This is a genomic window from Streptomyces sp. NPDC056222, assembly GCF_042264065.1.
Lineage (GTDB): Bacteria > Actinomycetota > Actinomycetes > Streptomycetales > Streptomycetaceae > Streptomyces.
Genome location: NZ_JBHJTL010000006.1, coordinates 55,583 through 112,147, shown reverse-complemented (window position 1 = coordinate 112,147; position 56,565 = coordinate 55,583). Strand labels below are relative to the sequence as shown.

47 protein-coding genes and 1 pseudogene are annotated in these 56,565 nt (G+C 72.1%); 35 read left to right on the top strand and 13 right to left on the bottom strand.

Annotated elements, in window-relative coordinates:
* Positions 1–263 precede the first annotated feature (263 nt).
* Positions 264–1,691 carry a hypothetical protein gene (locus ACFC0D_RS05265; protein ID WP_376431203.1) on the top strand — a complete coding sequence of 476 codons (1,428 nt, stop codon included), beginning with the start codon at positions 264–266 and terminating at the stop codon, positions 1,689–1,691.
* 103 nt (positions 1,692–1,794) lie between these two features.
* Here ACFC0D_RS05265 and ACFC0D_RS05260 read toward each other — a convergent pair whose 3' ends face one another.
* A complete protein-coding gene (locus ACFC0D_RS05260; RefSeq protein ID WP_376431201.1) occupies positions 1,795–2,829 on the bottom strand; it encodes a LuxR C-terminal-related transcriptional regulator in 1,035 nt (344 codons plus the stop codon).
* A 276-nt stretch (positions 2,830–3,105) separates the two neighbouring features.
* Between ACFC0D_RS05260 and ACFC0D_RS05255 the strand changes: the two genes are divergently transcribed.
* The 27 genes from ACFC0D_RS05255 to ACFC0D_RS05125 all read left to right on the top strand — a co-directional run bounded on the left by ACFC0D_RS05255 (position 3,106) and on the right by ACFC0D_RS05125 (position 38,211).
* Entirely contained in the window at positions 3,106–3,315 is a 210-nt protein-coding gene (locus ACFC0D_RS05255; RefSeq protein WP_376431199.1) for a hypothetical protein, read from the top strand.
* 4 nt (positions 3,316–3,319) lie between these two features.
* Positions 3,320–4,210, top strand: coding sequence for a hypothetical protein (locus tag ACFC0D_RS05250; protein ID WP_376431197.1), 891 nt, complete (start codon positions 3,320–3,322; stop codon positions 4,208–4,210).
* A 135-nt stretch (positions 4,211–4,345) separates the two neighbouring features.
* Complete coding sequence (locus tag ACFC0D_RS05245; protein WP_376431195.1) at positions 4,346–4,849, top strand: cupin domain-containing protein; 504 nt, start codon at positions 4,346–4,348, stop codon at positions 4,847–4,849.
* On the top strand, positions 4,846–6,438 hold the full coding sequence (locus ACFC0D_RS05240; RefSeq protein WP_376431193.1) for a class I tRNA ligase family protein: 1,593 nt from the start codon (positions 4,846–4,848) through the stop codon (positions 6,436–6,438). Before ACFC0D_RS05245 ends, ACFC0D_RS05240 begins: the two co-directional genes overlap by 4 nt.
* The gene (locus tag ACFC0D_RS05235; protein WP_376431191.1) at positions 6,431–8,680 is read left to right on the top strand and encodes an FAD-dependent oxidoreductase; all 2,250 of its coding nucleotides are present in this window, start codon (positions 6,431–6,433) and stop codon (positions 8,678–8,680) included. The genes ACFC0D_RS05240 and ACFC0D_RS05235 overlap by 8 nt, the downstream gene beginning before the upstream one ends.
* Before the next feature lie 73 nt (positions 8,681–8,753).
* The gene (locus ACFC0D_RS05230; RefSeq protein ID WP_376431189.1) at positions 8,754–10,004 is read left to right on the top strand and encodes an APC family permease; all 1,251 of its coding nucleotides are present in this window, start codon (positions 8,754–8,756) and stop codon (positions 10,002–10,004) included.
* A gap of 17 nt (positions 10,005–10,021) precedes the next feature.
* Complete coding sequence (locus tag ACFC0D_RS05225) at positions 10,022–11,338, top strand: lysine N(6)-hydroxylase/L-ornithine N(5)-oxygenase family protein (protein ID WP_376431187.1); 1,317 nt, start codon at positions 10,022–10,024, stop codon at positions 11,336–11,338.
* Positions 11,339–11,438: 100 nt separating this feature from the next.
* Positions 11,439–12,146 carry a pyridoxamine 5'-phosphate oxidase family protein gene (locus tag ACFC0D_RS05220; RefSeq protein WP_376431185.1) on the top strand — a complete coding sequence of 236 codons (708 nt, stop codon included), beginning with the start codon at positions 11,439–11,441 and terminating at the stop codon, positions 12,144–12,146.
* Complete coding sequence (locus ACFC0D_RS05215) at positions 12,143–13,543, top strand: aspartate aminotransferase family protein (protein WP_376431183.1); 1,401 nt, start codon at positions 12,143–12,145, stop codon at positions 13,541–13,543. The genes ACFC0D_RS05220 and ACFC0D_RS05215 overlap by 4 nt, the downstream gene beginning before the upstream one ends.
* Before the next feature lie 292 nt (positions 13,544–13,835).
* Complete coding sequence (locus tag ACFC0D_RS05210) at positions 13,836–14,816, top strand: helix-turn-helix transcriptional regulator (RefSeq protein ID WP_376431181.1); 981 nt, start codon at positions 13,836–13,838, stop codon at positions 14,814–14,816.
* 108 nt (positions 14,817–14,924) lie between these two features.
* Positions 14,925–15,245 (top strand): hypothetical protein, encoded by a 321-nt coding sequence (locus ACFC0D_RS05205; protein ID WP_376431179.1) that lies wholly within the window; start codon positions 14,925–14,927, stop codon positions 15,243–15,245.
* Between the two features lie 193 nt (positions 15,246–15,438).
* Positions 15,439–17,283, top strand: a complete 1,845-nt coding sequence (locus tag ACFC0D_RS05200) for an amino acid adenylation domain-containing protein (protein WP_376431177.1) — start codon at positions 15,439–15,441, stop codon at positions 17,281–17,283.
* Between the two features lie 11 nt (positions 17,284–17,294).
* A complete protein-coding gene (locus ACFC0D_RS05195) occupies positions 17,295–18,236 on the top strand; it encodes a chlorinating enzyme (RefSeq protein WP_376431175.1) in 942 nt (313 codons plus the stop codon).
* Between the two features lies 1 nt (position 18,237).
* The gene (locus ACFC0D_RS05190) at positions 18,238–19,407 is read left to right on the top strand and encodes an alpha/beta fold hydrolase (protein ID WP_376431173.1); all 1,170 of its coding nucleotides are present in this window, start codon (positions 18,238–18,240) and stop codon (positions 19,405–19,407) included.
* Positions 19,404–20,150 carry an SDR family oxidoreductase gene (locus ACFC0D_RS05185; RefSeq protein ID WP_376431171.1) on the top strand — a complete coding sequence of 249 codons (747 nt, stop codon included), beginning with the start codon at positions 19,404–19,406 and terminating at the stop codon, positions 20,148–20,150. The genes ACFC0D_RS05190 and ACFC0D_RS05185 overlap by 4 nt, the downstream gene beginning before the upstream one ends.
* 268 nt (positions 20,151–20,418) lie before the next feature.
* Positions 20,419–21,495 (top strand): alpha/beta fold hydrolase, encoded by a 1,077-nt coding sequence (locus ACFC0D_RS05180; RefSeq protein WP_376431169.1) that lies wholly within the window; start codon positions 20,419–20,421, stop codon positions 21,493–21,495.
* Positions 21,496–21,497: 2 nt separating this feature from the next.
* Positions 21,498–21,722 carry an MbtH family protein gene (locus ACFC0D_RS05175; protein ID WP_376431167.1) on the top strand — a complete coding sequence of 75 codons (225 nt, stop codon included), beginning with the start codon at positions 21,498–21,500 and terminating at the stop codon, positions 21,720–21,722.
* On the top strand, positions 21,719–29,977 hold the full coding sequence (locus tag ACFC0D_RS05170) for an amino acid adenylation domain-containing protein (RefSeq protein WP_376431165.1): 8,259 nt from the start codon (positions 21,719–21,721) through the stop codon (positions 29,975–29,977). The genes ACFC0D_RS05175 and ACFC0D_RS05170 overlap by 4 nt, the downstream gene beginning before the upstream one ends.
* Entirely contained in the window at positions 29,974–31,254 is a 1,281-nt protein-coding gene (locus ACFC0D_RS05165) for an MFS transporter (RefSeq protein ID WP_376431163.1), read from the top strand. The genes ACFC0D_RS05170 and ACFC0D_RS05165 overlap by 4 nt, the downstream gene beginning before the upstream one ends.
* A gap of 8 nt (positions 31,255–31,262) precedes the next feature.
* The gene (locus tag ACFC0D_RS05160; RefSeq protein ID WP_376431161.1) at positions 31,263–31,928 is read left to right on the top strand and encodes a YqcI/YcgG family protein; all 666 of its coding nucleotides are present in this window, start codon (positions 31,263–31,265) and stop codon (positions 31,926–31,928) included.
* A complete protein-coding gene (locus ACFC0D_RS05155) occupies positions 31,929–32,654 on the top strand; it encodes a 4'-phosphopantetheinyl transferase (RefSeq protein ID WP_376431159.1) in 726 nt (241 codons plus the stop codon).
* Positions 32,651–33,775 (top strand): ribosome small subunit-dependent GTPase A, encoded by a 1,125-nt coding sequence (gene rsgA / locus ACFC0D_RS05150; protein ID WP_376431157.1) that lies wholly within the window; start codon positions 32,651–32,653, stop codon positions 33,773–33,775. The genes ACFC0D_RS05155 and rsgA overlap by 4 nt, the downstream gene beginning before the upstream one ends.
* A gap of 210 nt (positions 33,776–33,985) precedes the next feature.
* Positions 33,986–34,168: a hypothetical protein gene (locus ACFC0D_RS05145; RefSeq protein ID WP_376431155.1), complete on the top strand. Its 183-nt coding sequence runs from the start codon at positions 33,986–33,988 to the stop codon at positions 34,166–34,168.
* Between the two features lie 50 nt (positions 34,169–34,218).
* Positions 34,219–35,241, top strand: coding sequence for a guanitoxin biosynthesis L-enduracididine beta-hydroxylase GntD (gene gntD / locus ACFC0D_RS05140; protein WP_376431153.1), 1,023 nt, complete (start codon positions 34,219–34,221; stop codon positions 35,239–35,241).
* A 31-nt stretch (positions 35,242–35,272) separates the two neighbouring features.
* The gene (locus ACFC0D_RS05135; protein ID WP_376431151.1) at positions 35,273–36,604 is read left to right on the top strand and encodes a cation:proton antiporter; all 1,332 of its coding nucleotides are present in this window, start codon (positions 35,273–35,275) and stop codon (positions 36,602–36,604) included.
* Positions 36,601–36,801, top strand: a complete 201-nt coding sequence (locus ACFC0D_RS05130) for a hypothetical protein (RefSeq protein WP_376431149.1) — start codon at positions 36,601–36,603, stop codon at positions 36,799–36,801. Before ACFC0D_RS05135 ends, ACFC0D_RS05130 begins: the two co-directional genes overlap by 4 nt.
* A gap of 69 nt (positions 36,802–36,870) precedes the next feature.
* The gene (locus ACFC0D_RS05125) at positions 36,871–38,211 is read left to right on the top strand and encodes an MFS transporter (protein ID WP_376431147.1); all 1,341 of its coding nucleotides are present in this window, start codon (positions 36,871–36,873) and stop codon (positions 38,209–38,211) included.
* An 18-nt stretch (positions 38,212–38,229) separates the two neighbouring features.
* Here the strand turns inward: ACFC0D_RS05125 and ACFC0D_RS05120 are convergent, their stop codons facing one another.
* Both ACFC0D_RS05120 and ACFC0D_RS05115 read right to left on the bottom strand, forming a co-directional pair.
* Positions 38,230–39,099 (bottom strand): sigma factor-like helix-turn-helix DNA-binding protein, encoded by an 870-nt coding sequence (locus ACFC0D_RS05120; protein WP_376431145.1) that lies wholly within the window; start codon positions 39,097–39,099, stop codon positions 38,230–38,232.
* 56 nt (positions 39,100–39,155) lie between these two features.
* The gene (locus ACFC0D_RS05115) at positions 39,156–39,542 is read right to left on the bottom strand and encodes a DUF6479 family protein (RefSeq protein ID WP_376431143.1); all 387 of its coding nucleotides are present in this window, start codon (positions 39,540–39,542) and stop codon (positions 39,156–39,158) included.
* A gap of 121 nt (positions 39,543–39,663) precedes the next feature.
* On the opposite strand from ACFC0D_RS05115, the gene ACFC0D_RS05110 reads away from it, so the two are divergent.
* Positions 39,664–40,173 carry a SigE family RNA polymerase sigma factor gene (locus ACFC0D_RS05110; protein ID WP_376431141.1) on the top strand — a complete coding sequence of 170 codons (510 nt, stop codon included), beginning with the start codon at positions 39,664–39,666 and terminating at the stop codon, positions 40,171–40,173.
* 60 nt (positions 40,174–40,233) lie between these two features.
* Positions 40,234–41,541, top strand: a complete 1,308-nt coding sequence (locus ACFC0D_RS05105; RefSeq protein WP_376431138.1) for a hypothetical protein — start codon at positions 40,234–40,236, stop codon at positions 41,539–41,541.
* Between the two features lie 113 nt (positions 41,542–41,654).
* Here ACFC0D_RS05105 and ACFC0D_RS05100 read toward each other — a convergent pair whose 3' ends face one another.
* Both ACFC0D_RS05100 and ACFC0D_RS05095 read right to left on the bottom strand, forming a co-directional pair.
* Positions 41,655–43,349: a bifunctional 3'-5' exonuclease/DNA polymerase gene (locus tag ACFC0D_RS05100; RefSeq protein ID WP_376431136.1), complete on the bottom strand. Its 1,695-nt coding sequence runs from the start codon at positions 43,347–43,349 to the stop codon at positions 41,655–41,657.
* 67 nt (positions 43,350–43,416) lie between these two features.
* Positions 43,417–44,661, bottom strand: coding sequence for a LuxR C-terminal-related transcriptional regulator (locus ACFC0D_RS05095; RefSeq protein ID WP_376431134.1), 1,245 nt, complete (start codon positions 44,659–44,661; stop codon positions 43,417–43,419).
* 149 nt (positions 44,662–44,810) lie between these two features.
* On the opposite strand from ACFC0D_RS05095, the gene ACFC0D_RS05090 reads away from it, so the two are divergent.
* Positions 44,811–45,728, top strand: a complete 918-nt coding sequence (locus ACFC0D_RS05090; protein ID WP_376431132.1) for an NADP-dependent oxidoreductase — start codon at positions 44,811–44,813, stop codon at positions 45,726–45,728.
* Between the two features lie 4 nt (positions 45,729–45,732).
* Here the strand turns inward: ACFC0D_RS05090 and ACFC0D_RS05085 are convergent, their stop codons facing one another.
* The 5 genes and pseudogenes from ACFC0D_RS05085 to ACFC0D_RS05065 all read right to left on the bottom strand — a co-directional run bounded on the left by ACFC0D_RS05085 (position 45,733) and on the right by ACFC0D_RS05065 (position 49,672).
* Complete coding sequence (locus ACFC0D_RS05085; protein WP_376431130.1) at positions 45,733–46,836, bottom strand: phosphatidylserine/phosphatidylglycerophosphate/cardiolipin synthase family protein; 1,104 nt, start codon at positions 46,834–46,836, stop codon at positions 45,733–45,735.
* 309 nt (positions 46,837–47,145) lie between these two features.
* Positions 47,146–47,247, bottom strand: a pseudogene (locus ACFC0D_RS05080) (Uma2 family endonuclease); the annotation flags it as partial.
* An 8-nt stretch (positions 47,248–47,255) separates the two neighbouring features.
* Positions 47,256–47,945, bottom strand: a complete 690-nt coding sequence (locus ACFC0D_RS05075) for a hypothetical protein (RefSeq protein ID WP_376431128.1) — start codon at positions 47,943–47,945, stop codon at positions 47,256–47,258.
* Positions 47,946–48,101: 156 nt separating this feature from the next.
* Positions 48,102–48,926, bottom strand: a complete 825-nt coding sequence (locus tag ACFC0D_RS05070) for a helix-turn-helix domain-containing protein (protein WP_376431126.1) — start codon at positions 48,924–48,926, stop codon at positions 48,102–48,104.
* A 329-nt stretch (positions 48,927–49,255) separates the two neighbouring features.
* A complete protein-coding gene (locus tag ACFC0D_RS05065; RefSeq protein ID WP_376431124.1) occupies positions 49,256–49,672 on the bottom strand; it encodes an ATP-binding protein in 417 nt (138 codons plus the stop codon).
* A 153-nt stretch (positions 49,673–49,825) separates the two neighbouring features.
* Here ACFC0D_RS05065 and ACFC0D_RS05060 point away from each other — a divergent pair, with 153 nt between their 5' ends.
* Positions 49,826–50,686, top strand: coding sequence for a helix-turn-helix transcriptional regulator (locus tag ACFC0D_RS05060; protein ID WP_376431122.1), 861 nt, complete (start codon positions 49,826–49,828; stop codon positions 50,684–50,686).
* Complete coding sequence (locus ACFC0D_RS05055) at positions 50,683–50,874, top strand: DUF397 domain-containing protein (RefSeq protein ID WP_376431120.1); 192 nt, start codon at positions 50,683–50,685, stop codon at positions 50,872–50,874. The genes ACFC0D_RS05060 and ACFC0D_RS05055 overlap by 4 nt, the downstream gene beginning before the upstream one ends.
* A 62-nt stretch (positions 50,875–50,936) precedes the next feature.
* On the opposite strand, the gene ACFC0D_RS05050 is transcribed toward ACFC0D_RS05055, so the two are convergent.
* The 3 genes from ACFC0D_RS05050 to ACFC0D_RS05040 form a co-directional block, all read right to left on the bottom strand.
* Positions 50,937–53,024, bottom strand: a complete 2,088-nt coding sequence (locus tag ACFC0D_RS05050; RefSeq protein WP_376431118.1) for an FtsX-like permease family protein — start codon at positions 53,022–53,024, stop codon at positions 50,937–50,939.
* A complete protein-coding gene (locus ACFC0D_RS05045) occupies positions 53,018–53,803 on the bottom strand; it encodes an ABC transporter ATP-binding protein (RefSeq protein WP_376431116.1) in 786 nt (261 codons plus the stop codon). Before ACFC0D_RS05045 ends, ACFC0D_RS05050 begins: the two co-directional genes overlap by 7 nt.
* Before the next feature lie 189 nt (positions 53,804–53,992).
* Positions 53,993–54,805 (bottom strand): NAD(P)H-binding protein, encoded by an 813-nt coding sequence (locus tag ACFC0D_RS05040; RefSeq protein ID WP_376431282.1) that lies wholly within the window; start codon positions 54,803–54,805, stop codon positions 53,993–53,995.
* Between the two features lie 78 nt (positions 54,806–54,883).
* Between ACFC0D_RS05040 and ACFC0D_RS05035 the strand changes: the two genes are divergently transcribed.
* Entirely contained in the window at positions 54,884–55,273 is a 390-nt protein-coding gene (locus ACFC0D_RS05035) for a winged helix-turn-helix transcriptional regulator (protein ID WP_376431114.1), read from the top strand.
* A complete protein-coding gene (locus ACFC0D_RS05030; RefSeq protein ID WP_376431112.1) occupies positions 55,252–56,397 on the top strand; it encodes a DUF2786 domain-containing protein in 1,146 nt (381 codons plus the stop codon). The genes ACFC0D_RS05035 and ACFC0D_RS05030 overlap by 22 nt, the downstream gene beginning before the upstream one ends.
* Positions 56,398–56,565 lie beyond the last annotated feature (168 nt).

Here is a 56,565-nt window from a genome sequence, read left to right as displayed (position 1 = left end):
TACCTCCCCGTGGGGGGGGCCCCCCCCCCCCGGCGGCCCCCCCCGGGGGGTGTGTCCCCCCGTCTGTCCCCTGCGCGGCCCGGGCGGTTAAACCGGGGGGGCCCGACGGCGTGTGTGGGGCGGACCCGTCACGAAAGCCCAGGTCAACCGTCTTCACAGGGTCATCACTCGCAGGGTTGTCGAACTCGCCTACACTCCCGCAGGCCATGTGCATGGCAATGACACGGGAGGAACGCGTGAAGAGGAGTTTCAGGACGAGGGCGGTGTTGTCCATCATGGCGACCCTCGCCGCGTCGCTGCTGACGGCAGCACCCGCGCAGGCCGTCGACGATCCCGGTCTCGCGCTGGGCAACTTCGAGCTCCGCCCGATCGGCAACAAGGCCGAACTGCAGGGCCGGGTCGACAAGCTGAACGCCGACCTGCCCAACATAGGCGTGAACTCGATATTGAAGGCGGACGCCCGTCAGGGCACGTGGAGTTCGGGCGTCTGCAACGCGGCGGCCGTCGAGTCCGGCACGAAGCCGGAGAACTTCACCCGGAGCTTCTGCTTCGACGACGCCGACAACGGCAACGCGAACTCCGAGTGGTGGCCGCAGGGCGTGACCACCGTCGCCGACGCCGACGAGGACCAGACCTGGGGCGACCCCGAAGCCGGGTGGAATCCCGCGGACCACAAGCCGATGATGGTCACCTGGTACAACAAGGACGACTGGAACGGCGACAAGAAGCCCGACGACGCTGACGCCGACGGACTGAACACCGAACGCAAGGGCGTTCGTGTCTCCTTCATCGATTCCAGCACCGGGAAGTACGCCCACGTCCTGCTGGTGTACCCGTTCATCAACTCCTCGGGCAACGCCAGCTACATGAGTGTGCGCACCTCGCAGCACTACTCGTCGAGCCAGTACAACTACGGCTCGCTGCACGCCGGTGGCATCGTCTGGTACGGCTACTACCTGTACGTGGCCGACACCAACCGCGGATTCCGCGTCTTCGACCTGCGCAACATCATCGACCTCGGGGCACTGCCCGCGGAGAAGTGGGGCACGTCCAAGACCGCCATCGGCAGGCAGGACGGCGTCTACCACGCCCACGGCTACCGCTACATCCTTCCGCAGAGCGACGGGTGGACCAACACCGCCTGCGACACGGTCGAGCCGCCGCCGGGCACTCCCTGCGACATGCAGGACAACGACAAGACGTGCCAGGCCAACGACGTCACACCGAAGACCAGCTTCGCCGGCCTGGACCGCAGCTCCAGCGTCCGCCACATCACCACCGGCGAATGGTGCGAGAAGGCACAGGTCACGGACGCGTACACGACCGGCAGGGTCATCCGTCGGCCGATGAACGCCAGCGGGGGAACGCCGAAACTGGACGCCAACGGCTATTGGGCGGCCGACGAGGCCTACCGCATTCCCTACAACACGTCGTACACCGACAACGGCGGGATCCAGGGCGCCGCGGTCATCAACGGCACGTACTACCTCAGCCAGAGCCGAGGAATGTCGAACGGCCGGTTGATCGTCGCCAGGCCCGACACCGGCACCGGACGACTCGTCGAGACGTCCCCCCGCCGGCTGTCCGCGATCGGGGTCGAGGACCTCTCCGTCTGGCCCGGTTCGCCGAACCAGCTCTGGACGGTCACCGAACACCCGGGCAAGCGCATGCTGTTCAGCGTCACCCCATGACCGTGTGACCTGATATGCGGCGCCCGGGACGGCTTCGGCCGGCTCGGGCGCCGCTTCGTTTTCCTGTTCCGTCGGATGAACTGCCCGACGGCGCCGTACGCCGTCAGCCCGTCGGCTGCTCGCGTTCCTGCTGGGCCAGCAGGTAGCCCGCCTGGAAGCGGCTCTCGGCGCCCAGGGCCGCCATCACGTCGGCGACGTGGCGGCGGCAGCTGCGGACCGAGAGGCCCAGGCGGCGGGCGATCGCGGCGTCGGTCAGGCCCTCCGTGAGGAGGCGGACGATCGTCTGCTTGAGCTCGTCGGAGATGTCCATGATCGTCTGGCGGTCCCATTCGGTCTCGAACGGGAGCGCCTCCAGCCAGAGGCGTTCGTACGCGCCGACCATGAACGAGACCACGTGGGGTTCACGGATCAGGACCGCCGCGTTCGGGTCGTCCGGGACCGGGATGACCGCCGTCGCGCGGTCGAAGACCAGCATCCGCATGAACTCGTCGTCCAGGGTCCGCACCTGGGCGCCCAGCTTGCCGACCCGTTCGACATAGGCGCAGGTGCCCGCGGAGAAGCGGGCGGTGTGCTGGTAGAGGATGCGCATCCGGACGCCGCGGCGCAGCAGCTCCTCGTCCCGGGCGACCGCCTCTTCCAGGACCTCGGCGCGCCTGCCACCGCCCGGCTGCGCCGTCATGACCTCGCTCTCGCAGGTGCGGCCCAGTTCGGTGATCGCCTCCCGGACCGCCCGGAGATCGGTGAGGACCTCCACGTACTCCGCCCGCCGGAGGTGCGTCATCTGGGACAGATGCGTCTCGTAGAGCGGCATGAACGCCATCAACTGCTCGCGTGTGCGCTCCATGTGCAGGCGTCTGGCCCGCATCTCGCGCTCCAGCGGGCCCAGGGTGCGCTGGACCGCCTCGTCCGGTGGCACCGGCAGGACCCCGCGCTCCGGGGTGCGGCGCAGTAGGCCCATGTCGAGCAGGGCCGACACCGCCGACTCCACGCGTGCGAGCGGGAGTTCCAGCTCCTCGGCCAGGTCCGCCGGTCGCGCGGGGAGGTCCGGATCGCGTCCGAGGATCGTCGTGTAGACCCGCGCCGGCGGATCGTCCGGAGCCAAGCCGTCCGGTAGAGCCTCCCCCGGAGGCGCGCCCATGAGTCCGACCGCGAAGCCACCGCCAGGGCCGCTCGTGAGGCCCTCGGGCCTCTCGCTTCTGTCTGGTATCGCCACCTTTACCCCCGCTTGTGACAGCGTCCTGTTGCTGCCATGCAGCCTAATGAGCCATGCGGTCCGCCCGATAGTCATGCAATCCCGGATACGTTCATCTCACCGCCCACAAGGTCAAAGCTCACAGAGCTCGTGAAGCACGCGAGCCATGCAAATCCCTTGCAAACACTCGGACTCAGTCATCGCGGAAGAGAGAGCAGACGAATGAAGCGGCGGATCCGCAACACCGTGTACGCCACCCTGATCACCGCCCTCGCGGGCCTGGCCACCGTCACCGGCACGCAGCTCGCCGCCGGCAGTGGAGCCGGTACCGAGGACACGGGCTGGGGCGCGGCGGTCGTCAGCGGCACCTACGACACCGGCTGGGGCGCTCCGGTCCCCGGCCCGGGAACGAACGACACCGGCTGGGGATGACCGCATGACGCTGCTCGACTGCACCCTGCGTACCAGCGGGCAGCTCACCGGCGGCGCGCCGTCACCGCAGCTGGTCGCCGACTATCTCGCGGTCTGCGGGCGGCTCGGCATCGACGTGATCGAGCTGGGGTACGTGCGCGATCCCGCCGACCGGACGGCCGGCGCCCCACTGCCCGAGGTCCTCACGGCCACCCGCGCCGAGCGGTACGGGCCGCGGTTCGCGGTCCTGCTCGACGCCGCCGACCTGCCGGCAGGGGACGGCCCCGCCGCGGCGGCGGCCGACAGGATCGCCGACCGGATCGCCGCCGTCCCCCTCCCTGTCGGCCTGGTGCGCGTCGCCGTCCGCTACGACGAGGTGGCGCGTGCCGCCGCCCCGCTGGGACGGCTGCGCGACGCCGGGTTCGGCGTCTGTCTGCTCCTCACCGACATCGACCTCGCCTCCTATCCCGAACTCGACCGCTGTCTCATCGAGACGGCGGCGCTCGGACCGCTCGACGCCGTCTTCCTCGTCGACTCGCTCGGCTCGCTCCGCCCGGAGCGCGTCATCGAACTCGTCCAGTCCACCCGCGCCGCCGTGGTCGCCCCGGTCGGCATCCACGCCCACGACAACCAGGGATTCGCCCTCCACAACACCGTGGTGGCCCGCAGCGCCGGCGCCACCTGGCAGGACGCGGCCGTGCACGGGATCGGCCCCGGAGCGGGCATCACCCGCACCGAACAACTCCTCGCCCTGCTCGGCACCACGCCGGGCGATCTCGGTCCGCTCCTCGAACTGATCGCCATCCACTTCGCCCCGCTCAAGCGACGGTACGGCTGGGGCGCCGGCCCCCGTCAGGTCATGGCCGGCCTCGCCCGGATCCCGGTGACGGCGGTGCGGGGGTTGGACGAGGGCTGAGGGCTGCCCTGCCCCGCCCCCGCGTCGGAGAGATACCCGCCCCGCGCCGGAGAGAGACCCGCCCCGCGTCGGAGAGACGCCCTCCCGCCCGCGTTGCCGTCGCCCGTCACCTGCCGCACGCCTCAGGAGACCCGTATGCCCTTCACCGCACCCATCCTGCCCCCGGGGGAGCCGGCCGTCGCCGTCACCCCGTACGGCAGCGCCGACACCACCCCGCCCGCCCGGCGGGCAGACCGCACAGGAGAGGCCATGGCCGACCGTAGTCCGAACCGCTTCCGAATCGACCGGAGTTCCGCCGAGGAGGAGTTCGGCCTCGCCTGCCAACGGCTGATTCCGTGGCCCGGCGGGGACAAGGAGCCGCCGGTCGGCGCCATGGCCTGCTTCCTGCGGCCCGGTGGCGACTCCGACCCCGACTGCCACAACCAGGACGAGGTCATGATCATCCTCTCCGGCGCCGGCAGCGTCACCCTCGACGGCGTGCTCGAACCGCCGTTCCGTGCGGGCGACATCGTCGTCCTGCCCCGCAATCAGGAGCACGTCGTCCACAACACCGGCGACGAGGAGCTGAGCTGGGTCTCCCTCTACTGGCCGCTGCGCGAGCCCGCCGTCCGTACCGAGAACGAGGAGGTCGCGGCGTGAGCGCGACGCACTGGATCACCGCCACCCCGCCCACGCCCAACGGCGACCTGCACATCGGTCACCTCGCCGGCCCGTACCTCGCCGGTGACGTGCTGCGCCGCTATCTGGTGGCCGAGGGGGCCGGGACCGTCCGGTACACCACCGGCCTCGATGACCACCAGAGCTACGTTCCCGTCCGCGGCCTCAACGACGGCGGGCGCAAGGGCGAGGAGGTCGCCGACGGGTACGGCGCGTCCATCGAGTCCGTCTGGCGGCAGGCCGGCGCCGACTTCGACGCGATCGTCCGCCCGCGCCGTGATGTCGAGTACCAGTCGGTGGTGCAGGAGTTCTTCCAGCGGCTGTACGACGCCGGGCACATCGTCGCCCGTACGCGGCCGTTGCCGTACTGCACCGGCTGCGAGCGCTGGCTGTACGAGGCGCACCTCAAGGGCGGCTGCCCGCACTGCGGCTCCGGTTCGAACGGCAACGCCTGCGAGCCGTGCGGTCGCCCCAACGACTGCGCGGACCTGATCGAGCCGGTCTGCACCGGCTGCGGCGACACCCCCGAACTCCGCGACTGCGAACGGCTCTACTTCCCCCTCGCCCCCTTCGAGGAGCAGCTCACCACCTTCTGGGCCGAGGTCGACATGCCGCCGCACCTGCGGTCGCTGTGCGAGTGGATGCGGGCCGAGGGGCTGCCGGAGATCGCCGTCAGCCACCCCTCCGACTGGGGTGTGCCGGTACCGGTCGCGGGCTTCACCGAGCAGCGGATCTACGTGTGGTTCGAGATGGCCCCCGGCTATCTGCTGGAGTGGACCGGCGCCGGGGAGACAGGGCCCGCGCCCGCGCCGGTGCAGTTCTTCGGCTTCGACAACGGCTACTTCCACGCGCTGCTGTTCCCGGCGGCGTTCCGTGCGTACGACGCGGAGATCGCACTCCCGAAGGCGTTCGTGGTCAACGAGTTCTACCGGCTCGAGGGGCTGAAGTTCTCCACGAGCCGACGGCACGCCATCTGGGCGCACGAGGAGCTGGCCCGTACGAGCGCGGACGTGCTGCGCTACCACGTGCTGTCGGACCGGCCCAACGGACGGCAGACCAGCTTCAGCTCGGCCGCGCTCGAGATCAGCCGGTCGCGGCTGGCGGACCGTTGGGACGGCTGGCTGGGCCGACTCTTCGCCGCCGTCGCCGAGGACGGAGGCGTGGTCCCGGCCGAGACGCCGCGGGGTGCTGCCTGGGAGCGGCTGCGCGGGCGACTGACGGAGACCGTCGGACAGCTGCGGGAGGCGTACGGGGTCGAGGGGTACGACGCCCGGCGGGCGGTCGCGCTGCTCGACGAAGTCGTCGCCCTGGCCGAGGACTTCGGATACGTGAACGGCTTCGAGGCGGAGCGGCCGGACGGCGCCTCGGCGTACCGCGCCGCGCTGGCCGCGCAGCTGACCGCGGCCGCCGCGCTGTCGGCGTGGGCCGCGCCCGCGCTGCCGTACGGATCTGCGCGGCTGTCGGAGCTCCTCGGCCTGCCGGCGGTACGCCCCGTGGACGCGGTGGCCCTGACGCCACTGGTCCCGGGCGCGCCGCTGGCGGCCTGGCCGGGGACGGTCTTCGGTGGCTGAGGTCGTCGGGGATGTCGGTGCGGGGTCCCCGGGCTTCCGTGCCCGGCCCGCCTCCGCCGCCCGCGCCGAGCCCGCCGGTGCCGCATCCGTGCTGCCCCGCGGCGCCGTCGTCGGGCCCTTCTCGGGGCCCCGGGCCGCATGGGGTGAGCATCTGGAGCGGGCCGCCGCCCTGTACGGGGACGTCACCTGGGAGCTGTACGACGACCGGGGGGAGGCGGAGACGGCCCGGCAGATCGCCGAGGCCGTGGTCGCCGAAGGCCGGCACACGCTCGTGATCGGCCACTTCAACAGCGCCGGCGCCCGGGCCGCGCTCCCCGTCTACCGGTCCGGCGGCCTGCCCGTCCTGCTGCCGCTGGCCACGACGCCGGACCTGCTCGCCGACTGCGGGGGCACGGTTCTGCGCTGGTGCCCGGACGACCGCGCCCAGGCGGCGGATCTGCTCGCCGCCGTCGGCGCGGCCGGCCACACCCGGATCGCCGTCACGCACGACGGGACGGCGTACGGGGAGGGCCTGGCGCGCCTGGTACGGGACGCGTGGCACGCGGGCGACCCCGCCCGCCCCGGTCCGGCCGCCGGACTTCCGGCCGGGCCCGTCGTCTCGGACGGCAGCGGTCCGGCGACCGGTGCGCCGCCGGGCGTCGGCCCGTTGGCGACCGGCCTCCGCACGGCTGCGGGAGCGCCGGGCATCGTCTCCGCCCCCGGGGCCGACGCGGCCGCGCTCACCGCGCTCGTCGTGTGCGGGACCCACGGCGGGGCCGCGCGGGTCGGCCGGGAGTGGCGGGAGGCGGGGTTCGACGGGGAGCTGTACTTCACCGACGACTGCGCGGTCGACGAGTTCTCCGAACTCCTCGGCGACGCGAACCGGGGCGCGCGCGTGGCCCGGATGCGCGGAGGGCCGGAAGCCCACGTCATGGCCGCCTTCGCAGCGGCGACCGAGGCCCTCACCGAGAACCCGGAGCGCACCGGGCGGACTCTGCTCGCCGCCGTACGGACCCATGCCGACCGGGCGTTCACCGCGCTCGGGGAGCCCGTGGCGGGGAGCGTGGGCTGGGACTTCGTACCCGTACCCGTACCCGTACCCGCTCCCGCTCCCGCTCCTTCGCGTACGTCGACGTCCTCGGGCGGCGGCGGTGGTCACCGGGGCCGGGCCTACGACGTGATCGTCGTCGGCGCCGGAGTCGTCGGGGCCGCGACCGCAGCCGTGCTCGCCCGGCAGGGCGCGCGGGTGGCGCTCGTCGCGCCGATGGACGGGCGCCGTGACCACGCCACCGCCTGGTCCGGTGGGCTCGTGCGGGCCTTCGAGGCCGACCCGTATCTGCGGGGGCTCGCCCTCCGCAGCCACCAGCTGGCCTGGGGGCCCGCGGCCCTGGTCCCGGGACCGTACGGCTTCGTGCCGACCGGTTCGCTGGTGCTGTGCGGCGACGCCGACCTGGACCAGGCGGAGAAGGGCGTCGCCGAGCTCAACGGCGCCGGGGTGCCGGCGGAGCTGCTGGAGCCCGGAGTGATCGGGGAACGGTTCCCGGGGCTGTCGGTGGACGGGGTCAGCGCTGCGGTGTGGGAACCGGAGGGCGGTTACGCCGATCCGCCGCGCACCGCGCGTGTGTACCGGGACCGGGCGCTGGCCCACGGAGCCCGGCTGCTGCCCGCCCGCGTGCGGGAACTGGTCGCGCCGCCCGGTGCCGACCGGGTCCGCGTCCTGCTGGAACCGGGCGGGCCCGTCGAGGCCCTGGCCGTGGTCCTGGCGGCCGGCAGCGGCACCGGGTCGATCGCCGGTCACCGGCTGAGCGGCTCGGACGCGGGGCGCACCAAGAGCATTCGGTACGGCTTCTTCCACCACCCGGACACGGCCGGACTGCCGACCGTCGTCGACATGGTGACCGGCGTCTGGGGCCGGCCCCAGGTCTCCGGGGAGGCGGCGGGCGGGTACATGGCGGGGCGACCCGTCGACGAGTGGGACGTACCCGCGGGCGGGGAGGACACGCTCACCGACGAGCACGTGGCGTACATCCGCCAAGGCGCGGCCGCGCGCTGGCCCTGGCTCGCGGACCCGGCGACCCGCTTCCTCGGCGGCCGGCAGGGCGTCGACCTGTACACCCCGCACTCCCTGCCCCATCTCGGCCGGGAACGGCCCGACAGCCGCATCGTGCTGGCCACCGGCTGGTCCGGCGCCGGCTTCAAGACGGCCCCGGCAGCAGCCGAACTCGCGGCTGCGGAAGCCCTGGACGTCCTGTCGAGCATCTGACGCCCCCCCGACAGGCCCGGCGGTCCGACGCCGGGCCCGTCCCAACCCCCCACCCCCACCGGAGGTGACACCCATGACGGATCTCATGTCCCGCCCCTCGCCCCCCGGCAGGGAAGCGTCCTCGAAGAAGCTCGGCGTACGGGCCCTCGTCGTCTTCTACGTCAGCAGCCTCGTCGGGACCGGCATTCTGCTCGTGCCCGGGCTGACCGAGCGGCAGGCCGGACCCGCCTCCGTGTTGGCTTGGCTCGCGCTTGCCGTCTGTTCCTATCCGTTCGCCCGCTTCTTCGCCGAGATGTCCGCCTGGCGGCCCGACGCCGCCGGGCTCGCCGCGATGGTGACCGCCGGGCTCGGGCGGCGGCCGGGGCGGGCCGCCGCGCTGCTGCTCGTCGCGACGTACGTCATCGGCAACCCGGTCATGGGCATCGTCTCCGCCCGCTGTCTGCTCGGGCTGCTCGGGCAGCCCGACGGGCCGGTGTACCCGATCGCCATGGGCTTCATGGCCCTGTCCGCCGCGTTCACCCTCCTCGGGCTCACCGCCGGCGCGCGCGTCCAGGCAGCCTCGCTCGTCGTGCTGCTGCTCGGGCTCGGCGGGGCCGTGGCGGTCGCCGCACCGCGGTTCGACGCGGGGGAGTACACGCCGTTCCTGACGAACGGCTGGGACGGCGTCGGCATCGCCGTCGTCACCGCGTTCTTCTCCTTCCTCGGCTGGGAGAACGTCTCCACCCTCGCCGAACAGGTCGACGATCCCGCCCGCAGCTACCGCCGCGCCATCCGCTGGGCCGTGCCCGTCGTCGGGCTGCTCTACGCCGCCGTCACCGCCGCCTACCTGGCCGTCCCCGGCGACGAACCCGTCGTCATCACCGCCCTGTTGGGCGCCTCCCTCGGCGAGGCGGGCGCCGTCGTCGGCGATCTGCTCGCCCTCGGCCTCGCGGTCGTCGCCACCAACGCCTGGGTCCTCGGCGCCACCCGTGTCGTCCGGGCGGCCGCCCGCGACCGCATCCTGCCGCGCGCCCTGGCCGACCGGCCCGTGCCGGCCACCGTCGCCCTGACCCTCGCCTACACGGCCGTCCTCGGCGCCCTGACCGTCACCGACACCGGCGAGGAGCTCGTCCTCATCGTCACCAGCAGCGCCTTCCTGCTGCTGTACGTCGCGGCGGCGGCCGCCGCCCTCCGGGCCCGCGGCACCGGACGCGCCCTGCGCACCACCGCCGTCGTGACCCTGGTCATCGCCGCCGTCTTCCTCTCCTTCGCCGGTACGGGTCTCCTGCTGGCGCTGCTCCTCGCCGCCGGCTGCGCCGCCCTCACCGCCCGCACGACCTCCTGAAACCGAAAGGCACCACCATGAACGAGACCACTCCCGTCTACGACGTCGTCGGTGTCGGCTTCGGCCCCGCCAACCTCGCCCTGGCCATCGCCATCGAGGAGCACAACGAGCGGGCCGCGCCCGACGAGAAGCTCACCGCCGTCTTCCTGGAGAAGCAGCCTGCCTTCGGATGGCACCGCGGCATGCTGATCCCGGACGCCACCATGCAGGTCTCGTTCCTGAAGGACCTGGCCACGATGCGCAACCCGACGAGCCGCTTCGGCTTCGTGCCCTACCTCCACGACCGGGGCCGACTGGTCGACTTCATCAACCACAAGGTGCTGTTCCCCACCCGCGAGGAGTTCCACGACTATCTCCAGTGGGCCGCCAACGGCGTGGACCACATGGTCCGTTACGGACTCGAGGTCACCGGCATCCGCGCCGCCGCCCAGGCCGGACCGGTCGTCGAGGTCGACGTCGCCGCGCGCGGGGAGGCCGAGGCGGTCACGTACCGGGCCCGCAACCTGGTCCTCGGCACCGGCCTCGTGCCCCGTCTGCCCGAGGGCGTCGACTCCTCCGAACGCCTCTGGCACAGCGGCGAGTTCCTGCACCGGCTCGCCGCGCTGCCCACCGAGAACCCGCGTCGTTTCGTGGTCGCCGGCGCCGGACAGAGCGCCGCCGAGATCGCCGACCACCTCCACCGTACGTACGAGAACGCCGAGGTCGTCGCCGTCCACACGCGGTACGGCTACAGCCCCGCCGACGACAGCCCGTACGCGAACCGCATCTTCGACCCGCAGGCCGTCGACCTCTACCACGGCGCCGACCCGGACGTCCGGCGCAAGCTGATGGCCTACCACCGCAACACCAACTACGGCGTCGTGGACATGGACCTCATCGAGGAGCTCTACCGCCGCTCCTACCAGGAGAAGGTCCGCGGCGAGCGGCGTCTGCGCATCATGGGCGCCTCGCAGCTGACATCGGTCGAGGCCGACGCCGACGAGGTCCGGGTCCGGGTGCGCAATCTCGCGACCGGTGAGACCGAGGCGCTCACCGCCGACGCCGTCGTCTACGCCACCGGCTACACCGAGCCCGACCCGGCCCGCCTCCTCGGCGAACTGAACGCGGCCTGCGAGCGCGACGAGGACGGCCGGCTGCTCGTGCACCGCGACTACCGCGTGCGGACGGGACCGGAGCTGGAGGCGGGCGTCTATCTGATGGGCGGCACCGAGCACAGCCACGGCATCACGGCCAACCTCCTGTCGATGGCCGCCGTGCGGGCGGGCGAGATCTGCGACTCCCTCGCGACCGGCCGCCGTTCCGACAGGCGAGAGCCGGTGGCGGCCCGCGGCTGAAGCCCGTACAACCCGTAGAAGCCGGGGTGGTGCCCACACGCGCGCCCCGCGCCCAGGACCCCATCGCCGTCAGCCACGACGGCCGTACGAAGAGGACACCATGAGCACCGCCGAGCAGGTACCCGCGCCGGACAAACTGGCCGCCACCGAGCGGACCCGGCTGCGCCGGATGCGCCACAAGGGCAGTCACCGGCGCGCCGATCTGGAGGCGGTGCTCGCCGCCGGCTTCCTCTGCCACCTCGGCGTCACCGTCGACGGGACCACGATGGTCGTGCCCACGGCGTACGGCACCGACGGCGACCGGCTCTATCTGCACGGCTCGGTCGCCAGCCGCAGCCTGGTCCAGGCGCCCGACGCGACCGTCTGCGTCACCGTGACGCACGTCGACGGCCTGGTACTCGCCCGCTCCGTCTTCGAACACGGCGTCAACTACCGCTGCGCGATGATCTACGGCGTCCCGCGGCTCGTCACCGACCCGGAGGAGAAGCTGCGGGGGCTACGCGCGCTCACGGAGCAGTGCGCGCCGGGGCAGTGGGAGTACGCCCGGCAGCCCAGCCGGAAGGAGCTCGCGGCGACCGCGCTGGTGGCGCTCGACCTCGTCGAGGCCTCGGTGAAGATCGCCACCGGGCCGCCGGACGACGGGGAGAGCGAGGACGCCGCACTGGGGCTGTGGGCCGGGGTGCTGCCGGTCGTCACCACGTTCGGGGAGCCCGTCGCCGATCCCGTCCTGCCGGCCGACATCGACCTGCCCGCGCACATCGCGGACCGCGCGGGCCGCGTCCTGACCGGCGAGGCGGTGCAGGCATGACGCGCACGAACGCCGACGCGCGAGGCTCCGACCCCGCCGCGCAGGCCGCCGACCGTGCTCTCCGCACCAACGCCGACGCGCGCGCCGCCGACCGCGCCCATGTCTTCCACTCCTGGTCCGCGCAGGCGCAGACCGAGCCCATGCCGGTGGCCGGAGCCTCCGGCGCGTACTTCTGGGACCACGAGGGCAACCGCTACCTAGACTTCTCCTCCCAGCTCGTCTACACCAACATCGGCCACCAGCACCCCCGGGTCGTCGCCGCGATCCAGGAGCAGGCGGGCCGGCTGTGCACCGTCGCCCCGAGCTTCGCCGTCGACATCCGCTCCGAAGCGGCCCGGCTGATCGCCGAGCACACCCCCGGCGACCTCGACAGGATCTTCTTCACCACGGGAGGCGCGGAGGCGGTCGAGCACGCGGTACGGATGGCCCGGCTGCACACCGGCCGGCACAAGGTCCTGTCCGCGTACCGCTCGTACCACGGCGCCACCTCCACCGCGATCCATCTGACCGGTGACCCGCGCCGCTGGCCCTCGGACACCGGCGCCGCCGGGGTCGTCCACTTCTGGGGTCCGTACGCCTACCGGTCGTCCTTCCACGCCACGGACGAGCGGCAGGAGTGCGAGCGGGCCCTGCGCCACCTGGAGGAGACGATCGTCGGCGAAGGGCCCGGCACGATCGCGGCGGTCCTTCTCGAATCGGTGGTCGGTACGGCCGGGGTGCTCGTGCCGCCGGACGGCTACCTCGCCGGAGTGCGCGCGCTGTGCGACCGGTACGGCATCGTGTTCGTCCTGGACGAGGTGATGGCCGGCTTCGGGCGCACGGGCCGCTGGTTCGCGGCCGACCACTGGGACGTGGTCCCGGATCTGCTCACCTTCGCCAAGGGCGTCAACTCCGGTTACGTACCGCTGGGCGGGGTCGCCGTGGGCGAGAAGATCGCCGCGACCTTCGCCGACCGGCCGTACCCCGGCGGTCTGACCTACTCCGGGCATCCGCTGGCCTGTGCGGCGGCGGTGGCGACCATCGAGACCATGCGCGCCGAGCGCGTCGTCGAGCACGCGGCCGATCTCGGCGCGCGGATCCTCGGCCCGGGATTGCGTGAACTCGCCAATCGCCACCCCAGTATCGGTGAAGTTCGCGGCCTCGGCGCCTTCTGGGCGCTGGAGTTGGTCGCCGACCGTGCCACGCGCGAACCACTCGTCCCCTACGCGGCCACCGGCGAGGCGGCCGCGCCGATGGGCCGGGTCGCCGCGGCCTGCAAGGCGCGCGGGCTGTGGCCCTTCATCCACATGAACCGCATCCATGTCGCCCCGCCCTGCAACTTGACGGACTCCGAGGCGAAGGAGGGACTCGCGATTCTCGACGAGGCGCTGGACGTCGCCGACGCGGAGGTGCGGTGATCAGGGCGGGGGCTGGTCAGATTTGTTCGGCCTTCATCTGTTGCCCGTGTTTCCCAGAAATCGGCGTCTGAAACCCTCAATTGATCCGGTGCCCATTCCCGCTGCCGTCCTGTACCGTCACAGACTCATAAGGGTGCCCTGATCTCCGTACCGGAATCGACCGTCCGGCGCCGAATGATTCGGGGCGATTAAAGGATTCGATCGTGAATCGACCCGTTGAGTGAGGAGGGGGACAGTGGGGGGCTTCGCCGACCCGTGCCGTGGGACGCGACCGGGCACGGACTTCTCGTCGTTGGCAGCGCTGATAGGGCAGGACGAGACCTGCGTCGACGTCTACCGCCTGGTGATCAGCGAGCCGCGCTGGGGGCTCACGGAGATCGCCGGGGAGCTGCATGTCGAAGAAGCCGCGGTCCGGGGGTGTCTGGACAAGCTCGCGGAGCTCTCGATGCTCTATCCCACCAAGGACGCCACGGATGTCGCCCCCATAAGTCCCGAAGTCGGTCTCGCCGCCCACATTCACCGCCGGGAGACCGAAATCCACTCCCAGCAGCTGGAGTTGGCGGCGATGCGGGCGGCGACCGCCGAACTGACCGCGATCTACGCCTCGCAGCGGGGCCGGCACAACAACGTCGGTCTGGAGCAGCTCGAAGGCGTCAACGAGGTACGGGCCCGGCTTTCGGAACTCGCCCGGCACGCGACCACCGAGATCCTCGCCTTCATGCCGGGCGGCGCGCAGAGCCCCGAGGCGCTGGAGGCCAGCCGGCCGCTCGACGAGCAGACGCTGGCCGCCGGGGTGAGGCTGCGGACGATCTACCTGGACAGCGTGCGCAACGACCGGGCGACCACCGAGTACGCCCGGTGGCTCGCCGAACTCGGCGGAGAGATCCGCACGATGCCGTCGCTGCCGCTGCGGATGTTGATCGCAGACCGGTCGGTGGCGCTGCTGCCGGTGAGCCCCGAGGACACCCGGGCGGGCGCGGTCATCCTGCGCGCGCCGGGGGTGGTGACCGCGCTGCTCGCGCTCTTCGAGATGGTCTGGGAGCGGGCCACACCGCTGCACGGCCGCTCGCGGCCGTCCGCCGACGCGCCCTCGGAGCAGGAGATCGAGCTGCTCAGGCTGTTGCAGAGGGGGCACACGGACGAGGTGGCGGCCCGCAAGCTCGGCCTCTCCCTGCGGACGACCCGCCGGATGATGTCCGGTATCTCGCACCGTCTCGGCGCCCGCAGCCGCTTCGAAACAGGGGTCCTCGCGGAACGCGCCGGCTGGCTCTGAGCGCGCGGCCCGGTCGGCCGAGGGCCCGGTGGGCCCTTTGGTGCCATGGCAGGAAGATGCCCGGATCTTATCGACGTGCGGTGCGAAGCGGCTGGGATTCTCTCTGCCATGTACGCCATCCATCTCGAGGTCCCGCGGCTAGATCCCGGTGAGCTGGCCAGAGCGGTGTCCCGGTTCTCCAGCTGTCAGGTGGAGCACGTCTATCTGCCCAGACTGCCGGAGCCGCAGCAGCGCTCCGTCGTGTTCGTCTCCGCCGACTCCGCGCCCGAGGCCGGCACGGGCGTCCTCGCCGCCGTGCGGTTCCTGCTGCGGACCCCGGTCGGCCGGGTGCGGGTCGAGCTGAGAGTGCCCCGCGCGGGCCGGGACCTCGGGCTCTGCCACGGAGTCGTATCCGTCGTCCCCGCCCTCGACGACCACCGCCGCCGCTGACGCTGGCCACTTGCAGCCACTGCACCTTGGTGCCACGGGATTCCCTTGAAGGGCCCGGCCGTCGGCTGACACATTCATCTGGGCGAGGGCGGCCGGAATAGCCGCCGAAAAGCCGGGCGCGCCGATACGTCGAGAATTCCGAAATCTCCGCTCCATGACTGGGAAAGGCTCCACGTCTATGAATCCTGGTGCGATGTCCAGCGAATCGCTCGACGATTCGCTCACCCTGCACGAGAACTTCGAGCGGGTCGCCGCGCGCTTCCCGGAGTCGGTGGCGGTCACCGACGTCAGGTCGCGGCTGACGTACCGTGAACTCGACGCGCGTGCCGGGCGGTTGGCCCAGCTCCTGCGCGCGGCCGGCGTCGGGCGGGACCAGCGCGTCGGACTCTGCCTGGAGCGCGGTACGGATCTCGTCGTCGGCCTCCTCGGCATCCTCAAGGCGGGCGCCGGCTACGTCCCGATCGACCCGGCCTACCCCGCCGAGCGCCGCGACTTCGTCCTCGACAGCTGCGACGCGCCTGTCGTCGTGGCGAGCACGGTCACCGCCGCGCTGGTCGGCGGCCGTACGGCCGTCCTCGTGGACGCGCTGCCCGAGAGCGCCGGCGAGACCCCCGCCGGGCACGAGGGCGCGGACGCGTCCAGCCTGGCGTACACGATCTTCACCTCCGGATCCTCGGGCGAGCCCAAGGGCGTCCTGGTCGAACACCGCAACGCGGTCCGGCTCTTCACCTCCACCGCGCCGGTCTTCGGTTTCGACGAGACCGACGTCTGGTCGAACTTCCACTCCGCGGCCTTCGACTTCTCCGTCTGGGAGATCTGGGGCGCCCTGCTCCACGGCGGCCGCCTGGTCGTCGTCGACAACGAGACGGCCCGCGACCCGCAGGCCCTCCACGCCCTGCTGCGCCGCGAGCGCGTGACGGTCCTCAACCAGACGCCGTCCGCCTTCCGCAACCTCATGAACGTCATGGCCGCCGACACCGAGCCCGGCTCGCTCAGCCTGCGGTACGTCGTCTTCGGCGGCGAGAAGCTGGACTACCGCGCCCTCACGCCGTGGACCGACCGGCACGGTCTGGACGCGCCGGTGCTCGTCAACATGTACGGCATCACCGAGACCACCGTGCACGTCACCTGGAAGCGGATCTCGGCCGCCGACCTCACCGCCGACCCGGCCGCCGAGGGCCTCAGTCCGATCGGCGAGGCCATCCCCGACCTGCGGATCGACATCCGTGACGAGGACGGCACCTCCCTCCCGGTCGGCACGGAGGGCGTCATCCACGTCGCCGGCGCCGGTGTCGCCCGCGGCTATCTGAACCACCCCCAGCTGACCGCGGAGCGCTTCTCCGAGCGCACCGAGGCCGACGGCACGACCGTGCGCTGGTACGACTCCGGCGACCGCGGTGTGCAGACCGCCCCCGGGGAGTTCGCCTACGCCGGCCGCGCCGACCGTCAGCTGAAGATCCGCGGCTACCGGATCGAGCCCGGCGAGATCGAGACCGTGGTGAAGAAGCACCCGGCCGTCCGGGACGCCGTGGTCCTCGCCGCCGACTTCGGCTCCGGAGAGCCGCGGCTGGTCGCCTTCCCGGTGACGGCCGCCGCACCGGAGCAGCTGATCGCGGAGCTCAAGGAGGCCGTCGCGACCGCGCTGCCCTCCTACATGGCCCCCTCGGCCTATCTGCCCCTCGACGAGCTCCCGGTCACCGTGAACGGCAAGCTCGACGAGAGCGTGCTGCGCAAGCGCCTGGAGCTGAAGCTAGCCGAGGCCGCGAAGGGCTCCGCCGGCGACGACCTCTCCGCGGAGGGCGCCTCCGTCGAGGAGATCCTGCGCGGGATCTGGGCCGAGGTCCTCGGCACCGACGAGATCGGCGACACCGACGAATTCTTCGACCTCGGCGGAACGTCCTTCTCGCTGATTCACATGCTGAGCGTCGTCAACGACCGCTTCTCGCTCTCCCTGAACGTCGGCACGCTCGCCGAAGGCGCGAACATCGGCGCACTCGCCGCGGCCGTCAAGAACCAGCTCGCCCTCATCTCCCAGTAGGAGCGCCGGACATGACCACGGACACCCCGAAGGCACAGCAGTCGTTCGCTCTTTCCGACGAAGAGATAAAGCAGTTCCACCAGCAGGGATTCATCGGTCCCTTCACGGCCTACCAGCCCGACGAGATGCGCGACATCTGGCGCAGGACCCGGCTGCAGATGCTGGACCGCAGCCACGCCGTGTACCCGGACGACGAGCTCTCCGGCGCCACCAACATCTCCAACTACGACCGCCACCTCGACAACGACTTCCTCGCCGCCCACGTCGGAAAGCGCGAGATCGTCGACCGGGTCGCCTCCATCCTCGGCCCGGACGTCATCTGCTGGCGTACGGAGTTCTTCCCCAAGCACCCCGGCGACGAGGGGACCGACTGGCACCAGGCCGACACCTTCGCCAACGCCTCCGGCACCCCGCAGATCCTGTGGCCGGACAACGCCGAGTTCGGCGGCACCATCACCGTCTGGTCCGCCTTCACCGAGGCGACGGTGGAGAACGGCTGCCTGCAGTTCATCCCCGGCACGCACCAGCAGATGAACTACGACGAGACCAAGAGGATGCACTACGACCCGAACTCGATCAACGGGGTCGACAAGGACGGCGTGCGCCGCGGTTTCTTCGGCTACGACTACCGCGAGCTGCAGGTCGACCCCGACTGGAAGCCGGACGAGGACAAGGCCGTCTCGCAGATCATGGAGCCGGGCCAGTTCATCATCTTCTGGTCGACACTGATGCACGCCTCGCACCCGCACGAGGGCCTGACCAACGACATGCGGATGGGCTTCGCCACCCGTTACGTCCCCTCCTCGGTCTCCGTCTACCCGGGCAGCGACCACATCGAGGAGTACGGCGGCCGCATCAGCCTGGAGCGCTACGGCTCCGTCCTGGTCAGCGGCGAGAACAGGAACCCCGGCAACCGCATGGTCACGGAGACCACCCGGGGGAAGAAGTTCTGAGATGACCACGAAAACCCTGAGCGTGGTCGAGGTGCTGGAACTCTGCCAGCCACTGCTCGGCGCGGCCGCGGAGACCCTGCGGGTCTTTCCGGCCGGCGAGCGGGCCGCCGAGAAGTACGGGCCGAAGGCCGTCGCACGGTGCAACGAGGTCCTCACCGCCCTCGGCTCCGCGTACGGCCTGACGGTCCCCCGGTTCGTCTCGCCGGCCCCGGAGCAGCCGTCCAGCCTGGAGGTCGCACTCAGCACCTACTGCGATCTGGAGCTGGGGAGTTGGCGGCCGGTGGCCGAGAGCTCGGGGGAGTGGGACATTCCGGCGGACGGCCTGGCGGGGCTCGCGGCCCTGCCCGGCCGGCGCCGGATCGAGGCCGAGGGCGTGCCCGCCTTCGACTCCTTCGCGGCGGGGCCGGCCGGGGACGAGGCGATCGTCCTCGTCCTGCCCTCCGGGGTGCCGGCCACGCTGTTCCGGCCCTGGCTGGAGGAGCTGTCCACGGACCGGCTCGTCGTCACCTACGAGAACCCGTACCTCTTCGGACAGTGGCGGACCCTGGACACCCCGGAAGCGGACTTCGCCGAGGAGACCGCGCTCGTCGGCGCCCTGCTCACGGAGTACGGACTGCGGCGGGCGCATCTCGTCGGGATCTGCGGAGGAGCGCCGGTCGCCCTCGACGCGGCCGCCGCGTTCGGCGACCGGGTGGAGACGCTGACGGTGCTCCACCCCGATCTGAACTTCGGGGCGGGGGTCACGCGCACTCCGTTCCAGAAGCAGTTCCAGAGCGTGCTCGCCGGGGCGGCCTCCGGCCCGCGACGGGCCCGCGAGACGCTGAACCTGTTCCTCGACCCGAACATGCTCTTCGGGGTGCCGCCGCGCCTGGCCCCGTACGTCCTCTACCCGTACGGCGATGTGGAGCTGTTCCACCGGTACGCCAAGCAGAACCACGCGCTCATGGCGTACGACGCGAACGACGCCGCCCGCCGGGTCGGACAGCGGGTGCTGATCGCCACCAGCCGCACGGACCGGATGACCCACCCCGAGACGGCGCACCACTTCGGTGAGCTCGTGGCCGGCGAGGCCACGGTCGTGGAGCGCGATTCCGGGAACCACCACGACATCCTGATCCCGGACGCGGAGGTCTACACGATGCTCCGGGAGTTCATCGGCGGTGGGGCGTGAGCACGCCCACGCCGTCGGCGGAGCGCGTCGCGGTGGTCACCCACGCGACGCGCTACGCGGGCCCCGGCTCCGTGGAGGGGCTGCGCAAGGCCGGCTACACCGTCCTCTGCCACGACGAGGACTTCCTCGACGAGGCCACGCGGACCGCCTTCGAGGAGGGGCGCGACGGGGCGGTGGCCTGCGACGCGAAGACCCCGACCGGGGCGGTCGGGCAGGCCGTCAGGCGATACGGCCGGGTCGACCTCGTCGTCAGCAACGACGTCTACCCGGCCCGGTATCTGCCGGTGGACCAGGCCGACCCGGCGGAGCTGCGGCGGGCCGCCGAGGCACTGCTCGTCACCCCTGCGGCAGTGATCGCGAAGGCCGCCGCCCCGATGAAGCGCCGGGGGAGCGGGCACATCGTGCTGATGACCTCCGCCGCGCCGCTGCGGCCGGAGACCGGCTTCTCCGTGTACAGCTCGCTGCGCGCCGGAGCCTCCGCCTACGCCCGGGCGGCGGCACGTGAACTCGCCCCGCACGGCGTCACCGTGCACGCGATCGCCCCCAACTTCCTGGAGAGCGAGACCTATTACCCCGAGGAGCTGTGGGGGACGGACGAGGGCAGGGAGAAGCTCCGCGGTCTGCTCCCGGCCGGGCGGCTCGGCACGGCGCAGGAGATCGGCGACCTGGTGGTCTTCCTCGGCAGCGGCTCGGCCGACTTCCTCACCGGCGACGTCATCCACTTCACGGGCGGCTGGGCCTAGGGGGTGTCCTGTCGATCAGACCGGGCTCGCGGCGTCTGGCACCGCGCCTCGCCGCGTTGTCGTCGGTCGGCATGGTCCCCCGTAGCCCTTCGGGCACGGGAGGTGCCCCCACCGCCATGCCTTCCTCCTCCGCCTTGCGATGCGTCCCCTCGGCCCCAAGGGGCCTGGGGAGACCCCATGCACCAGACGCCGCTCCCTGATCCGGCCTGATCGACAAGTCACCCCCTAGCCCGGCCGCCCGCTGAGCGACCAGAAAGAGAGTTCCGCTGTGAGTACTCGGCCGACAGCGCCCGAGGAGTGCGAGGTCACACCCGGGCACAGCCTGGTGGAACAGACCCTCGTCGAGATCTGGAAGACGACGCTCGACCGGCCGTCCGTCGGCCTCGACGACGACTTCTTCGCCACCGGGGGCGACTCCCTCCTGGCCCTGGTGACCATCGAGCAGATCAACCAGCGGCTGGGCTGGGCGCTCAACATGGGCGACCTGCTGCGCCACCGTACGATCGGCGCGCTGAGCACGCACAAGGCGCCGGCGAAGGCCGCGAACACCGAGCGGGCCGTCATCCGGATGAGCAACCAGGGCTCACGGACCCCACTGCTCTTCATCCACCCCGGCCTCGGTCTCGTCGACGGATACGCCCGTCTCGTACGGCTCCTCGGCACCGACCGGGGGTGCTACGGACTCCAGTCCCCGCACATCAGCGCGATGGACGTGCCGGACGACATGAGGGAGCTCGCCGCGCTCTACGCGGACCTGATCGAGGACGAGTTCGGCGAGGACGAGTTCCATCTCGTCGGAGCCTGCGCGGGCGGGGTGATCGGCTACGAGATCGCCCGCATCGCCGAGGAGCGCGGGCTCGGGCTGCGGAAGCTGGTGATCGTCGACGGCTATCTCGACGGCTCGGCGCCCGAGGTGGACGAGGCGCAGCGGCTGGTCGACTACCGCGACGACGTGCTGCGGATCGTCGCCCCGCACGCCGCGTACCCGCCGCTCGATCCGGCCGACGCCACTCCCGAGGGCGTCTACCGCGAGATCGCCGCCGCGCTGTTCGGTGCCGGCTGGGAGGCCCACGGAGACGGCGGGACCCAGTTCGCCGAGCGGCTGCACAAGGCGTTCCGCACCACGGCGCGGGCCCTGGAGACCTATCGGCCCGAGCCCTTCGACATCGACGCGCTCATGCTCCTCGCGAAGGACAACGAGACCTTCCCGGACTGGCGCGAGGCGATCACCGGGGAGCTGACGGCCGAGGTCATGGACTCCGAGGAACACGGCCTGCGGCTCTGTGTGACCGACGCGGCGCACATCGCCGCGCGCATCGACGACTTCGTGGGCGAGGGACAGTGACGATGGACCAGTCAGGCACCAACCCCTTCGAGAACGAGGCGGGCGTGTACCGCGTCCTGACCAACGCGGCGGGCGAGCACTCGCTCTGGCCGGACTTCGTCGCCGTCCCCGACGGCTGGGACACCGCCTTCGGCCCGGACGCCCGGGCCGCCTGCCTCGGCTACGTCGAGGAGCACTGGACCGCCCTCGCCCCCGCCGGATCCCAGGAACGGAACCCGCGCTCATGACCGCGCAGGTGGAGAACGCGGCGGACACCGGTGCCTGGACCCCGGGGCTCGTCGCGCGGTTCGAGGAGCAGGCCGGCCGGGCGCCCGGAGCCGTCGCCGTGCGATGGGGCGCCACCTCGCTCTCGTACGCGGAGCTGAACGCACGGGCCAACCGGATCGCGCATCGGCTGATCGCACGCGGGATCGGCCCCGAGGACACCGTGGCCGTCGCCCTGCCGTCCTCGCCCGAGCTGGTGGCGGCCCTGCTCGGCACGCTCAAGGCCGGCGCGATGTACCTGCCGCTCGACCCGGGCTATCCGGCCGAGCGCCTCGCCTACATGACGGCCGACGCCCGTCCGCGCGCGCTGATCACCAGCCCCGAGGTCGCGGCCGGGCTCGGACCGCTGGAGGCGGCGGCCACCCTGTACGTGGGCGAGGAGGGCACCGAGCCCGCCACGAACCCCTCCGGCCGCTCCGCCGGGCCGGGCACGGCCGCGTACACGATCTACACCTCCGGCTCGACGGGCCGCCCCAAGGGCGTGGTCGTCACCCACGGCTCCCTGGCGAACTTCCTGGACTTCATGTCCGCGCACCACCGGGTGCACGCGGACGACGTCGTGCTGTCCACGACCCCGATCTCCTTCGACATCGCGGGGCTGGAGCTCTACCTCCCGCTGGTCGGCGGGGCCACGCTCCACCTCGTCCCGCGCGGCACCACCGTCGACGGCGCCGCGCTGCGCCGGTATCTCGCCGAGGCCCGGCCCACCCTGATCCAGGGCACGCCCGCCCTCTGGCAGCTGCTGCGCGAGGCCGGCTGGACGCCCGCGGAACTCGCCCCCGGCACACGCGTGTTGTGCGGCGGCGAGGCGCTGCCGCAGGACCTGGCCGACTTCCTCGCCGCCAGCGGTCACGCCGAGGTGTGGAACCTGTACGGACCCACCGAGACGACCATCTGGTCCCTGGTCGCCCCCGTGCGCGCGGGCGAGCCGGTCACCATCGGCACCCCGCTGTGGAACACCGGCGCCCACGTCCTCGACCAGCGCCTCGCGCCCGTCGCCGACGGCGAGCCCGGCGAGCTGTACCTCTCCGGCGACGGCCTGGCCCGCGGCTACCACGGGCGGGCCGCGCTGACCGCCGAGCGGTTCGTCGCCTGCCCCTTCGGCACGCCCGGTGCCCGGATGTACCGGACCGGTGACGTCGTGCGCCGTCGCGCCGACGGCGCCCTCGACTTCCTCGGCCGCGTCGACGAACAGGTCAAGATCCGCGGCTACCGCATCGAACTCGGCGAGATCGAGGAGGCGTTGCGACGCGTGCCCGAGGTCGCGCAGGCCCGTGTCGTCGTCCGTGCGGACGCCGGCGACCACCGGCAGCTCGCCGGCTATGTCGTCCCCACGCCCGGCCACGCCCCCGCCCCCGTCGCGCTGCGCGCCGCGCTCACCGCCTGGCTCCCCGACCACATGATCCCGGCGGGCATCGCCGTCCTCGACCGCTTTCCGCTGACCCCGGCCGGCAAGGTCGACCGCAACGCCCTGCCGCCGCTGGAGTTCGCGCACTCCACCCCGTACCGCCTACCCGGCGACGAGCGCGAGCGGGCCCTGGTGGAGCTCTTCCGTGAGGTCCTGCGCGTCGAGCGGGTCGGCGCCGACGACAGCTTCTTCGACCTCGGCGGCAACTCCCTGCTCGCCACCCGGCTCCTGGCCCGCGTCCGCGCCACGCTCGCCGTCGAACTCCCCATCCGTACGGTCTTCGAGGACCGTACGCCGGCCGCGCTCGCCCTCCGCCTCGCCGAGGGTGCCCCCGCCCGGCCCGCGCCACGGGTCATGGAGCGCGGGGAGCGCGTCCCCGTCTCGTACGCCCAGCAGCGCCTCTGGTTCCTGCACCGGCTCGAAGGCCCCAGCACCACCTACAACCTGCCCATCGCCGTCCGGCTCACCGGCGAGCTCGACCTCGACGCGCTGCGCGCCGCCGTGGACCATCTGCTCGCGCGCCACGAGAGCCTGCGGACGTACTTCGCCGAGGGCCCGGGAGGCGCCGAGCAGCTCGTGGTGCCCGCCGCCGAGGCCCGCGTCGACGTCACCGTCCACGACGTGCCGGAGCAGGGCCTCCAGGCCGCGATCGACACCGCCGCCGGGTACCTCTTCGACCTGGCAGCCGAGATCCCGACCCGCGTCGACCTCTTCCGCACCGGCCCCCGCGATCATGTCCTGCTGCTCTGCATCCACCACATCGCCAGCGACGGCTGGTCCCTCGCCCCGCTGGTGAAGGACCTCTGCGAGGCGTACGGCGCCCGGCGCCGCGGCCAGGACCCCGAGGCGCCGGAGCTCGGCGTGCAGTACGTCGACTACACGCTGTGGCAGCGCGAGCTCCTCGGCTCCACGGACGACCCGGACTCCCCGATGTCCCGGCAGCTCGGATACTGGCGCGAACGGCTCGCGGGCGCCCCCGAACTGCTCGACCTGCCCACCGACCGGCCGCGGCCGGCGCTCGCCACCTTCCGCGGCGACCTCGTCCGCTTCGAGGTGCCCGCCGCACTGACCGAGCGGCTCCAGGACCTGGCGCAGCGGGAGCGGGCCAGTCTCTTCATGGTGCTCCAGGCCGCCGCCGCGACCCTGCTGACCAAGCTCGGCGCGGGCACCGACATCCCGCTCGGCTCCCCGCTCGCCGGCCGCGCGGACAGCGCGCTCGACGAGCTCGTCGGCTTCTTCGTCAACACGCTCGTGCTGCGCACCGACACCTCGGGCAACCCGGCCTTCACCGAACTCCTCGCGCGCGTGGGCGAGTCGAACCTCGCCGCGTACGAGCACCAGGACCTGCCCTTCGAGTATCTGGTCGAGGTGCTCAACCCGGCCCGTACCACCAGCCATCACCCGCTGTTCCAGGTGATGCTGGTGCTGCAGAACAACATCGAGCCCGAGTGGCGGCTCGACGGCCTCACGGCCGCGCACGAGACCGTGCCCACCCACACCGCCAAGTTCGACCTGACGATCGAGCTCACCGAACGCTTCGACGCGCGGGGCGGGCCCGACGGACTGCGCGGCGAGATCGAGTACGCCACCGACCTGTTCGACCGGGAGACCGTCGAACGGTTCGCCCGCTATCTGCTGCGGATCCTCGACGCCGTCGTCGCCGACCCCGCCCGCCCACTGGACTCCGTCGACCTCCTCGACGAGGCGGAGCGCACCGCGCTCCTCGACACCTGGAACGCGACCGCGCGCGAGCTCCCCGGCGACTCCTTCCCCGCCCTCTTCGAGGCGCAGGTCGCCCGTACGCCCGACGCGCTCGCCCTCGTCCACGAGGACACCGAGCTGAGCTACGCCGAGCTCGACCGGCGCGCCAACCGGATCGCCCACTGGCTCATCGAGCGGGGTGTCGGCCGGGACGACGTCGTCGGCCTGTCGCTGCGCCGCTCGCCCGAGCTGCTCTGCTGCCTCCTCGGCATCCTCAAGGCCGGCGGCGTCTATCTGCCGCTCGACCCCGACTACCCGGCCGAGCGGCTCGCGTTCATGGTCGAGGACACCCGCCCCAAGGTGCTGATCACGTCGGGCGACGTCCTCGCGAAGCTGCCCGCCGAGGCGCAGGAGGTGCTCCGGCTCGCCGTCGACGACCCGCGCACCCGGGACGAGCTGGCGGCCCTGCCCGACCGGGCCCCCGGCGACGCGGAACGGCGCGCCCCGCTGCGGCCCGAGGACCTCGCGTACGTCATCTACACCTCGGGCTCGACCGGCCGTCCCAAGGGCGTCGCCGTCACCCACCGCGGCATCCCGAACCTGGCCCACAGCTACATCGAGCGGTTCGCCCTCGACGAGAACTCCCGCTTCCTGCAGTTCTCCTCGATCAACTTCGACCCGACGTTCTGCGAGATGTGCTGCACCCTGCTCTCGGGCGCGGCCGTGATCCTCACCTCGCCCGAGGAGCTGCTCTCCCCGGACCGCCAGCGCGTCCTGACCGCCCGCTTCCGGCCCACCCACATCACCTTCTCGCCGACCATCCTCGGCTCCATGGCCGAGGACGCGCTCACGGACGTCCCGTACGTGATGGTGGCCGGCGAGGCCTGCCCGCCGGGACTGGCGGCGACCTGGTCGCGCGGTCGCACGATGATCAACGCGTACGGGCCGACCGAGGCGACCGTCGACACCCTCTACTGGGAGTGCGGCAGCGCCGGGCCCGCCTTCGAGGCCGACTCGGTGCCGGTCGGCCGCCCGGTGCACAACACCCGGGTCTACGTCCTCGACGCCGCCCTGCGGCCCGTCGCCCCGGGCGTCACCGGCGAGCTGTACATCGCAGGTCACGGCCTCGCCCGCGGCTACCTCAACCGGCCCGGCCTGACCGCCGAGCGCTTCGTGGCCTGCCCTTACGGCCCGCCGGGCTCCCGGATGTACCGGACCGGCGACCTCGCCACCTGGCGCGTCCTGCCGTCCGGCGAGGGAGTCGTCGACTTCGTCGGACGCGCCGACGACCAGGTCAAGATCCGCGGGATGCGGATCGAGCTCGGCGAGATCGAGGCCGTGCTCGACACCCACGAGGGCGTCGCCCAGGCGGTCGTCGTCGTCCGCGAGGACGCCGCGCAGCACAAGCAGCTCGTCGGCTATGTCGTGGCGAAGGCCGCCGACGCCGCCGGTCGAGCCCGTGACCTCGCCGACGACATCGAACATGTCGACCGCTGGCAGGAGATCCACGAGCAGGGGTACAGCGAGCAGCAGGACCTGGGTGTCGAGCAGGACTTCACCGGCTGGAACAGCAGCTACGACAACCGGCCCATCCCGCTGGAGGAGATGCGCGAGTGGCAGGCCGCCACCGTCTCCCGCATCCTCGACCTGAAGCCCCGCCACGTCCTGGAGGTCGGTGTCGGCTCCGGCCTGATCCTCTGGCAGGTCGCCCCGCACGTCGAGACGTACGCGGGCGTGGACTTCTCACCCTCGTTGATCCAGACGCTCGGCGCCCGCGTCGAGGAGTCGGAGCTGGGCGACCGGGTGCTGCTGCGCAGCCTCGCCGCCCACGAGATCGGCGACCTGGCCGGCCGCCGCTTCGACACCGTGGTGATCAACTCGGTCGCCCAGTACTTCCCGAGCGTCCCGTACCTGATCGACGTGCTGAAGCAGGCCATGGACCTCCTGGAGCCGGGCGGCCGGATCTTCCTCGGCGACATCCGCCATCTGCGGCTCCTGCACCCGTTCCTCACCGCGACCGCCCTGCACGACGGGGCACACGCCGACGAACCGGTCGCGGCCGTGCGCGACCTCGTCGCGCACACGGTGGAGCTGGAGAGCGAACTCCTCCTCGACCCCGCGTTCTTCAGCCGGATCGGCGAGGAGATCGCCGAGGTCGCGGGCGTCGACATCCAGCTCAAGCGCGGCCACCACTCCAACGAGCTGACGGACTTCCGCTACGAGGTCGTCCTCCACAAGCGGGGCACGGAGCTGCGTTCCGTACGGGACGCGGCCGAGCTGCTCTGGCAGGAGACGGGCGGCCTGGAATCCGTACGCGAGCTCCTCGAGTCCACCCGTCCGGCGACGCTCCGCGTGACCGGCATCCCCAACCGGCGGGTCGCCGCCGAGGTCGCGGCCGCCCACCGGATCCGTACCGGGGCGGCGGGCCGTGTGGCCGACCTCGGACTCGACGGACAGGAGCGCCCCGGCATCGACCCGGAGGCCGTCCACGCCCTGGCCGAACAGCTCGGCTACCGCGCGAAGGCCACCTGGACCGACGCCTCCGAGGGTGACCTCTTCGACGTCGTCCTGATCGAGGCGGGCACCGAACAGCCCTTCCTGACCGACCTGTTCCTGCACAAGGCGACCGGCGGGCAGTCCCTCCACGAGCAGGGCAACGACCCGCGCGCCGAGGACCACGGCCGCAAGCTCGCGCTCGACGTGCGCCGGCACGCGGCCCGGCAGCTCCCCGAGCACATGGTGCCCGTGGCCGTCGTCCTCCTCGACAAGCTGCCGCTCACCCCGAACGGCAAGCTCGACAGCCGCAGGCTGCCCGCCCCGGACTTCACCTCCCGTGCCGTCCGCCCGCCGCGCACCGAGCGGGAGATCGCCCTCGCCCGGCTCTTCGCCGAGGTCCTCGGCCTGGAGAGCGTCGGGGTGGACGACCAGTTCTTCGACCTCGGCGGCGACTCCATCCGCTCGATCCAACTGGTCAGCCGGGCCCGCGCCGAGGGCTTCGTGATCACCCCGCGGGACGTCTTCCAGTACCAGACCGTCGAGGCGCTGATCGTCCGCGCCGCCCAGGCGGCCGAGACGCTCGACCCGGCGGCGGTCGCCGCGGGCGAGCTGCCGCACTGGCTCAAGACCCTCGAAACGCCCGACCCCTCGTACGGCGAACCCGGCGGCACGTACGCCTGGTCGACCCGCACGCTCCCCGCCGAGCTCGCCGACGCGCTGCTCACCGCGCTGCCCCGGATGTTCCACGCCGCGCCCGAGCACATCGCGCTCGCCGCGCTCGCCCCGGTGCTCATCGAATGGCGCGGGCGGCGCGTCCCGGAGGCCCGGTCCGCGCTCCGGGTGGATCTCGCGACCGCGGCCGTCCCGGAGGCGGTACCGGTCCGGCTCACGCCGGGACTCGCGAACCTGGAGAAGAGCCTGTCGGACCCGCGCGGTCTGGCCCGCGCGCTGAAGCGGGTCAAGGAGCAGATCCGCGCCCTGCCGGCCGAGGGCCGCAACTACGCGGAGCTGCGGCAGGGCGGCGAGGACGTACGGCGGCAGCTGGCGGCCTTCGCGCCGTCACAGGTCTGCATCCGGTACGACGGTTCCGGCGACACCCCGCCGTATCCGCTGCTCATCGACGTGCGCCAGGGGGAGGACGGCTCGGTCGACACCCGCTGGCAGTGGGACACCGCGCTCTTCACCGAGGCGGACGTCGCCGCGCTCGCCGACCGGTGGACCCGGACCCTGACCGCCCTCGCCGGCCTGACCGCCCACCCGGAACTGGGCGGACTCACCCCCTCCGACGTACGGCTCCTCAACCTCAAGCAGTCCACGCTCACCGACCTGGAGCAGACCTACCCGGGCCTGCGGGACGTGCTGCCGCTCGCCCCGCTCCAGCAGGGCCTGCTGCTGCACGCCGGCGCCGCCGACCCGGAGACCGACGACGACCCGTACCAGGGGCAGACCGTCTTCGACCTGGACGGACCACTGGACGCCGACCGGCTCCGGAGGGCCGCGCACGACCTCCTGATGCGCCACGACAACCTGAGGGCGAGCTTCGCTGTCCGCGGTCTGGAGACACCCGTCCAGGTCGTGCGGGACACGGTCGACGTGCCCTGGGCGAGCCACGACCTGTCCGGGCTCGCCCCCGCCGAGCAGGCCGCGGAGCGGGAGCGGATCGTCGCCGAGGACGCGGCGCTCCGCTTCGACCTGGCGACCGGTCCGATGCTCCGCTTCTCGCTGCTGCGGTTCTCCGACACCCGGCACGAGCTGCTCGTCGCGGACCACCACATCCTCCTCGACGGCTGGTCCATGCCGGTCGTGTGGGGAGACCTGTTCGCGCTGTACGAGGGCCGGGAACCGGGACCCGTCACGCCGTTCCGGGACTATCTGGCCTGGCTCGCGGAGCAGGACCGGGACGCGGCGGCCGAGGCCTGGCGGGCGTACCTGACGGGTGTCGACGCGCCGAGCAGGATCGGGCACGCGGGCCTCTCCCCGCACGTCCTGCCGCGCACCACCTCCGCCGTCCTCCCCGCCGGTCTCACCCGCGATCTGACGCGGGCCGCGGCCCGGCTCGGCGTCACCCTGAACACGGCGCTGCAGACCGCCTGGGGTCTCCAGCTGGGGCGCCTGACGGGCAGTGGGGACGTGGTCTTCGGCACCACCGTCTCGGAGCGGCCGGCGGAGATCGACGGCATCGAGTCCGTCGTCGGCCTGCTCATCAACACCGTGCCGCTGAGGGTCCGTACGGAGCCCGGCGAGCGGCTCGCCGCGACCCTCCGCCGGGTGCACTCCGCCCAACTGGAGGTCTTCCCGCACCGCCACCTGTCGCTGACCGAGATCCAGCGTCTGGTGGGTGCGGGCGAGCTGTTCGACGCGTACTACGTCTTCCAGAACTACCCTGACCAGGAGGATCCGACCGGCGGGACCGACGGACTGGGGGTGAGTGAGCGGACCGACGGCGCCAAGGGCGTCTCGCACTATCCGCTCGGCATCACGGTCCTCCCCGGGGACCGTCTGGAGATCCTCTTCGGATACCACCCCGATCTGTTCGACCAGCGGCGGATCGACACCATCAAGGAATCCCTCATCGAGATCATCGAGGCCATCGCGGCGGAGGGCTCGGCATGAAGAGCTTCTTCCGACTGATCCGCGAACTGCCCATACCCGTAAGGATCCTGCTGCTGTGCGCGATGGCGCGCGCGGTCAGCTTCTTCGCGATCCTCGCCTACCTCCCGATCTATCTGCACGACGCGCTCGACATGAACGGCGCCACCATCGGCTATGTGCTGGGGGTGTGCCTGATCGTCGGCACGGTGGTCAGCGTCTACGGCGGCTATCTCGCCGACCGGTTCGTGAAGGTCCACTTCATGATCGCCCTCGACGTGGTGCTCACCGTCCTGTACGGCGGGCTGCCGCTGATCGGCTCGCCGCTGCTGGTGATCGGCATCCTGCTCGCCGCCAACATCGCCTCCTCGTCGATGAGCGTCACCGCCAACGCGCTCCTCGCCGATCTGCTGCCCTCGGAGAACCGGGCCAAGGTCTTCTCGCTGCGGTATTCGCTGCAGAACATCGGCGCCGCCGTCGGCCCCTTCCTGGGCGTCTGGACGGTGCAGGCCGGCCAGGGCGGTCCGTTCCTGCTCTCCGCCGGCGTCATCTTCGCCGCCCTGCTACCACTGCTCGTCTTCCGCAAGCTCTTCACCGGCGCGGCGGCCCAGGACGCCGCCGCCCGGAAGGAGAAGACCGAAGAGGCGGCGGACGACGCCGAGTCGATGAACTTCCGTGAGGTGCTGCGGGTGATGCGGGCCGACCGGCGGCTCGGGCTCTTCACCCTCGGCGGCATCCTCAGCATCGTCGTCTACGGCCCGCTGCTGACGTACATGTCGCAGTACCTGGTCACCGTCGAGTCCCGCGACACCGCCTACCAGCTGGTCGCCTACATCTCGGCCGCCAACGCGATCGTCGTGATCTCCACCCAGTACGTCATCGGCAGCAGGCTCAAGGAGAAGACACTGCTGCGCTGGCTCACCTGGGGCACCGGGGCGTTCGTCCTCGGACTCGTCGGCATGGCCCTGTCCACCGAAGCGTGGATCATCGTCGCCGCGATCGTCGTCTTCACGATCGGCGAGGTGATCGTCGTCCCCGCCGAGTACATGTTCATCGACGCCATCGCGCCCGACAACCTGCGCGGCAGCTACTTCGGGGCCCAGAACCTCGTCCACATCGGTGTGGCCATCGGCCCGATCATCTGCGGCTTCCTGCTCGTGCACGCCTCGCCCGCGGCGATGTTCGCCGCGCTCGTGGCGCTCGTGATCGCCGGCTGGTGGTTCTACGTCCTCGGCTGCCGCGCCACCGCACCCAGCACCGCCACCGCCGTCGGTGCCGACGCACAGAAAGTGAATCCGTGAGGTAGATCATGAGCTTCGACGAGATCGTCCAGAAGACCCTCTGTCCCTTCGCCAAGCCCTCGAAGATGGGGCCGGCCCTCACCGTCACCACGGCCGACGTCGAGCGGGAGCTGAGAGAACACCGTGCCGCCATCGCCGACTTCTTCCGTACGGCGCGAGACGCGGAGCTCGACGGCATGGTGATCACCTTCGAGGACGAGACCCTCGGGGCGACCCTGGATTCCCTGACCCGGCTGACGAAGCGGTTCTTCGAGACGCTCTGCGCGCTCTGGCCGAGCGTCTACATCCAGGACACACCGGAGCCGGACGAGACCTGGTACGCCATGATCGAGGGCGAGCGGTTCTTCGTCGTCTCGTTCGCCCCCTGCTATCCGGAGCACTCGCCGCGCTACAACCACGGCAGCCGGCACACGTACTTCCTGCTCCAGCCCGCCTCCACCTTCGAACGGAACGCGGAGGCGATCGACAAGCGCAGGCAGCGCATCCACCGGGCGTTCACGGCCGTGGGCAAGCCGTACGACGCCCGGCTCGCCAATGTCGAGAACGACATGTTCAAGTCCGTCATGCCGATCTCGCCGATCGACCGGCACATCGCGTGGTGGGAGGCCGGGGTCCCGGCGGAGGCCGAGGCCGGGCTCCGCGCCGGGCCCGGCGGGACGAAGCGGGCGGGGTAGATGATCGAGGGACTCCTGCCCCGACCGGTCGCGACCGCGGAGGCGTTCGGCGACCCGGCCGGGGAACCCGTCCCCTTCCCCGGGGAGGAGCATCTCCTCCCCGGCGCCGTGCCCGCGCGGCGCCGGGAGTTCACCACCGCTCGGGCCTGTGCACGGCGAGCGCTCGGGCGGCTCGGCGTCCCGCCGGCGCCCCTCCCGTACGACTCCTCCCGCGCTCCCGTCTGGCCGGACGGGTTCGTCGGCAGCATCACGCACTGCACCGGCTACCGGGCCGCCGCCGTCGCGCGGGCGGCGGACCTGGCGGCCCTCGGCATCGACGCCGAACCGCACGGTCCGCTCGACGGCACCGGCGTGCTGTCCATGGTGAGCAGTGCGGAGGAGCGGGCGCATCTCGCCGATCTGGCGGCGGTGCGGCCGGACGTCCACTGGGACCGGGCCCTGTTCAGCGCCAAGGAGAGTGTCTTCAAGGCGTGGTTCCCGTTGACCGGGAGGTGGCTGGACTTCAAGGAGGCCACCGTCGCCTTCCGGCCGCGCACGGAAAGCTTCACCGCTCGCCTGCATGTCGAAGGACCGCTGGTCGACGGCGTACGGACGACCGCCTTCGAAGGGGGATTTCTGGTCAGCGGCGGGCTGATGCTCACCGCGACGTCGGTGCGCCGGGCGACCCTCGCGGGGCGGGGTGCCGAGAATGACCCCGATCCGTCACGACCGAGAGGGCCCCGATGACGCGTGTGACGCTCCCGGCCTATGGATGGGACTCCGACTGGGCGCACGCGTTCGCGCCGTACGAGGGGACGGGTCTCCGGCCCGGCCGGGTCGTGCGCGTGGACCGCGGGCGCTGCGAACTCGTCGTCGCGGAGGGCGAGGTGGGGCAGGAGACGGGCGGCGAGGCGGCCGTCCGTACGGTACGGGCGGACACCGAGCCGGTCCTCGGCTCCGACCCGCGCGACACCCCCTGTACCGGCGACTGGGCCGCGGTCGACACCGCACCCGCGAGCGGCCCCGTCGTCCGGGCGCTGCTGCCCCGTCGTACCCGCTTCACCCGTTCGACCTCCTCCGCCCGCTCCGAGGGCCAGGTCCTGGCGGCCAACATCGACCTGGCCGTGATCGCGGTCTCGCTGGCCGTCGAACTCGACCTGGGCCGACTGGAGCGCTTCCTCTCGCTGGCCTGGTCCAGCGGCGCCCAGCCCGTCGTCGTCCTCACCAAGACGGACCTGGTCCCCGACATCACCCATCTCGTCAGCGACGTGGAGCAGGCGGGCCCGGGGGCCGCGGTGTTCCCCGTCAGCGCGGTCAGCGGCGCCGGCCTCGACGCCCTCGCCGCCGAACTCGCGGACCATACCTCGGCGTTGCTCGGCCAATCGGGCGTGGGCAAGTCCACGCTCGTCAACGCCCTGCTCGGCGAAGAGGAGCAGGAGTCGGGTCCGGTCCGGGGCAGCGACGGCAAGGGACGGCACACCACCACGACCCGCGATCTGCTGCTCCTGCCGCGCGGCGGACTGCTGATCGACACCCCCGGGCTGCGCGGGGTGGGCCTGTGGGAGGCCAACGAGGGGCTCTCCCAGGTGTTCGCCGAGATCGAGGAGCTGGCCGCGCACTGCCGCTTCCACGACTGCGAGCACCATGCCGAGCCGGACTGCGCGGTGCTCGCGGCGGTCGAGGACGGCACGCTCTCGCACCGCCGATTCGAGAGCTATCGCAAACTCCTGCGCGAGAGCGCCTGGATCGCCTCACGCACCGACGCACGGCTGCGCGCGGAACTGAGCCGGGAGTGGAAACGCCGGGAGGCGGCCGGTCGGGAGATGTACGAACGCAAGCGTGGCGGGAAACACCGCAAGGCGTTCTGACGGTGGTCCGAGCACCATCCCCGAGGCGGATCTGGCCACTTGCAGCCACTGCACCATGGTGCCATCCGAACTTCTTGTAGCGCCCGTTCGGCCCCTGGCAGATTACTCAGCGGCGGCCGCCGACCGACAGCCACACAATGGCCGGCTCACCGGCTCGCCTGCGGAATTGAGCAATTCACTCAGGTCACTTCGATGGAATCGGACGGGAAAATGCGAAGCAAGGCATTCGTCTACCTGATCTCGTGCGCCGCGGCCGTGACGACGACGGTCCTGGGGGCCACCACCGCGCAGGCGGCGCAGACCCACGAGGTCGCGTCCGCCCCGGCGGCCGGCACGACCGCCGCCACCCCCGGCCCGAACGGCGACGGCGGCGACAGCTGGGGCTGGGACTGAAGGCCGGATCCCCGGCCCCCGACACCCACACGCCAGAGAGGGCGAATTCCGTGACCACTGACCAGGGTGTACTCCACTACGACCTGTCCGCCGACGAAGTCGCCCAGCTGGACGCGTTGATCGCCGAGCTGGGCGAGGCGGGCTGTGACCCGGGCGACCCGCACTTCCACGACGATGCCTGGGAGCTCGCCGCGCGACTCCCGGTGGGCGTGCGGAAGTTCCTCGCGGAGTTCCGGCGCGACGACCCGGCCGCGGCGTTCAAGATCAGGGGATTCGCGGTCGACGACAGCGCCGTGGGGCCCACTCCGCGGAACTGGGCGGAAGCCGCCGCGTCGCTGCGCACCCGGCGTGAAGAACTCTTCCTTTCCTTGATCGGCAAGTGTCTCGGGGAAGTCTTCAGCTGGCCGACTCTGCAGTCCGGAAGAATGATCCAGAATGTGCTGCCGATCGCCGGCGAGGAGAACGAGCAGAGCGGTCACGGCAGCGACGTCCTGCTCGAATGGCACACCGAGGACGGGTTCCACCCCTATCGCTGCGACTATCTGGCCCTGTTCGGAATCCGAAACCATGACCGAGTTCCGACGACCGTCGCCTCCATACGGGATGTGACGCTGAGCGCGGAAACGCGCAGGGTCCTCGGGGAACCGCGGTTCTACATTCTTCCCGACGACGAGCACCTGCGGCAGCTCGCCGCCCAGCAGCCGAACCACCCGGGTCTGTTGCGGATGCGGGCGATGCGCGAGACCCCGGAGCCGGTGGCGGTCCTGTTCGGCGCTCCCGACTCGCCGTATCTGCGGATCGACCCCTTCTTCATGCGCTGTGTGGAGGGCGACGCGGCGGCCGAGCAGGCGCTCAAGGAACTCGTACGGGAGCTGGAGGCGGCGACCCGCGACGTGGTCGTCGAGGCGGGCACGCTGCTCGTCGTCGACAACTACCTCGCCGTGCACGGCCGCAAGGCGTTCACCGCCCGCTACGACGGCACCGACCGCTGGCTGCAGAAGGCGATCATCACCCGTGACCTGCGCAAGTCCCGCGACACCCGGGAGACGGCCGCCGGCCGGGTCCTGATCTAGTACCCGTCGAGACGAGAGGAAGAGAGGTGTGATGGCAGCGTCCGAAGGACTGCCGGTGGACGCGATCGTCCTGGCCGACGTCGCGATCGTCCTGGTCGTGGGCGCCGTGATGGTCCGGCTGGGCCGGCGGCTGCACCAGCCGCCGGTGGTCGCGGAGATCGCGGCCGGTCTGATGCTCGGCCCCAGCCTGCTGGGGCTGCTGCCCGGCGATCTGCCCGACCTGCTGTTTCCGCCCGAGGCCCGGCCGGGCCTCTCGGCCCTCGCGCAGCTGGGCCTCGCGCTCTTCATGTTCCTGGCCGGCTGGGAGCTGGACCTGGGCGTGCTGCGCGGCCGGATCAGGTCGGTGGGCTCGACGGCCGTCCTCGCCATGGCCGTTCCGTTCGTGGTGGGCGCCGGGGCGGCGGCGCTGCTGTACCGCTCGACGGCGCCCGACGGGGTCGGCTCGGACATGTTCGTGCTCTACATGGCGACCGCGTTCTCCATCACCGCGTTCCCGGTCCTGGCCCGCATCATCCGGGACCGGCGGCTCGGCCACACCCGCGTCGGCACGACGGCGATGGCATGTGCGGCTGCGGGCGACGTGGTCGCCTGGTGCGTGCTGGTCCTGGTGGTGGCGCTCGCGGGGGCCGGTGGCACGGGTGGTGCGAGTGGCACGGCCGCCGGCATGGGCGGGCTGTTCACCGTCATCGCCCTGACCATCGCCTACGCGGCGGCCATGGCCCTCGTCGTACGGCCCCTGCTGCACCGGGCGCTGCGCCGCGCGGCCGGAGGCCGGCAGGAGACCGGCGTACGGCTCGTCCTGATCGTGGCCGGTGTGCTGCTCTCCTCGTACGCCACGACCTGGATCGGCATCCACGCCATCTTCGGCGCCTTCGCCTTCGGCCTTGTCATGCCTCGCGAGGACGCCCCGCGGCTGCACCAGCAGATCGGTGCGCCGCTGGAGAAGGCGGCCGGTCTGCTGCTCCCGGTCTTCTTCGTCATCACCGGTCTCTCCGTCGACATCGGCGGACTCGGCTGGTCCGGGCTGCTCGCCCTGCTGCTGATCCTGGTGACCGCGGTGGTCGGGAAGTTCGCCGGCGCCGCGATCCCGGCGCGGCTCTCCGGGATGAGCTGGCGGGACGCGGGCGCGTTCGGGACGCTGATGAACACCCGGGGCCTCACGGAGATCGTGATCCTCGGGATCGGCCGGGACCTGGGCCTGATCGGGCCGGAGCTGTTCACCGGCATGGTGCTCATGGCCCTGGTGACCACGGCGATGGCGGGCCCGCTGCTGCGCCTCCTGGGAGTCGGGGACGCCTCGCCGGTGTTGATGCCGGAGCAGCAGGTGGGGGATCGCAAGCAGCCGATCGGGGCCAAGAGGTGAGCCCCGTCCGGCACTTCGGGTACGAGCTCCGCAGCGACGGCACGGTCGTCCTCACACGCGGCTGCCGGACCGTCGGGGTCGTGTGCGGCGAGGCGGAGGTCGCGCGGTTCCTCGGCGAGCTGACGGCGGCGGGTGGCGGTCGGCAGGAGGCGCTGGCCCGTTGGGCGGCCGGGGCGGCCACCCGAACGTCGATGTAGCGCCGCTAAAGCATCGCTGGAGAACTACTCGCTTGTGCCGACGCGTCGGGGTGGGGGAGGTTCGCTGACATGCGATCCGACTCACCCTGGCGCGTGCCCGACTTCCGTACGCTGTTCTCGGCGGCCGTCCTCAGCCACCTCGGTACGAACGTCGGTTACGTCGCCGTCCCGCTGATCGCCGTCGAGGCCCTGGACGCGAGCCCCGGCGAGGTCGGAGCGCTCGCCACGCTCGCCACCCTGGCCTTTCTGCTCATCGGCCTCCCCGCCGGAGCCTGGGTGGACCGGCTGCCCCAGCGACGCGTCCTGATCGCGGCGGACACGGCCCGGGGACTGCTCTTCGCCTCGGTGCCCCTCGCCTGGTGGTGCGACGCCCTGACCCTCGCCCAGCTCTACGCCGTCGTCCTGCTCAGCGGCTGCGCGATGGTCTTCTACGACATCGCGGGGCAGAGCATCCTGCCCCGCTTCGTCGGCCGGGACGGTCTCGTCCAGGCCAACGCGGCCATGGTCAGCCTGATGGCCGTCACCAACGTCACCGGGCGCGGTGCGGGCGGCGGCCTTGTCCAACTGCTCACGGCGCCGGTGGCGGTGGCGGGGGCGGCGGTGAGCCATCTGGGCTCGGCGGTACGGCTGTTGTGGCTGAAGGAGGATGCGGGGGACCGGCTGAGCGGGCCGCCGAAGGAGGGGCCGGCGGTCTCCGCCGCAGCGGCGGCCGTCCGGGCGCGGGAGCCGCTGCGCGCCCAGATCGCGGCGGGCGTACGGCACGTCCTCGGGAACAGGGAGCTACGGGCACTCGCCCTGGGCGCGGCGCTCACCAACCTCGGCTCGCAGATCCTCAACACGATGATGCCGGTGCTCTTCGTCCGCGAACTCGGGCTCTCCGCCGGTGTCCTCGGCGTCTACTGGGCGGCCGGTGGCCTCGGCCTTCTGCTCGGCTCCCGCTGCGCGCGGGCGGTGGCGGCCCGCCTCGGCTTCGGCCGCACCCTGGGGCTCGCGGGTCTCGTACTGGCCCCGGCCGGACTGCTGGTCCCGCTCATCGGCCACGGCCCCTGGCTGTGGCTCGCGGGCGCGGGGTGGCTGCTGGCGATGTTCAAGACGGGCGTCGACAACGTCCTGGGCGTGAGCCTGCGCCAGCGGATGACCCCGGACGCGATGCTCGGCCGCATGAACGCGACCTTCCGTTTCCTGCTCACGGGAGCGCTCGCGATCGGCGCCGCAACGGCGGGCCTCCTCGGCGAGCTGGTGGGCATCCACCCCACGATGTGGGTGGGCGGCGCACTGCTGGCGACCGCCTTCCTGCCGGTGTTCCTGTCCCCGGTGAGAAGCCGACGCGACCTTCCCGGGCAGGTGGGGCACGTGTCCGGGCCTCCGCAGCCGGCGGGGGTGAAGGGCGCCGGGTCCACGTCGTCGTAAGGCGGCACCCCGGGAGGCTCACTCGGGCAGGAACTCCACGTTCAGCCGGTCGAGGTGGCGCGAGTCCATCAGGATGTCGACGGCCGTGACATGGGCGTCGAGGACCGTGAAGGTGAGCACCGACCTCGGGGTGCCGGCCGGGGCCCACACCAGGCCCGCCGCGCCGTCCACCAGCGCGACCCGCGCCGAACGCGCCCGGTCGGCCAGGCCCTCCGCCACCGCCTGGGCCCCGTGCGCGGTGGTCGCCCCGTTCCGTATCGCCTCCGCGTCCGCCCGCAGCACCGCATCGGGGTCGAGGAGCGCGAGCAGCGCGTCGATCCTGCCGCCGCGTGACGCGGCGAGGACGGCGGAGACGACCTCGCGCTGGTGTGCCAGGTCCGGTTCCGGCATCTCCTCCGTGCCCTGCACCCGCCGCCTCGCCCGGGCGGCCAGCTGCCGGGCGGCGGCCGGGGTGCGCTCCACGATCGGCGCGATCTCCTCGAAGGACACCTCGAACATGTCGTGGAGCACGAACGCCACCCGCTCGGCGGGTGTGAGCGCGTCCAGGACCCCGAGCAGCGCCCGCTCCTCGGGGTCGGTGCCCTGCCCGGGCCCGCCCGCGCCCCACGGGTCCCAGGGGTCCTCGCGCCGCGATTCGCGGGAGCGCAGCATGCGCAGACAGACCCGGGCGACCGCCGCGGTCAGCCGGGCGCCCGGATCGGCGATGTCCTCTTCGCTGTGCTCGGGGCCGGTGCGGCTCAGCCGCAGCTCGGCCTCCTTCACGGCGTCGTCCGCCTTGCCGAGCGAGCCGAGGAGCCGGTGCGCGACCGCCCGCAGCCGGGGCCTGTGCTCCTCGAAGCGGTCCGCCAGGGACGCGTGACCGTCATGATTCAGCGTGTGATCGACCACCTGTCGCAACCTCCGTGAGGCGTGGCGTCACTGTTCGAGCCCCGAACGATCGGCGCTCAGTCGCCGTGCCCCGGTCCGCCGCTGCCGAAGCCGCCGCTGGAGATCCCGCCCCACTTGCGCTTCTCCTCACTGGGCGGGTCGGGCGAGGTCTCGCCGCCGTCCTTGAGCTCGTACGGCATGAGCCGGTGCTCGCCGTCGGTCTGGGGCATCTCGTGGGGCCTGCGGTACTCGGACGTCTCGCCGGGAAGGCCGCCTTCCGGCCGGTGCGGATGCTCCTCGGGCTTGGGCGTCGGGGACTCCTTGTCCCTGACCCTCATCCCCAGCCAGAACGCACCCATCAGTACGGCGACCAGGATCAGGCCACCGAGAACCTGGGCCATCCCCGACTGCCAGACTCCGGCTGCCGTGGTGACCTCCGCGGAATCCAAGAGAAAAGCGTTCATGCTTCAGGGATACCCCCTTTCGGCCGCGATGGGACATTTCGGGCCGCTCGAACTCGTGTGAAACATTTCCGCGCGCCCACCGCGTCAATGAGGTGAAGGACGACGGCAACGGGGGAGGGGCATGAGACAGGCCCGCGCGGACGAGTTCCTGGAGTTCGCCTCCGCGAGGACGGGGCACCTGTTCCGGTCCGCATGCCTGCTGACCAGCGGCGACACCCATCTCGCCGAGGACCTGGTGCAGGAGACGCTGGGCCGGATGTACGCGGTGTGGGGCCGCGTCCAGCGGATCGGCAACCCCGCCGCGTACGCGCATACCGTCCTCGTCCGCACCTTTCTCAGTCACCAGAGGCGACGCTCCGCGACCGAACGCCCTCTTGGTGAGCTGCCCGACCGGGCCCCGGAGACCGGGGACGACCCGGCGCTGCGGATCGCCCTGCTCGACGCGCTGGCCGCGCTGGCGCCCAAGGACCGGGCGGTGGTGGTGCTGCGGTACTGGGAGGACCGCAGCATCGAGGAGACCGCCGACGCACTGCAGGTGAGCTCCGCCGCGGTACGCACGCGCTCGGTGCGTGCGCTCGGCCGGCTCAGGGAACGGCTCGGCGGCAGCATCACCGAGTTCGCACACCGCTGACCAGGCACTTCAGAACTTCTGGACCTTCTTTCACCCATGGATCGGAGACGGTGATTCGGCATGCCCCTGAACGAGGGACACGAACGCTTCGAGGAGGAACTCGGCGCGGCCCTGCGCCGCACCGGTGACGGCTTCGCCACGGACGACGGCCGCGAGCTGGTGGCCGGCGGGCTGGCCCGCGGGCGGAGCCGCGTGGTGCGGCGTCGCCTGGGCGCGGTCACCGGCAGCGTGCTGGCGCTCGCGGTGGTGGCCGTCGGCGGCGCGTACGGCGGTGATCTGCTGGGCTTGGGCGGCGGGGGAGCCGAGGGCTCCTCCGCCGCCGCGCCGAATCCGCAGCAGGGTGAGGGCGGCCAGGACAAGAGCGCCCGGGACAAGGCCGTACCGGCCGACGGACGCGGAGCGACGGCTCCGATCGTGGCCAAGGACCTGGCCGCCGCGCTCAAGGCGAACACGCCGGCCGGGGACTGGACCATCACCCACAAGGACACGGGACGGAGCGTCACGGGCGTCTACGACGACGGCAAGGGCAAGGCGGAGGTCTCCGTCGCCCTCGGCCGGGCGCCGGCCGACGAGAACGCCGCCGCGGAGCAGGTGACGTGCCCGCCCAAGACCTACGTCCGGTACGACACCTGTACCACCGAGACGCTGTCGAACGGCGACCGGCTGATGGTGTTCCAGGGGTACGAGTACGCGGACAAGACCGTGGAGACCAAGAACTGGCGGGCGGTCCTGCTGACCGAGGACGGTTTCCTGGTCGACGCGAGCGAGTACAACGCGCCCGCCGCGCAGGGCCGGGCGACCAGCCGTACGAATCCGCCCTTCGCACCTTCCGTGATGAAGACGCTGGTCACGGCCGACGACTGGCGGCCACTGCTCAAGAAGCTGCCGGCGCGGAAGGACGACAAGCCCGGGCCTGGTACCGACACCGCACCGCCGGAGCCGAACGGCGCAGAAGTGGCGGCCACACTGCGCGCGCTGCTGCCCGAGGGCCTGAAGGTGACCTCCAAGGGCGGTGACGGCCAGTACGCGTACGTGGTCGTCGACGACGGCAAGGGCAAGAGCCTGATTGAGGTCAACGTCCAGCACGACATGGGGGACGAGTCCTGCACGCTGTACTGCAGCGGCTCCACCACGCTGCCCGACGGGGGATTCCTGAAGCTGACCCAGCAGCAGGGTGAGAAGGGCGGTGCGGGTGTCGTCTGGTGGAAGGCCGACACCATGGACAGGGACGGCTTCCGGGTCGTGGTCTCCGCGTTCAACGCGGGCGCGCAGGACGCGAAGGCGACACGCGCCGAGCCCGCGCTGACGATGGCCCAGCTCAAGGCGATCGTCCTCGACGCCAGGTGGGCGAAGATCCAAGCGAAATAGGGGCGCCGAATCCGGCGGCGGCGGCCGGACTCCGGCGGGGGCCCGGCCGCCGCCGCCTTCGCGCGTGGCATGACCCGCCGCCGCATCGCGTCCCTGGCGCGCCCGGCCGGCCGCTACTTCGCGTCCGCGTACCGCTCCACCGTCGCCGTCGTGAACGGAAAGCGCACCGGAGTCCGGCCGAACGCGATCCGGCCCGCCTCGTCCCCCGCCGCGCGGATCGCCTCCGTGACCGCCTCCGCCTCCTCCGCCGGACAGTGCACGATCACCTCGTCGTGCTGGAAGAAGACCAGCTCGGCCCGCATCCCCGCGGTGGCGCGCCGCAGCGCGGCCAGCATCAGCAGCGCCCAGTCCGCGGCGCTGCCCTGCACCACGAAGTTACGGGTGAACCGCCCGCGCGCCCGCGCGTTGCTGGAGGCGTACCCGGGCGTGAACCCGTCCTCCGCCACGACAGCCTCGCCGCCCTCCTGCGGGATCCCCGCCTCCTCGTCCTCGCCGGCGCCGACCGCGCGCGGACTGGTCCGGCCGAGCCAGGTCCGTACGAGCCGGCCCTCCTCGCCGGCCTTGGCCGCGTCGTCCACATAGGCCACCGCCCGGGGAAAGCGACGGCGCAGCGCAGCCAGGTTCTTCAGGCCGTCACCGCTGGTCTGGCCGTAGATCGCGCCGAGCAGCGCCAGCTTGGCGTGGTCGCGGTCGCCGGAGAACGCGCGGTCCGACAGCCGGGTGTACAGGTCGTCCGGGTGTCCGGCGACCTCCATCAGGCCCGGGTCGCGGGAGATCGCGGCCAGCACCCGGGGCTCCATCTGGTCGGCGTCGGCGACCACCAGCCGCCAGCCCTCGTCGGCGACGACGGCCCGCCGGATGACCTTGGGGATCTGCAGCGCGCCCCCGCCGTTGGTGGTCCAGCGGCCGCTGACCGTGCCCCCGGGCAGGTACTCGGGGCGGAAGCGGCCGTCGCGCACCCAGTCCTGGAGCCAGGACCAGCCGTGGGCCGTCCAGATCCGGTACAGCTTCTTGTAGGCGACGAGCGGCGCCACCGCCGGATGGTCGAGCTCCTCCAGCTCCCAACGGCGCGTGGACCGCACCCGGATGCCGGCCTGGGCGAAGGCCTTGACGACGTCGGCGGGCAGGTCGGGGCGGACGCGTCGGCCGAAGGCGGCCGAGACCTCGTCGGCGAGCTCGGCGAGCCGGCGTGGCTCTCCTCCTCCCGCGTACCGCTCGCCCAGCAGCTCGTGCAGCACCTCCCGGTGCACATCCGCCCGCCACGGGAGCCCGGACCTGTGCATCTCCGCGGCGACGAGCATCCCCGCCGACTCGGCGGCCGTGAGCAGCCGCATCCGCCCCGGGTGCTCGGCCAGGTCGTGGCGGCGGTGCTGCTCCGCGTAGACGGCGAGGAGGTCCTCGAAACGAACGGCCGTGGCGCTGGGTCTGGCCTCGAAGAGGGAGTCCTGAGAGCCGGGCTCGGCGGCCCGCTGCGGCGGATCGGGCGGCACGGGCGCGTTCCGCAGCCGAGCGAGGGCGGCCGCCGCGGACCTGGGCTCCCCGAGGCGCCCCTCGTGGCCGAGGAGGAGCTGCTCGGCGACCTCGATGTCGTAGCACCGCTCGACGCGGACGCCGGCGGCGAGGAGCCGTGGATACACCTCGGTCGTCGACCGCCACACCCAGCGCGCGACGCCGGGCCGGGAGCGGACGGCCTCGACGAGGTCCGGCTCGCGGACGACCGGCCCGGCGGGCAGCCCGTCGGGACCGAGCGGGACGAGCAGCGCTCCATCCCCCTCCGCCTCACCCGCCAGCGCCCACCTCTCGCTCATGGGTGCGAGTCTGGCACCCACCACTGACAGGGCCCCGCTACGCCGCGTCCCGTCAGGGCGCGTCCCGTCACGCCGCCCTGTGGAACAGCGCCGCCGCCTCCCCGCGCGACCCCACCCCCAGCTTCGTAAGGATCTTGGCGACGTGGAACTTCACCGTCGACTCGCTGATGTGGAGCTCCTGGGCGATCTGCCGGTTGCGGTGGCCGAGCGCGAGGTGGGTGAGGACCTCCAGTTCGCGTTCGCCGAGGTCGGTGAGCGGGTTCGCTCCACCGTGCGGAGCGTCCGGGGTGGCGAGCGGGATCACGGCCGTCATGGTCGTGCCCCAGCCCTGGACCGCTTCCATGTCCAGATGTCCGCCCAGCACCTCCAGCCGGTCGGTGACGCTGCCCGCCCCCAGGTCGCAGCCTTCGAGCGCGCCCGACCCGTCGTCCCGGACGGTCGCCCGCAGTTCGTGCTCGGTGAGCTGCCAGCCGACGTGGACCCGGCGCACGGAGTCCTGCTCCAGAACCACCAGGAGCAGCGCCCGCACGATGGCCCGCGCGCTGTGCGCCACGTCCGCCGCGAGGGAACGCTCGGAGCCCGGCGGGCCGAGTTCGAGCCGCACCGGGGTGTGCCGGAGCATCGGCCGCAGTTCGTCGGAGAGCCGGGCGAAGGCATCCGAGGCCGGTTCCTCGGCGATCGCCCGGTCCCGCTTGGTCGCGGCACGCATCTCGATCAGCGCGGAGGCCGCGAGGTCGGTGGCGGTCGCCCGGGCCGTCGAGTCGTCCAGCGCCCGGCTGCGCAGCACCCCGAGCACCCCGGAGACGGCGGCCGCGTGGGCCGTCGACAGCTCCGCGACGACCCGTGCCCGGGTGTCGGCCGCCGCGCGCGAACGCGCCAGCGCCCCCGGCATCGCCTCCACCGCGAACCGGTCGAAGTGGCTGGTCACCAGGTCCCAGAGCCCTTGCGCCACGGCGAGCCCGTCCTCGTCGACGCGCGCGGAGCCGTCCTCCCGGACGAGGACCAGGACGGAACGGCGTGCTGTCGCGTCGCTGGTGACGGCGACGACCTCGCGCTCCCTGCCGCCGATCGTGGCCCGTCCCTGCCACGGGCTTCCGGGGGTGCCGGACGTCAGCATCGTGGTGAGTTCGGCCGCGACGAGCAGCTCGGTCTCGCCGACGGTCTTGAACGGCGAGTGGGCGCAGTGGGTGGAGAGTTCGGCGGCTCCCCGGTGCGGGATCAGGGGCGCGAGGGCGGCCGAGAGGCGGGGCAGGATCTCCCCGAGCGGCTGCCGGATGATCTCGTACGCGGTGGTCAGCGTCGTCGCGTCCATGCGCTCAGCGTAGTCAGGGGGCCGGGCGGGGCGGCTGTCCTTTTGGCCAGGTGGTACTGGCCGTTGGGAGGGCGGAGCGGAGGGGGTGGTGATCGCAGGCTTGTCCCATCGAAGCAGCGAGCGTTCAACGAGAGCCCACGGAGGCCGAGATGGAAGCGATCACGTACGAGGAGTTCGGCGGTCCGGAGGTCCTGCGTCAGGAGGCAGGGGTGGCCGTGCCCGAGCCCGGCGCCGGCGCGGTGCGGGTGAAGGTGGCGGCGGTCGGCGTCAACCCCCTCGACCACAAGCGCCGTTACGGCTGGGTCGAGGCGTTCTACCCGACGACGTTCCCCGCCGTGCCCGGCCTGGAGTTCGCCGGAACGGTGGACGCGCTGGGCCCCGACGTCACGGGTGTCGCGGTCGGCGACGAGGTGTTCGGCTGGACGACGACCGGCGCCTACGCCGAGTACGCCCTGGCCGAGGTCTTCGCCCCCAAGCCGGCCGGACTGACCTGGGAGCAGGCCGCGAGCATCCCGGTGGCCGGCGAGACCGCGCAGCGGGTCCTGGAGCTGCTCGGGGTGGGGCGGGGCGAGACCCTGCTCCTGCACGGCGCGGCGGGCGTGGTCGGCTCGGTGGCCGTCCAGCTCGCGGTGGCGGCAGGAGTGACGGTGATCGGCACCGCCTCGGAGCCCAACCACGCGTACCTGCGCTCACTGGGCGCGATCCCGGTGACGTACGGCGACGGCCTCGCCGATCGGGTCCGCGCGGCCGCGCCCCAGGGCGTCGACGCGGTCTTCGACGCGGCGGGCCACGACACGCTGCCGGTCTCGATCGAGCTGACGGGCGGCGCCAAGGACCGCATCGTCACGATCGCGGCCGTGGACGCGGAGGAGCACGGCATCGTCTTCACCGGCGTCACGGTCCCCCCGGAGATCGCCCGCACCTGGCTGACCACCCACGCCGGCCTGTCGGTTGAAGGCGCCCTGACGGTCCGCGTCGCGGAAGCCCTGCCGTTGAAGGAAGCGGCCCGGGCCCAGGAACTCAGCGAATCGGGCCATGCGCGCGGCAAGCTGATCCTGCTGCCTTAGAAGATCACTGCAGGACCGCCTCGGCCCGCATGGAGAGGAAGTTCGCCTTGTAGGCATCGTGTGCCGCCGCGCCGGCGAGGCGGATCAGTGCCTCGTCGTTCTCCCGCAGGGAGGAGGTGTCCAGGTTATGCGAGCCGGTGAAGGTCCACTTCGTGTCCGGGTGGCCCGCGTAGTTGCCCTCGACGAGCAGGTACTTGGAGTGGACGAAGTAGCCGCCGGCGTCGAGGCGGTAGGGCTTGATGCGGGGGTGGCCCTGCAGCGTCGCGAGATCGTTGGAGTCCTTGTAGACGATCTCGATCCAGCAGTCCTGGTCGGCCAGCGAGCGCAGCTTGGTAGCGATCTCGTCCCGGTGCAGGGCCCACGCGGCGATCCGCACGATGGTCTTGTGGGAGGTCGTGCCGGTGGTCGTGTTCCCGGTGCAGGAGACGTTGTTCAGGAAGCCGAGCACGATGTCGCCGCTCTGCTGCGGGAAGAAGTAGTACTTCGCGTCGCCGGCTTCGCCCGTCCGGTAGTAGTCGCTCGTCTTGCTCATCGCGGCGAGATCGTTGAAGTAGTCGGTGTACGCCGTGTAGAGGGCGGTGTTGCCGACCACGGTGTACGCGTTGTTCCACTGCCGGGTGGTGGCCGACGCCGTCTGGTTGGCGGAGCTCTGGATGACCACGTCCTCGGCGACGCCCTCATCGCCGACGCGGGAGAAGGTGAAGAACTTGTTGTGGTTGATCGGGTTGGTGCCGCCGGCCGCGATGCAGGCGCCGCCTGCGGTGCACACCTGAACCCAGGAGCGCTGGGACCTGTCGGTCCCCAGGGCGGCGATCAGGTTCTGCGCGGGTGCCGGGGTGGGCGATTCGACGGACTTGTGGTCCAGGACCACGCGGACGTTGACGCCGCGCAGGTGCGCGGCGACCAGGGCATCGGTGAAGTCCTGGTCCTGCATGACGTACAGGGCCGCCCGCAGGGTGCGATCCCCTTGGGTGCGGCCGATGGCCTGGATGATGTGGTTCTTCACGGCGTCCTGCTCGGCCGCCGTTCCCTTCGGGTTGTTGAAGACGGCACCGGTGACGACGGGTGGCGCCTCGTCGGCGGCGGCGGGGGCGATGCCTGAGATCACAAGGGCGAGGGCGACCGCAACGGTCGCCCAGAAACGCTGGTGTATGACTCCTCCTGGGCTCGATGGTGGCATGAGCCTGCCATGAGTCCTCCGTGAGTGGGAACGAAGGGCTCCGCTGGGTGCGGGGTCAGGGGGACAGGAGGAGATCCGGACGCCGTAGCCCTTCCTGGCAGCGAGCGCCGCTCCGGCGGCGGCTCCCGCCTTGCTCCCGGAGATGACCTCCTCCCGCATTGGACGAAAACGACCTTCGAGGGCGCTTGCACGGGCGTACCCACAGGGCCGCCCGCGGTGCCAGGTCCCAGTAGGTGGTCAGGGGTACTGGGGCAGATCCTCGGTCGAGATCGTCCAGTCGGCGATGGTGACGTCCTCGCCGTAGACGAAGTCCTTGCGGGGGGCGTAGCGCGGGCCCTGATATGCCGTCATGCGGAAACCTCAGGTGGTGCGTAGTGATGCAAGTAGTTACGCAACTGCGGTTCGAGCTGGGATAGGTCGCCGCCGTTGACCGCATGCCAAAGACGGTTCTCGATCCAGAAGCGATGGGCGAACTCCTCGAACGACGGTGCACACCAGAGGATCGCGGCCGTCTGCTCCTCCACATCATCGAGGTCAGCCTCTGTCTCCTCCCTGTCACGTTGGGCCTCGAACTCGTACTCGTAGTCGAGGTGGGAGTGCACCACGAACACCTCGCCGGAGGAGCGGAGGTAGAGGTACCAGATGACGCAGTCCTGCTGATCGCGCAGGAACCGCACGAGGAAGGAACCAGGCTCGACCGGGCTGGGTAGTGGTTGCGAGATGTCGGTCCAGCAGCCAGTCACCGAGGCCTCGTCCAGCGAGCCGTACAGATTCGCGCTGGTCTGGAAAGCGACGAAGTCCTGCGGCAGAGACAGGCTCCGGGCCGCCAGACTCCCCGCCAAGTCGTTGAGCTTCGCGACCTGCTCAGGGTCGTGGCCTTGGGTGCCACCGAGCCACTGGAAAGCTCCTGTGAACTGGCTGGAGTCGAGCGGCGGCAGGCTCTCGTACGGGTAGCGCTCATAGGTGTAACGGCAGGCGCGGTACTCGCCGAGGTCGGTGGCGCACCACGCGGCGTCGAAGCTGACCGAGGACAGCACAGACCCGGATTGTTCATCAGGCATCGGGACCCCAGTTGATCACTGCGAGCGGAGTTATCGGCGCCAGCTTGGCAGCCGCCACCGACAACTCTTACTACGGGTGGGTCAGACCGTTTCCCCGGAGCTGGGTTGGGGCGAACGTTGCCTGATGCGGCACTAGGCGGCCTCTCTTCGTTCGGCTTCGCAGTCGCGGCAGCGGCCGGGCTCCGGAGAGCGGAAGGCCCGGTCGCAGTCTTCGCAGGTCTGGAAGGGGTCGGGGGTCGGTGGCCGGGCGGGTAGGGGTGGCGGCAGCAGGGCCGTGAGTCTGTGGGCGACGAGCCCGGCCGGGCTTCTGAGCTGGTCGGGGAGGCAGGCGGAGAGGGTGCGGCGGACGGCGTCGGGGTGGGCACCGCGCTCGAACCAGGCGGTGACGCCGGGGGCGAGGCGTCGGACGTCCCGCTCGGCGAGGAGAAGCCGGGGCTCGTGCAGGCGCAGCCCGGCGAGGAGTTCGGCGGCGGGGCGGTGCGCCTGGGGAAGCGCCGGCGGGGGCGGCGGGGGAAGTTTGGGCGCCGGGGCCGGGGCCGGGCGCGGAGCCGGGGGCGGCGGGGGCGGGGGCGGGGGCGGCACCGGTGGCGTGGGTGGCGTCTCCGGCGGGGGCTCCGGTTCAGCCCCTGGTCGGTTGTACGAGACCGTGCGCGGAACCAGCCGCCCGTTGGGCAGACGCTCGTTGAAGCGCTTCAGGTAACCCGCCGCCTCCAGCTCGCGCATGGCGGCGGCGACACGCAGCTCTCCCTCCGGGAAACGGTCGGCGATGGCCTTGATGCCGACGGAGGCCCCGGCGGGCAGCGACTGGATGTGGACGGCGAGTCCGATCGCCAGCAGTGAGAGCTCGTGGTGCTGGGCGAGGTGGTTGCCGACGACCGTGTAGCCGGTCGTGTGGCGGACATTGACGTGAATGAGTCCGGCGGCACGTGGGGTCGCGCTAGGCTGCTGATAAGCCATCGGGAAGCGACTACTTCCTGCTGGTAAGCCATCGGGGAAGCGACTACTTCCTCGTTGGTCAGGCCCTCGGTCGGGATCGCTAGTCCCGTCGAGGGCCGACGTCTGTCTGGGGTCGGCGAGAGCATATGCCAGGCAACCGGTCCCAAATCCAGCCCAGTTGGCACAGATCACCCGTGTGAGTGACCGGTGATCGACGGGGAGGCTGGAGGGGTGGGGTGGGTACTTTCCCCCGGTTTCTTTAAAGCTTTTCCGTCGTGGCCCGCCGCGTCGTGGCCCGCCGCGTCGTGGCCCGCCGCGTCGCGGCCCCCCGCTACGCGGCGGGAACGGCCTCACGGGAGCCCGATCACCGCCCAGACCGTCTTGCGCGGCACGGGCCCCGACGACACTCCCCACTGGTCCGCGAGCGCCTCGACGAGCAGCAGCCCCCGCCCCGACTCGGCCACGCCCGTACCCCTCAGGACCGGGACGCGGTCGCCCCGGGTGTCGGTCACCTCGATACGGAGCGTGGTCGCCGTCGCCGAGAGCGCCAGGTGGAAGTCCCGTCCGGGGACGCGACCGTGGGTCACCGCGTTGGCGGCGAGCTCGGCGACGACGTGGGCGGCGTTCTCCGCGACGGCCCCCAGATCCCAGGTCCGGAGCTGCTCGACGGCCAGGAGCCGGGCGAGGCGGGCGCCCCTGCGCGTAGCGGAGAGCTGGATTCCGAACTGGCGTACAGGCGCCATTACTTGAGTCGATTCATGGTTCATGCCCCCAGCCTGGGGAGCCGTGGTTACGCTGCGCAGCGAAGTCGCCCTTACGTACGGTGATTGTCCCGAGACTGTCCGGCGCTGTCCCGGCTGTCCCGCGCGCCCGTCGGGTAATGCGGCGCTGAGCACAGGTACGGCATCACGGAGGCGGGCGTGAGCGTGAGCGTGGACGAGACGGAAGAGCCGGGCTGGGAGGTCGACCCGGAGGACGAGTCGGGTGCGGCGGTGGTCGCGGCGGTGGGGCGGCAGATCAGGAAGTGGCGCGAGTCGAAGGGGCTGCGCGCCGCCGAGCTCGGCGAACGGATCGGATACGGCGAGGACTTGATCCGCAAAGTGGAGCGCGGCGCCCGCATTCCTCGCACCGAGTTCCTGGACAAGGTGGATGACGCCCTGGGGGCGGGCGGGCTCATCGCCGTCATGAAGGCTGACGTGGCAGAAGTCCGCTATCCCAAGAAGGTGCGGGACTTGGCGCGGTTGGAGGCGCGGGCGGTCGAGATCGGGGGGTACGAGAGCAATTACGTCCACGGGCTGTTGCAGACGCCCGATTATGCGAGGGCCCTGTTCGAGATGCGGCAACCCGCCTACTCCCAGGAGGAGGTGGAGCGGAATCTCGCCGCGCGAATGGCCCGCCGGGCCGTCTACGACCGCTCGCCCGCGCCGGCGCTCAGCTTCGTCCTGGAAGAGGCGACCCTCCGGCGGCCGATCGGCGGCACAATGGTCTGGCGCCAGCAGCTCCAATACCTCTTGGAGGTGTGCCAGTTGCACCGCAGCATCGCGCTTCAGGTCATGCCCACTCACGTTGATGCGCACGCGAGCATGGACGGGCGTATCGAGATGCTGAAGTTCGGCGATGGCACGGCTGTGGGCCGCTCGCCCGGCGCCTTCAACGGGCGCCCCGTTTCCGACCTTAAACAGCTGAGGATCTTGGAACTGCGGTATGGAATGATCCGGGCGCAGGCTCTCACGCCGAGGGAGTCACTGGTCTTCATCGAGCACGTGCTGGGAGAGACATGATCCACAAATCCGAGCTGGCGTGGTTCAAGAGCAGTTACAGCGGTGGCAGCGAAGGCGACTCCTGCGTCGAGGTCGCCACCACCCCCGGCGCCGTCCACGTCCGTGACTCCAAGGACACCGACATCCCCCACCTGGACCTCGCGCCCTCCGCCTGGGCCGCCTTCGTCTCGTACGCCGCGCAGGGCTGACAGGGCGGGGCGGTGGCCCGGCTCCGACCCCGGCCACCGCCCCGTCCACCCACCTTCGCCGGTCAGCGCGTGGCGCGCCACGCGGGGAGCGCCGAGGCGGTCACGGCGACCGCCGCGCACACCCCCGCCGCCGCGCCGACCGCCGTCCACGGCACCGACAGGGAGACCGGCGCAGACAGGGCCGCGAGGCCCACGCCCAGGGCGCCCAGGTTGACCGCCGTCACCGCCAGTCCGAGGGCCGCCCCGATCGCCACCGCCAGGGCGGCCTCGCCCGTCACGACCCGGAGGATCTGCGCCCGTGTGGCGCCGGCCAGCCGGAGCGCGGCCAGCTCCGCGCCGCGTACCGACGTCGCCATCAGGAGGGTGTTGGCGAGGGCGATCACGGTGTAGACGAGCGCGATGCCGAGCACCAGGAGCAGCCCGAGCCGGGTCTGCGGGCTGGTCGTGGGGTGCGTGGCGGCGGCCCACTCCTCGACCGTCCGCACCGTCCCGCCCGCCGCCGCGAGTGCCTCGGGACCCACGCCGGACGCCTCGATCCGGTCCACGGCCGCGCCCGGTGCGTTCGCCCGTGTCACGTACGGGCCGTTGTCGCCCGTCCCGAGTGCCAGGACCGCCACGACCCGCAGCTTCACCGGGCCGCTGCCGTCCGCGAGCCACACGTCGACGACCTCGCCGACGGACCGCCGCTCCCACTCCTCGTTGACGACGATCGACCGGTCGTCGAGGTCCCGCACGTCCCCGGCCTTCACCGGCAGCCGCGCCAGATCCGCGAAGGCAGCCGGGTCGGAGACGGCCCGGGCCCCGTACTTCACGAGCGCCGCGTCCCCGTCCCGTACGAAGACGGATGTCGTCGCTGTCGCCGAGGCGCCGGGGACCGGCCGCAGGTCCTCGCCGGTGACCACGTGCCGAGCGGCCGTCTGCTCCCGCGCCTCCTCGGCCTTCGTGCTCGTCACCGTCGTCGCCGAGCCCAGGAGCGAGCCGGCCAGCGCCACCGTGACGAGGACCGGCGCGGCCACGGCGGCGGTACGCCGCACCGCCGCCGCGCTGTTCTCCCGTACGAGCATCCCCGTCGCCCCCGGCAGCCGCAGGGCGCGCGCCACCGGACGGACGAGCAGCGGGGCGAGCAGGGCGACGCCGGTGATCAGGAGCATCGGCAGGGTCGTGTACGTCTTGCGCTTGAGCAGCGACGACGGGTCGGTGAACCCGGTCCACACCAGCAGCCCGGCCCCCGTCAGGAGCAGCCCCGTGCCGAGCAGCGCCCGGCCGAGGGGCAGGACGTCGGTGTCGACGTCCGCCTCGCGCAGCGCGGCCGTCGGGCCGACCTTCCCGGCCCGGCGGGAGGCGGCGACCGCCCCGGCGAGGGCGACGGTCACCCCCGTCCAGAAGGCGGCGTGCAGCGGCCAGGTGGCGCTGCCGATCGCGAACCAGTCGGGGGCGAGTGCGCCGTCGACGAGCGCCCGCGCCAGCCAGGGCGCGCCCCACGCGCCGAGCGCGCAGCCGGCGGCCGAGGCGACGATGCCGACGCCGGCGGCCTCGGCGCGCAGCATCCGCCGGACCTGGCCGGGGGTGGCCCCGGCGGTGCGCAGCAGGCCGAACTCCCGCCGCCGCAGGGCGACCGCGAAGGCGAAGGTGGAGGCGACGACGAAGACGGAGACGAAGGTGGTGACGCCACCGGCCGTGCCGAGAAGGGAGTTGAGGGCGACGAGCGCCTCGGCGTCCCGCTCGGGCTCGGGGTCGGCGAGCCGCCGCTCGTTCCCGGTGAGGACCTGACCGCGGTCGCCCACGAGGGTACGGATCTCGGCGGCGGGGCCGTGGACGCCGACGGCGTCGGGGCCGCCGGCCGTGGTGACGGTCCAGCGGGCCTTCAGCTCGGCAAGCAGTTCGATATCCACAGGCTGTGGACGGTCGAGCCTGCGCGATACGGAGGCGGTGTCCGGCCCCCGCCGGACGTCGACGGTGACCGCGTCCTTCCCCTTCACCACCACGGGCGCGTCCGCGAACCGCCGCGGTTCCCGCTCCGGGGCGTCGAAGGTCGAGGCGAGGCCGAGACCCATGGTGGTGAGGAGCCCGACCCCGAGGGCGAGGGCGACGAAGCTGCCGAGGAAGGCGGCCCAGCGGGCGCGGAGACCGGAGAGGACGACGGTCAGCACGGGACGGCCTCCGCCCCGGACGCGCTCGCCGTCTCCGTCGCGGTCTCCAGGCCGGCCATGCGGGCCGCGACCCGCTCGACCGTGGGCCCGTACAGCTCCCCCTCGACCCGCCCGTCGACCAGGAACACCACCCGGTCCGCCCGAGCCGCCGCCACCGGGTCGTGCGTCACCATGACGATCGTCTGGCCGTCCCGGTCCACCAGCTCCTGCAGCATCGTCAGCACCTCACGACTGGTGGTGGAGTCGAGGGCTCCGGTCGGCTCGTCCCCGAAGAGCACCGCCGACCGGGTGATCAACGCCCGGGCGATCGCGACCCGTTGCTGCTGCCCGCCGGACAGCTCCCCGGGACGGTGCGACTCCCGCCCGCCGAGCCCGACCCGTTCCAGCGCCGCGCGCACCTCGCCCCGGGACACCCGTCGCCCCGCGAGTCGCAGCGGCAGTGCCACGTTCTGCGCGGCGGTGAGCGAGGGCAGCAGGTTGAAGGACTGGAAGACGAAGCCGATCCGGTCCCGCCGCAGCAGCGTGAGCCGACGCTCGCTCAGCCCTTCGAGGGAGATCCCGCCCACCTGGACGCTCCCGCTCGTGGGCCGGTCCAGACCGGCCGCGCACTGGAGCAGCGTGGACTTGCCGGACCCCGAGGGGCCCATGACGGCGGTGAAGGTCCCGGTACGGAAGTCGAGGTCGACACCGTCCAGGGCGCGGACGTCGCGGTGGTGACGGTGGAGCGCGACGAGCCGAACGGCGGTGTCGGAGTGGGGCGTTGAGGGCGTTGAGGTCATGGCTCCAGCGAACCGTCTTCCCGTTCGGGGATCACGACCACTGGAGGGCGTCCACGAGGTAGGCCTGGCCCTACCCCCCGGGGGGCAGGAAAGCCCCACCCCCCGGCGGAATGCCCCACCCCTGCCGGCGGAATGCCCCACCCCTGCCGGTGGAACGCCCCACCCCTGCCGGTGGAACGCCCCCTCGCCCTACCCCTTGCGTACGGCCGCCACGAACACCTCGAGCGCGTCCAGCGGCTCGCGCCCCAGCAGCTGCCGCAGGCTGCTCTCCACCCCCGTGCCGTCCATGAAGCCGTGCGCGACGGCCGAGTACGTGCCCGTCAGCATCGGGACCTGGAACGGTGCGGCGCCGGAGGCGGCGATGGCCGCCCGCGCCTCGGCGAGCGTGCCCGGGGCGTACTCGGCGCCCAGCGCCCGCGCCAGGTCGGCCCCGCCCAGCGGGCGCTCGCCGACGAGCTCGTACGTGCGGCCGGCGTGCGCGGCCGGTGCGGTGGCGACGGTGACCGCGATCTCGGCGAGGTCCTCGCGGGCCACGGCGGCGAGCCGGCCCTCGCCGAGGGGGCCGGTGATGCGGTTGTCGGCGTCCGGGGTGGCGATCCAGGTGAGGAACTCGGCGTAGAGCCCGTTGCGCAGGACCGTCCAGTTCACGCCGGACCGCCGGAGCCGCCGCTCGGTCCAGCGGTGGGCGAGGGAGTACGTGAGGTGGTCGCCGTCGCCGGAGAGGCTGGTGTAGACGATGTGGCCGACCCCGGCCCGCTCGGCGGCGGATATGACAGCCTCGTGGCGGGCGACGACCGTGTCGTCCTCGCCGTAGCCGGCCGAGATCAGCAGCAGGGTCTCGACCCCGGCGAAGGCCTCCGGCAGGGTGCCGGGCTCGTCGAAGTCGACGAGGCGGGTGCCGGGCAGCCCGGCGCGTGTGCCGAGGACGACGCCGTCGCGGCCTGCGAGGCGCTCCGCGACGAGCGAGCCGAGACCGCCGGAGACACCGGTGACGAGCAGCATGATTCCCCCGATTTCGTGATCGTGTTCGGTGACACTCATCCTTGGACGAGCGCGCGGATCCCGGAAGGAGGCACATTGATGTCAGTGGGGCACACGGAGGTAACCACCGACCCGGTCGTGAGCTGCGCGGAGGAGTGCGGAGTACGGGACGTGCAGGACCGCCTCGGCGACAAGTGGACCGTCCATGTCGTCGTCGAACTTGCGGCGGGGCCCAAGCGGTTCAAGGAGCTGCAGCGGCTGGTCACCGGCATCTCGCAGCGGATGCTCACGCTGACGCTGCGCCGTCTGGAGCGGGACGGGCTGGTGACGCGGACGGTGTATCCGACGACGCCGCCGCAGGTGGAGTACGCGCTGACGGAGACGGGCCACAGCATGACGCATCTGATCAAGCAGCTGATCGACTGGTCGCTCGACCACCGTGCGGTGATCGGTCGGGCGCGCGAGGAATGGGACGCGAAGCAGTCGTGAGCACGACGAGCACGGTCGAGCAGGCCTTCGAGGCCCTCTACACGGACGACGAGACGGCCCTGGACACGGCGGCGTCCCTGCTCGCGGCGGACCGGACGGCGGACGCCGAACTGGCGCGCCGGGGCGAGGAGTTCGTACGGCGGGCGTGGGAGCGGGGCTGGCAGCCTGCGGATCTCGTACGGCTGGTGCGGCGGGACCTGGCCGAGGAGCACATGCGGCTGGCGGGCGCCCTGATCACCTCCGAGACGGGCCGCTACGAGCGGCTGCCGCACCGCTGGGCCGCGCAACTGGCCGACCTCGACACCACCCCCGTCCGGGCGGACCGCTTCTCCTCGGCGACGACGACCCTGGAGCTGTACGGCCTCCTCGTCCGGCTGCCGTCCCTGGAGCCGGTGGGTCCGGTGCCCGGTGACGTGCTGCCGGCCGCCGTGGCGGGGGAGCCGCGGATGCTGACGCGCGTCCGTGCCCTGCTCGCCAAGGCGGAGGCGACGGGCTACCCGGAGGAGGCGGAGGCGCTGACGGCCAAGGCGCAGGAGCTGATGGCCCGCCACAGCCTGGACGAGGCGGCGCTGGAGTCACGCACGCCCTCGGGCGATGTGCCGGGCGCCGTCCGGATCGGGGTGGAGCCGCCGTACGAGCAGGCCAAGGCGATCCTGCTGGACGCGGTGGCGGAGGCGAACCACTGCCGGGCCGTGTGGAACGAGGCGTACGGCTTCTCGACGGTCGTCGGCTTCGAGGCGGACCTGGATCCGGTGGAGCTGCTGTACACCTCGCTCCTGGTTCAGGGCACCGCGGCGATGACGAGGGCGGAGGCGGAGCAGCGGGCGGGCGGCCGGAAGCGTACGAAGTCCTTCCGGCAGTCGTTCCTGCTCGCGTACGCGAACCGCCTCGGCACGCGCCTGGCGTCCACCTCCCGCCGCGTGGCCTCCGAGACCCCGACGCTCCTGCCGGTACTGGCCTCCCGTGAGGTCGCGGTCACGTCCCGCGCGGACGAGATGTTCCCCGAGACACGGACGACCCGCGTCCGCGCGATGTGGGACGAGGCGGGCTGGACCCACGGCACGAGCGCCGCGAACGCGGCGGGGTTGGGACGCGGACACCGGGAGATCCGCGACACGCGCTGACGAGATCCGGCCCGCACGGTCGACCTCGGCCGGTCCGACGTGACCTCGCCGACCTCGGCCCGGTCCGGCCTGCACGGTCGACCTCGGCCGGTCCGACGTGACTTCGCCGACCTCGGCCGGTCCGACGTGACCTCGCCGACCTCGGCCCGGTCCGCCGTGACCTTGCCG

Coding starts and splice junctions, on each gene's coding strand:
- rsgA (WP_376431157.1), top strand. CDS start 32,651: ATGACGCGTGTGACGCTCCCGGCCTATGGATGGGACTCCGACTGGGCG.
- ACFC0D_RS05045 (WP_376431116.1), bottom strand. CDS start 53,803: ATGACCTCAACGCCCTCAACGCCCCACTCCGACACCGCCGTTCGGCTC.
- ACFC0D_RS05175 (WP_376431167.1), top strand. CDS start 21,498: ATGGACCAGTCAGGCACCAACCCCTTCGAGAACGAGGCGGGCGTGTAC.
- ACFC0D_RS05035 (WP_376431114.1), top strand. CDS start 54,884: ATGTCAGTGGGGCACACGGAGGTAACCACCGACCCGGTCGTGAGCTGC.
- ACFC0D_RS05055 (WP_376431120.1), top strand. CDS start 50,683: ATGATCCACAAATCCGAGCTGGCGTGGTTCAAGAGCAGTTACAGCGGT.
- ACFC0D_RS05070 (WP_376431126.1), bottom strand. CDS start 48,926: ATGGCTTATCAGCAGCCTAGCGCGACCCCACGTGCCGCCGGACTCATT.
- ACFC0D_RS05225 (WP_376431187.1), top strand. CDS start 10,022: ATGAACGAGACCACTCCCGTCTACGACGTCGTCGGTGTCGGCTTCGGC.
- ACFC0D_RS05245 (WP_376431195.1), top strand. CDS start 4,346: ATGCCCTTCACCGCACCCATCCTGCCCCCGGGGGAGCCGGCCGTCGCC.
- ACFC0D_RS05190 (WP_376431173.1), top strand. CDS start 18,238: ATGACCACGAAAACCCTGAGCGTGGTCGAGGTGCTGGAACTCTGCCAG.
- ACFC0D_RS05160 (WP_376431161.1), top strand. CDS start 31,263: ATGAGCTTCGACGAGATCGTCCAGAAGACCCTCTGTCCCTTCGCCAAG.
- ACFC0D_RS05135 (WP_376431151.1), top strand. CDS start 35,273: ATGGCAGCGTCCGAAGGACTGCCGGTGGACGCGATCGTCCTGGCCGAC.
- ACFC0D_RS05100 (WP_376431136.1), bottom strand. CDS start 43,349: ATGAGCGAGAGGTGGGCGCTGGCGGGTGAGGCGGAGGGGGATGGAGCG.
- ACFC0D_RS05230 (WP_376431189.1), top strand. CDS start 8,754: ATGACGGATCTCATGTCCCGCCCCTCGCCCCCCGGCAGGGAAGCGTCC.
- ACFC0D_RS05125 (WP_376431147.1), top strand. CDS start 36,871: ATGCGATCCGACTCACCCTGGCGCGTGCCCGACTTCCGTACGCTGTTC.
- ACFC0D_RS05205 (WP_376431179.1), top strand. CDS start 14,925: ATGTACGCCATCCATCTCGAGGTCCCGCGGCTAGATCCCGGTGAGCTG.
- ACFC0D_RS05220 (WP_376431185.1), top strand. CDS start 11,439: ATGAGCACCGCCGAGCAGGTACCCGCGCCGGACAAACTGGCCGCCACC.
- ACFC0D_RS05170 (WP_376431165.1), top strand. CDS start 21,719: ATGACCGCGCAGGTGGAGAACGCGGCGGACACCGGTGCCTGGACCCCG.
- ACFC0D_RS05215 (WP_376431183.1), top strand. CDS start 12,143: ATGACGCGCACGAACGCCGACGCGCGAGGCTCCGACCCCGCCGCGCAG.
- ACFC0D_RS05095 (WP_376431134.1), bottom strand. CDS start 44,661: ATGGACGCGACGACGCTGACCACCGCGTACGAGATCATCCGGCAGCCG.
- ACFC0D_RS05165 (WP_376431163.1), top strand. CDS start 29,974: ATGAAGAGCTTCTTCCGACTGATCCGCGAACTGCCCATACCCGTAAGG.
- ACFC0D_RS05105 (WP_376431138.1), top strand. CDS start 40,234: ATGCCCCTGAACGAGGGACACGAACGCTTCGAGGAGGAACTCGGCGCG.
- ACFC0D_RS05065 (WP_376431124.1), bottom strand. CDS start 49,672: ATGAACCATGAATCGACTCAAGTAATGGCGCCTGTACGCCAGTTCGGA.
- ACFC0D_RS05110 (WP_376431141.1), top strand. CDS start 39,664: ATGAGACAGGCCCGCGCGGACGAGTTCCTGGAGTTCGCCTCCGCGAGG.
- ACFC0D_RS05145 (WP_376431155.1), top strand. CDS start 33,986: ATGCGAAGCAAGGCATTCGTCTACCTGATCTCGTGCGCCGCGGCCGTG.
- ACFC0D_RS05250 (WP_376431197.1), top strand. CDS start 3,320: ATGACGCTGCTCGACTGCACCCTGCGTACCAGCGGGCAGCTCACCGGC.
- ACFC0D_RS05200 (WP_376431177.1), top strand. CDS start 15,439: ATGTCCAGCGAATCGCTCGACGATTCGCTCACCCTGCACGAGAACTTC.
- ACFC0D_RS05040 (WP_376431282.1), bottom strand. CDS start 54,805: ATGCTGCTCGTCACCGGTGTCTCCGGCGGTCTCGGCTCGCTCGTCGCG.
- ACFC0D_RS05030 (WP_376431112.1), top strand. CDS start 55,252: ATGGGACGCGAAGCAGTCGTGAGCACGACGAGCACGGTCGAGCAGGCC.
- ACFC0D_RS05255 (WP_376431199.1), top strand. CDS start 3,106: ATGAAGCGGCGGATCCGCAACACCGTGTACGCCACCCTGATCACCGCC.
- ACFC0D_RS05260 (WP_376431201.1), bottom strand. CDS start 2,829: ATGGGCGCGCCTCCGGGGGAGGCTCTACCGGACGGCTTGGCTCCGGAC.
- ACFC0D_RS05090 (WP_376431132.1), top strand. CDS start 44,811: ATGGAAGCGATCACGTACGAGGAGTTCGGCGGTCCGGAGGTCCTGCGT.
- ACFC0D_RS05115 (WP_376431143.1), bottom strand. CDS start 39,542: ATGAACGCTTTTCTCTTGGATTCCGCGGAGGTCACCACGGCAGCCGGA.
- ACFC0D_RS05195 (WP_376431175.1), top strand. CDS start 17,295: ATGACCACGGACACCCCGAAGGCACAGCAGTCGTTCGCTCTTTCCGAC.
- ACFC0D_RS05155 (WP_376431159.1), top strand. CDS start 31,929: ATGATCGAGGGACTCCTGCCCCGACCGGTCGCGACCGCGGAGGCGTTC.